Below are 47755 nucleotides of genomic sequence, written 5' to 3' on the forward strand. Positions count from 1 at the left end.
CTCCCCCTCCCCCCCCCCCCCCCCCCCCCCCCCCCTCCCCCCCCCCCTCCCCCTCCCCCCCCCCCCCCCCCCCCCCCCCCCCCCCCCCCCCCCCCCCCCCGGACGGTCACCGCGGCCGGTAGGCGGTGGCCAGGACGGAGACGGTCACGTGACCTGGCAGCGGGCCGCTCCCGGCGTCCGCGCGGCTCACGTGGCGGGCGCTCGGTGACATGCCCACCAGGTCCAGGGCGTCGGACCCGGTGAGCGGGGCGAGGTAGTCGACCCGCTCGGTCCTGGCGGCCATGAAGTGGGGGTCGAGGGCGTGGTGCAGGCGTTGTTCCTTGGCGGGGTCGACGGTGACCATGGCCCGTACGCGGTGCCGCAGTTCCGCCAGGTGGCGGTCGGTCGGACGGACGACGATCAGGTGGCCCGTCGGGCGCAGGACCCGGCGGAATTCGGCCGGGTTGCGCGGCGCGAAGACGTTCAGTACGAGGTCGGCCGCGCGGTCGGCGACCGGGAAGCGGCGGGAGACGTCCCAACTCGCCGCGGCGGCTCGTTCGTGGGCGCGGGCGGCCGAGCGCAGGGCGCGTACCGAGGCGTCGAGCCCCAGGCCGCGGGCGTCGGTGAGCCGGGAGAGCACGCCGGCCAGGTAGTAGCCCGTGCCGCAGCCGACGTCCAGGACGGTGCCCGGCCCGGCGTCGGCGGCCAGCCGGGCCACGGCGTGCCGGATGGGGAGGTAGGCGCCGGTGGCCAGGAAGCGGGCGCGGGCCTGTGCCATGGCGGCGTCGTCGGCGCTGACGGCGCGGGTGCCGGTCAGCAGGCCGACGTAGCCGTGGCGGGCGAGGTCGAAGGTGTGGCCCGCGGGGCAGCGCAACGCGCCCCGGTCCGGCCGGAGGGGGCCGCGGCAGATCGGGCAGCGCAGGACGTCGAGGATCTGTGCGAGGGCAGGCGGAAGCGGCACGGGCATGGAGAGCACTCCTGGCAACGGTGAAGGGAAGGGACCGCGCCCGCGCGCGCCCGGATTCCCGCTCCGCGGGCGGAACGAGCCAGAAGGCGGCGTTATGGGCACGCCGAGGAGGGCGACGCCGTCCGGCATCGCCCTCGAAGGCTCCCGGTCACGGGAAGCAGCGGTGCGGGGTGCTCATGAATGCCACGCCTTCAGTTTACGAGCAGAGGTGAACCCTCGTGTCCACCGAAGGCGTCAGCGGAGCCCAGGAAATTACGGCCCATTCGCCGGAGTCGGAGTCCGAGCTGGAACCCGAGCTGGAACCGGAGTTAAGAACCCGAGCTGAAACCGGAGTCAAGAACCCGAGCCCGAACCGGAAACCCACAGTTCGCTGGCGCTGTTGATGATGAACGACCGCACCGGGCACCCCGACGGCCGTGACAACCGCAGTTTCGGGAAGTGCTCGAACAGGACGCTCAACGCGATCTCGCCCTCCAGCCGCGCCAGTCCGGCGCCAATGCAGAAGTGCTGGCCGTTGCCGAAGGAGAGCTGGCGGGAATTGGGGCGCGCGACGTCGAAGCTGTCGGCGTCGGGGAACTGCTGGTCGTCACGGCCGGCCGCGGCGTAGGAGGCGAGCATGGCCTCGCCGCGCCGGATCACCACGTCGCCGACCGGGATGTCCTCGAGGGCGTAGCGCAGCGGGAAGTGGCCGACCGGGCAGTCGTAGCGCACGACTTCCTCGATGACGGAGCCCCAGGAGACCTCGCCGGACCGGGCCCGTGCCAGTTGTCCCGGGTTGGCGAGCAGCGCCCTGACCGCGTTGGTGATCAGGTTGACGGTGGTCTCGTGGCCGCCCACCAGCACGGTGAGCATGATGACCACGACCTCGTCCTCGCTCAGCCGGTCGCCTTCCTCGCTGGCGGCGATCAGCGCGCTGGTCAGGTCGTCGCCGGGGCTCTCGCGCTTGGCCTGTGCCGCCTCGGCGAGCAGGACCAGGAGCTGGTCCTGGGCCTCCTGCGTCTGGTTGCCCTTGGCCGCGGGGTGGCTGCTGAGCACGGCGTCGGAGAGCGTACGCAGCCGCTCGCCGTCCATCGGCGGCAGGCCCAGCAGTTCGGCGATCACCTTGACCGGCAGCGGGAGCGCGTAATCCTCGCGCAGGTCGAACTCGTCGCCGCGCGCAGCCGCTTCGTCCAGCAGGCGGTGCGCCAGCTCCTCGATCCGCGGGCGCAGCGCGGCCGTTCGGCGGGGCGTCATCGCCTGGCCCGCGAGCGCGCGCAGCCGCCGGTGCTCGGCGCCGTCCCGCGTGAGTATCCCGGGGAGGCTGACGAAGTTCAGCAGCGGCCAGTCCTCGGGCAGCCGCCCCTCGGTGTTGCGCGGCCACTGCCGCGGGTCCTTCGACACCCGCGGGTCGACCAGCAGTTGCCGCAGCGTCTCGTGGTGCGTGACGGCCCAGGCCGGTACCCCGCCGGGCAGTTCCACCAGCGCCACCGGGCCGAGCGCGCGCAGCTCGACGTTCTCCTCGTGCTGGTTCTGGCCGAAATGATCGAGCAGTAACGGTGTCAGCGTTTCGGAGGTTTTCATGCCCGGCACCATAACAAGCGCGCTCGCCGGGCGAACAGCTGCCCAAAAGGGCTACGACTCCGAACTCGGCCGCCCCGTAAAGGGGTTGAGCGGTGAATGCGCAAACGTCCACCTGCCGATTCCCGCCGGGGAGAATTTCGGACGGGGCTATTCCGAATATGGCCGCTGGAGTCGTCGGCGACGAATTTTTACTCACGGAATACCCGGACTACCGCGCCAGCCCGTCCCAGCCCCAGTGCGGTACGGGACCCGGGTCGCCGAGATCGGAACTCTCCTGGTGGGAGACCGACATGGCGATCCGCGTGCCCCACTCGATGTACTCGGCGAAGCGCTGCCGCAGCAACGCGTCGGCGGGCAGCTCCTTCACGGCGGTCGCGAGCATCAACTCCACCCAGCGCGCCCGCTGTTCCTCGGTGATCCGCAGGTCCAGGTGCTGGGAGAGCAGGGCCTGGTGGCCGCCGAGGCGGGCGGTGTACTCGGCGGGGCCGCCGAATACCTCCGTGAGCCAGACGACGACATGGTCGACATGGGCCCGGGTGAAGTGCACGAAGACCGGGGCGAGGAGCGGATCGACGAGGACCTGCTCGTAGAAGCTGTCGATGAGGCGGCGCAGCGCGTCACTGCCGCCGACCGCCTCGTAGAAGGTGCCGGTACGGTCGACGGGGGAATCCGGAGTGGTCATGGGCGCTCCAGGTCGTGCCGGTGGTCGCGGCCGGGGATGTCCCGGCCGCCTCATAGCCGCGGCCAGGGGGCAGCCCGGCCGGTGGTCCCGGCCAGAGTCGGCCTGGCCGGTGCTTTGCGGCCAAGGATCACCCGGCCGCCCGGCGGGCACCGGGATTTACGCGGCGGGCGGATCAAATGGACCAGTGGATTCCGGCCACGGGGAAGAAACGGGCGGGCACGTCACTTGTACGCGGCATGAAGGCGATCACTTACACCAGCAACGGCGGCCCCGACGTCCTCACGCTCACCGAGCGCCCGGTCCCGGAGCCGGGACCCGGCGAGGTACGGGTCCGCGTCCACGTCTCCGGCGTCAACCCGACGGACTGGAAGTCGCGGCGCAACACCGCCCCCGCCTCGGCGCAGGTGCCGCACCAGGACGGCTCCGGCGTCATCGACGCGGTCGGCTCCGGCGTCCCCGAGACGCGGATCGGCGAGCGCGTCTGGATCTGGGAGGCCGCGTACGGCCGCGCGGACGGCACCGCGCAGGAGTACGTGGCGCTGCCCGCGGGCCAGGCCGTCGCCCTGCCCGACCACGCCTCCTTCGACCTCGGCGCGAGCCTCGGCATCCCCGCCCTCACCGCGCACCGCGCCCTCACCGTCGCGGACGGCGGCCCCGAGCGGCTCGCCCCCGGCGCCCTCGACGGACGTACGGTGCTGGTCGCGGGCGGCGCGGGCGCCGTCGGCAACGCGGCGATCCAGCTCGCCCGCTGGGCCGGGGCCACCGTCGTCAGCACGGTCAGCGGACCCGCCAAGGGCGACCTCGCGCGGGCCGCGGGAGCCCATCACGTCGTGGACTACCGCGCCCAGGACGCCGCCGCCGAGATCCGCCGGATCGCCCCGGACGGCGTCGACATCGTGGTCGAGGTCGCCCCGGCCGCCAACGCCGCCCTCGACCGGGCCGTCGCCGCCCCCGACGCCGTCATCGCCTTCTACGCCGACGACGACGCCTCGGCCACCGTGCCGGTCCGCCCCTCCATGGCGCTCAACCTCCGCTGGCAGGGCGTCCTGGTCTACACGGTCCCGCCCGCCGCCAAGGCCCACGCCGTCGCGGCGGTCACGGCCGCCGTCGCCGACGACGCCCTCCACGCGGGCCCCGACGCCGGGCTGCCCTTCCACCGCTTCCCGCTCGCCGAGACGGCCCGAGCCCACCAGGCGGTGGAGGACAGCGTCATCGGCAAGGTGCTCATCGACGTGGCCGCGCCCACCGGCTGACGCCTCGTCACACGAGCAGCCGGTCCAACCAGCCCGGGCCCGCCGTCCGTTGCGCGGGTCCGGGCTCGGGGCCGAAGGACGGTTCCCGCCGACGGTCGAACCCGCACCGACGCCCAACCCCGTACCGACGCCCGTTCCCGTAGCGACGCCCGTCCCCGCACCGACGCCCAACCCCGTATCCACGCCCGTCCCCGTGCCGACGCCCGTCCCCGTAGCGCCTCGGACCCCGCGCCCTCCCGCCCCCGGCCTTTCGGTGGCCGCCGAAACGTCGCGGGGTGAGGATGGGGACATGACCACCCGCACCAGGACCCCGGGGGCGCCGAGGACCGGCGACCCCCGTACGCCCGCGCTTGCCGACCCCGCCGTCCCCCGGCTCGCGGCCCTCGCCGCGCTCCTGGCCGACGAGACCAGGGCCGCGGTCTGCCTGGCGCTGCTGGACAAGCGGGCCTGGACCAGCGGGGAGCTGGCCCGGCACTGCGGGGTCGCGCCGTCCACCATGAGCGAGCACCTGACCCGCCTGGTCGACGGCGGGCTGCTGGCCCGCGAACACCAGGGGCGGCACCGTTACGTACGCCTGGCCGGCCCCGAAGCGGCCCGATTCGTCGAGGACATGGCGGAACGGGTGGCCGTCGCCGTACCCCGGACCACGGGCGCCGGGCTGCGGGCGCACAGCGCGGGCCGGGCGATGGCGCGCGGCCGTACGTGCTACGACCACCTCGCCGGCCGGCTGGGCGTGGCCCTCACCGACGCGCTGACCGGCAACGGCCTGCTCCGGCAGGACACCGGCTTCGCCCTCACCGACGACGGCGTGGCCTGGTTCACCGGCCTCGGCGCGGATCTGTCCGGGCCGCCCTCGTCCCGCCGCCCGCTGGCCCGTCCCTGCCTCGACTGGACCGAGCGGCGCCCCCACCTGGGCGGCACCGCGGGCGCCGAACTCTGCCGCCTCGTCCTCACCCGCGCCTGGGCCACCCGTATCGGCACCGGCCGCGCGGTGAAGGTCACGGCGCTCGGCGAGCGCGAACTCCACCGGGTCCTGGGCATCGAGCCGCACGATCTGGCTCCGGCGGAGGCGTAGGACCGCCCGGCGGCGGTGGGCTCAGCAGCCCGCCAGGCGTTCGCGGACGGTGGCCGGGTCGAGGTCCAGCGCGCTGAGCAGCGTCGCGGCGGGGTCGGGGTGCGGGGCGGGCAGGAGCGCGAGCAGCAGATGGCGGGGCTCGATACGGCGTCCGCGCCGCTCGCGCTCGGCCTCGCGCTTGGCGGCGACGACGGTCGCGCGGGCGGCCGAATTGAGGGTGATACGCCGCCGGCCGCGGACCGGCGGCGGGGCGAGGGGGATGTCGAGGTGGATGCCGAGCGAGCCGAGGGCGGCCCGGTCGAGGGCTTCGAGGGCGGCGTGCCCCTCGGCGAGGGTGACGCCGAGGGCGCGGGCGGGCTGGGCGGATTCGTCGCGGAGCAGCGCGAGCAGCAGGTGATCGGTGCCGATCCGGCGGTCGCCGCGCCGGGCGGCCTCCTCGCCCGCCTGTTCCATGACGAGCTTGAACCGGGCGTGAGCGGTGTTCTCCGGCATCGGGGGCCTCACTTTCCGTACTTCGCGTGCACCGACTGACGCGACACCCCGAGGGCGTCGCCGATCTGCTCCCACGACCAGCCCTTCCGGCGGGCCAGCGCCACATGCGCGGCCTCGACCTGTTCGGCGAGCCGGTGCAGCGCGCCGACGGCCCGCAGGCCGACCGCGGGGTCGTCCGAGTTCACGGCCGCGGAGACACTGTTGGTATCCATAAGTGTCAGGCTAGGCTGACGCGCGATGTCGCGTCAATCCAAACTGACAAACCCGTCCGGTCGGATGCGCGGAATGCCAGAATGACCGCATGGCCCCAGCGACGCCCGGCACCTCCACGCCCGTCACGCTCCGCATCGAAGGCACCGGCCTTCCCGGTCGCGCCTGCGCCGCCGCCCCCGGCTTCCCCGGATACACGGACATCCACGTCGCCGTTCAACGGCGCGCGAAACCGGGGGAGTTGCTCGACCCGACCCCCGGCGACGCGGACCGCGCCGTATGGACGCTGGAGTGCGTCGCGCGGACGGTCGCGGACGGCGCCGAGCTGACCGGCCCGTACGTGCAGGGCGGGCCGGGCGGGCGCTTCGTCTATCTGTCCTGGGGCGGGGTCGGCGCGGACGGGGCCTTCGCGGTGTTCCGCCGCGCCAAGCTGCTGCTCGAAGCCGTCGAGCCGGACGTGCTCGCCGCCGCCGTACGGTCCGGGCGGCTCACCGGGCGCCTCGGTCTCACCGACCCCGAGGGGCACCCGCTGTGCGCCCGCGTCGTACCGCCGGTCATCGCCTGGTCGGCGGGCTGAGCGCCGGAGTCCCGGGCACCCCTGGGCGGCTTCCTGGCTTCCTACGGGACGGGCCTTCTCCTTACGTCACGGCCTTCGCCGCCGCCTCCGCGACCCGCTCCACCAGCGCGATCCCGTCCTGCTCCGACACATGGCCGCCGGAGAGCACCGCGACCAGCAGCGTATGGCCGTCGTGCTCGACCTTCCCGATGCTGTTGACGTCCCACAGGCCGGTGGCGCTCCGCGGCAGCCAGCCGTTCTTGAGCGCGTAGTCGCCGCCGTCGGAGTCGGCGGCCGACACGCCCCACCGCTGGTCGGCGGTGACCGCGTGCATCAGGTCCGAGATGTAGTCGCGTGAGGCGGCGCTGAGCGGGGAGTCGTCGCCGTCGCCGTAGACCGCGCGCAGCAGGGTGATCTGGTCGGCGGCGGTGGTCTGGGTCAGGCCCCACAATTCGCCGCTGCCGGGGGTGGTGTGGCTCAGGCTGAGCGAGGCGTTGGCGGACGCCAGCCCCGGGCCGCCGCCGATGGCCTCCCACAGCGCGAGCGCCGCGTCGTTGTCGCTCTGCTCGATCATGTCGGTGGCCAAGTCGCGCTGCTCGGAGGTCAGTTGGGTGCCCGCGCGCTGATGCCGGAGCAGCAGCGCCGCCAGGATGTCGACCTTGACGATGCTCGCGGTGTCGTACGCGGTCGTGTCGCCGCTGTCGTACGTGGCGACCGTGCTGCCGCTGTCGTCGCTGTCCCCGCCCAGTTCGGTCACGGCGACCGAGAAGTGCCCGGAGCCGGTGTCGGACAGGGCCTTGATCGCCGCGCGCAGTTCGGCCTGGGTGTCCCGCGCGGGCGTGGCCGTCGTCTTCTGCGGGGGAGCGGCCGAGGGGGAGGGCGGCGTGGTGGTCGGCGGAGTGGTGGTCGGCGGCGTGGCGGTCGAGGGCGCCTGCGCCGGGGTGAAGGGCTTCGCGGTGGTGGGGGCGGGGGAGGGGGACGCCTTGTCCGTCGCGCCGCTGGTCGCCTTTCCGTCCGCCCCGGCCCGCGCGGACGGCGACTGGATGACGGTGGCCAGCGTCAGCACCGCGATCACCGCGAGTGTCGTGGTGGACACCACGAGGGGCCGCCGGGTCCACCAGTGCGCGGCGGCCCCGCTCCCCGTCTCGTTCCCGGCATCGTCCCAGGCTGTGTCCGTGGCCACGTCTCCGGCCACGTCTCCGGCCCCGCTCCCGGCGTCACCCCCAGCTCCGCCGGACGTCTGTTCGTCATCCATGCGGAGGACCGTATGAATCGTTTCTTGGATTCCGCTGAGATCCCGGTTCCAATCTTGTGAACCTTTGCGCCCATCCCGCGCGGCACCACCGAAAACCACGACAGAACGGTTCTTGCGTCATCTCTGTCAATTATTTCGCCTGCTGCGCGATCTATTGCGCTCACGTAACCCTGTCGTTACGATCCCCCGCACCAGACTTCCGGCCCCTGCCGCAGAGCACTCGCCCGAGCACTCACCCGAGTGCCCGACGGCCGCGCGGGCGGCGGGAGTTGACAGCCGATCGGAGGAGTCCAGATGGGTGTCACACGCCGGGTCTTCCTGCAAGCCGCCATAGCGGCCACTGCGGCAGGAACCCTAGGTGTCGCGGAGACCGCCGCCGCGGGCAGCGCGACAGCGGCCAGCGGGCCGGGAGACGTGGTCGGGAAGGTCACGGTCGGCTATCAGGGCTGGTTCGCCTGCATCGGCGACGGCGCCCCGATCAACGGCTGGTGGCACTGGACGCAGAACTGGGGCCAGACCCCGTCACCGTCCAACACCGGCATCAGTAGCTGGCCGGACATGCGCGAGTACACCCACACCTACCAGACGGGATACGCCGCCCTCGGCAACGGCCAGCCCGCGACGCTCTTCTCGTCCTACGACCAGCAGACCGTCGACACGCACTTCCAGTGGATGCAGCAGTACGGCATCGACACCGCCGCGCTCCAGCGCTTCAACCCCACCGGCGGCGAAGGCCCGACGCGCGACGCGATGGCCACCAAGGTGCGCAGCGCCGCGGAGTCGCACAGCCGGAAGTTCTACATCATGTACGACGTCACCGGCTGGACGAACATGCAGTCCGAGATCAAGACGGACTGGACCAACAAGATGAAGGCCCACACGGCCTCCTCGGCGTACGCGACGCAGAACGGCAAGCCGGTCGTCTGCATCTGGGGCTTCGGCTTCAACGACAACAACCACCCGTTCAGCACCGACGCCTGCATCGACGTCATCAACTGGTTCAAGGGACAGGGCTGTTACGTCATCGGCGGGGTGCCGCGCGAGTGGCGCACCGGCGGCGCGGGCACCCGTACCGGCTACTCGGACGTCTACCACGCGTTCAACATGATCTCGCCGTGGATGGTCGGCGCGATCGGCAACGCGGGCGACTCCGACAACGCCTACAACACCTACACCGTCGGCGACGAGGCCGACTGCGCCGCGCACGGCATCGACTACCAGCCGTGCGTCCTGCCCGGTGACGTCTCCGGACGGCAGCGCGCGCACGGCGACTTCATGTGGCGGCAGTTCTACAACGTCTGCCGGGCCGGGGTGCAGGGCATCTACATCTCGATGTTCGACGAGTACAACGAGGGCAACCAGATCGCCAAGACCGCCGAGTCCCAGGCGTGGACGCCCACCAACTCCGGCTTCCTGGCGCTGGACGAGGACGGTACGGCCTGCTCGTCGGACTACTACCTGCGGCTGACCGGCGACGGCGGCAAGATGCTCAAGGGCCAGATCGCCCTCACCGCGGTCCGCCCCACCCAGCCGCTGGTCTCCGGCGGCGGCGACACCGTACCGCCGACCGCGCCCGGCACGCTGCACGTCACCGGGCACACCGACACCACCACCGCGCTGGCCTGGACCGCCTCGACCGACAACGTCGGCGTCACCGGCTACCGGATCATGCGGGTCACCGGCTCCACCAGCACCCAGGCGGGCAGCGCGGCGGGCAACGCCACGACCGCCACCGTCACCGGGCTCAGCCCGTCCACCGCCTACACCTTCACCGTCCAGGCCGTCGACGCGGCGGGCAACGTGTCGCCCGCGTCCAACCAGGTCAGCGTCACCACCGACGCGACGACCGTGCCGCCGGGCACCAACCTCGCCCTGGGGAAGGCCACTTCGGAGAGCAGCCACACCCAGGTCTACGGCTCGGGCAACGTGGTCGACGGCGACCCCAACTCGTACTGGGAGAGCAACAACAACGCCTTCCCGCAGTGGATCCAGGTCGACCTCGGCCTCACCACCACCGTCAAGCGGCTGGTGCTCAAGCTGCCGCCGCCCACCGCCTGGAGCACCCGCTCCCAGACCATCTCCGTACAGGCCGGCCCCAGCGTCCCGCTGACCACCCAGATCCCCGCGCAGAACTACACGTTCAACCCCGCGTCGGGGAACTCCGTGACGATCAACCTGCCGTCGGCGGTCACCGCGCGCTACGTGCGGCTGAACTTCACCGCCAACACCGGCTGGCCCGCCGGGCAGCTCTCCGAACTGGAGGTCTACAGCGCCTGACCGGAGTGCGACCCGCGCCGTTCGTGATGCTGTCGGCGCGGGTCACGGCGCCTGACGGTCGCACAGCGCGTCGTCGGTGAGCGCCTCCACCGCGCGATTGACCTTGTCCTGGTCGATCAGCGCGGTGGTGGTGGTCACCGACACCGTCACCGCGCGGCGGCCGTCGGCGCTCACGGCGGGCCGGGTGTACACGCCGAAACCGTCGCCCTCGTGCAGGTAGGAGACGCCGCCGCAGCTCAGCGGGACCACGCGCAGCCCGAGCCCGTAACCGCCCTGCCTGCCGGACGGCGGTACCGGCAGATCGTCGTACGGCACCGTCTCGCGCATTTCCCGCCACTGCTCGGCGGGCAGCAGGTCGCCGGTCGCGAGCGCCCGGAAGAAGGTGTTGAGGTCGCCCGGCGTGCTCACCACCCCGGAGTCCGCCGTGTGCTGGAAGCTCAGCTCGGTCGCGTCGAGCACCCCGCCGCCGGGAGCGTCCACGGTCACCCGCTCGTGCGGCCCGACCAGGAACGGATTGTCGCCGGGGATGTACGTGTGCCGCAGCCCCAGCTTCGCGATGACGCGGTGCTCGACCAACTCCCGCCAGGTGGCGCCCGATCCGCCCGCCGTCCGCTCCGCCCTGTCGTTCGCCTTCTCCGCGATCATCGCGGCCAGCAGGTAGTTGGTGTTGGAGTACGCCCACTGCCGGGCCGTACCCGCCGGTCCCGGTGTGAACAGCGGCGGGTGGCTCATCGCGAGGGCGACGAGCCGCGGGGCGGGCGTCACGTCGTAGCGGTTCTCGTCGAAGTGGTGGAAGAGCCGGTCCTGGACGGACGGGTCGGCCACGTAGTCGTAGAGCCCGCTGGTCTGCCGCAGCAGATCCCGCACCGTGATCCGCGAGCCGTCGTTGCCGTGGCCGCGCACCACGCCGGGCAGCCAGTGCTCGACGGTGTCGTCCAGCGACAGCTTGCCCTCGGCGGCCAGTTGGAGCACCACGACCGCCGTGAAGGTCTTGGTGGTGCTCGCCGCGCGGAACTCCGGCTCCCACGGGACGGGTTCCTTGGAGCCGCGTCCCGCCGTGCCGAACCGCGCCCGCAGCGGCCCGTCCGGGGTGTCGACCCGCGCCACGACATTGACCTGGCCGTCCCCCGCGGCCCGCACCGCGGCGAGGTCGCCGCGCAAGTCCCGCTGCCCGTAGTGGTGTCGGCCGCCCGAGCCGTGCGCGGGCACCGCCGCCAGCGCGGACGCGGCCAGTGCCACCGACCACGCCGCCACGATCGTGCGCTTCCCCGACAACGACTTCATGACGGCTCCCCGTTGGACGACCCGGGCCCGCCCCGTGCGGACTGCGTCCATCCAACCCGCGCCGCGCACCATGATCGATGGAGCTGTCACCCGAACGCCCGGTGGGGACAACCCCCGGTCCGGGCCGCCGACAGCGGGTCAGCGGCGCGGGCAGATCACCAAGTGGTAGGCGGGCAGGGCGGCGACGGGCCGGTGGCAGTCGAACCGGCCGCGGATCGTGTCCGCCGCCTCGGGCGCGACCTGGCCCAGCGGGAACCAGAAGGTGTCGAGCACGGCGTAGCGCGAGGCGGGGTCGCTCAGGCAGCGCAGATTCTCGCGGTAGCTGACCTGACTGGTGATCGACCGGTCGTAGCGCGTGCGTTGGAGGAAGTCGGGCGTCGGGTAGCGGCAGTGCGTCGGGTTGCCGAGCAGATAGCCGATGTCGCCGAACGCCAGGTACGTGACGGGGGTGTCCGCGCCGATACGGTGCCGGACGCCGGTCAGCCACCGGGTCAACTCGTGCCGGGTGTCGGCGCGTTCGAGCGAGGTGAAGGTCGAGTGCCGGGTGTCGTACGAGTACGGCGTCGTCGGCCACACCGGGATCGCCAGTGCGAGGAGCAGGGCGAGGGCCGGGACGGAGCGGAGGAGGAGGCCGGGGGAGGGGGCGCGTACCGGCACCTGTCCGCGTACCCGTGCCCGTACTCGTCCCCGTACCCGTGCTCGCCCGTGCAGTGAGGCCGTGAGCAGCGTCGCCACGACGACCGCCGAGACCAGCGTGTACGCGGCCGTCTCGTGCGCGTGCCGCCAGTTCCAGGACTGCCCGGCGATCAGGGGGACGGCGACGCCGAGCAGCAGGGCCCCGGCGAGCAGCGGCAGGTCGGGGCGGCGGGCGACGGCGAGACCGCACAGGGCGGCGGCCAGCACCGGGAGCGCGGCCAGGTGGTACTGGAACCACTGCCCCTGCACCACCAGCGCGGCCAGCACGCCCGCGACCCCGGCCGCCGTCAGCAGCGGCCACGCCCAGCGGGCGGCGCGGGACGCGCTGCCGCGCGCGAGCAGCACCACGGCGGCGGGCAGCAGCGCCACCACCGGGTTCATCAGCGCCTCGGTGCCGACCGTGGTGATCAGCGCGTGCACGTCGGCGGAGTGCAGGCCGTTCTGCAAAGGGGTGTTGGGGTTCAGCGCCGACAGTTCGTTGAACCAGCGCCACTCGCGCGGCTGCACGAGGATCGCCAGCGCGAAGCCCGCGGGGGCGGCGACGGCGGCGGCTGCCGTGGTCAGCCAGCCGCGCCTCCGGTCCAGGACGAGGAGCGCGCCCAGCGGCAGCAGCGCCGTGGGCGCGGTCGTGTACTTCACGAGCACCGCGAGCGCGACCAGCACGCCGCCGAGGCCGACGGCCACCCAGGCGCGGCGCGGCGCGAGCGCGGCGGCGAGACCGGCCACCGCGCACAGCACGGCCACCCACTCCGGCTGGAGGAAGTCCCAGGCGGGCGCGAAGAGCAGCGCGAGCCCCACGGCTCCCGCCACCGCGTTCGCCTCGCGGCGCGGCAGGTGGCGGGCGAGGCCCTGGCGCAGCCACCACACGACGGCCGCCGCGACGACGATCACCAGCAGCCGTATCGACGCCTCGCGCACGGCGACCGGCCCGGCGGTGAGGTGGTCGAGCCACGACAGCGGCCAGCGGTACGCGAGCGGCCGGTGCACGAAGGTGCCGGACGCCGGAATCCCGCCGCGCCCGCTCGCCCGCATGCCGCCGAGGACGTACCGCACATCGTGGTTGAGCCCGCTCCAGCACATGGCGGCGACGGCGGCGAGGCCGAGGAGGGCCGCGGCGAGGCGGACGGGGAGGGGGTACGGGGTGGTCGTGCGGTCGTGGTCGCCTTCGCGGTCGCCTGCGTCGGGGCCGCGGGGCGTCGGGACCGCTTCCGGGCGGGCGTCCAGGCCCGGCGCCCGGTCGGTTCCGGGGGCCGGCCGCGCGGAGGTTCCGGCGCCGTCGTCGATGTCGGGAACGGAGGTCACGGCCGCTGACACTAGCCGCGCGCCCGCGCGTTACGGCGAGGTTGGCCGCCTCGTACGCCGAATGTTCAACGGAATTTACGCGGGTGTTCGCGGCGGGCGCGTGAGGTGAGCCGTTGGGGCCTGCGGCCGGGCGAGGTGGGCGCGTACGGCCGCCGCTCGTTTGGTCGGTGCCGGTGCCGGTGCCGGTGCTGGTGCCGTCTCCGCTCGTACGGCCCGCGCCCGCGCCGCCTGTGGCCGTAGTGCCGCCCGCGCCCGTACGGCCCCTGTCCGTACGGGCTCACGTCTCACGCGGGCGGGCGCAGCCGTCAGTTCGCGGTGTCCGCCAGCGTCGCCTCGTCGACCAGCCCCATCCTGATCGCCTTGACGACGGCGCTGGTCCGGTTCGTGGCGTCGAGCTTCAGCAGGACGCTGCTCACCAGCCGTTTGGCGCCGTGCTCGGAGATCAACAGGCGCCTGCCGATCTGCTTGTTGCTCAGGCCGCGCACCAGCAGCACCAGCGTCTCGTTCTCACGTGACGTCAGCGCCCCGCGCCGCTTCACCGGGGCCGCTGCCGCCGCCTGTTGGATGAGGCTGCGGCCCAGCTCCACCGGAATCGCCATCTCCCCGGCCGCCAACTGGTCGAGGGCGCGGGCCATTCCGGCCGCCGACAGGTCCTGCCGGATCAGATAACCGTCGGCGGGCAGCCCCGCCAGGTCCCCCGTCTGATGCTGCTCGATCACCAACAGCAGCCGTGGCGACGGGTTCTCGCCCCCGGCGCTCCCGACACCCCCGGCGGCCCCGACCCTTCCGGTCGCCCCGGCCCTCCCGGCTTCCCCGACGACCGTCCACAGCCGCCGGTTGGTCGCGGTCAACACCGCCACGTCGGGGGCGTGTTCGCGCACCTTGCCGATGAAGTCGAACTCGTTCGCCGCGAAGTACGTCTCCACACCGGTCGCGAGACCCGACATGATCGCCTGCACCCCGAGGCGCAGGATCTGGTCCTCCATGAACAACACCACGCGGAGCCGCGCGGGAAACGGCATGCGACGCGAATGGTGGAGAATTTCCGAAGTCATAAATCCGCCCGTGTCTCTTCCGAGTAAGAACCACATCGGCGGCCTGCCCCCGAGCGGGCGCCTTTCCACAACGCGACGCCACCCCGACCGGCCGAAAATGGCCAACGAGGGCGACTGCGGGAGCACTTACGGGCCTGAGCGTTCCCCATCGCGTTCGATCACACCTGGTACTCCCCTGGTATCCACCTGGCATGGCAGGAGCCCACGCCCGGTAGCAGGTGATCACATTTTTGCCTCATTACGCTACCAACGGTTAACGTCACCGGTCAACCAACTCGGAACCCCTGCGTCCGCCGAACCGGAGCAGGGCGTACCGCACTTGAGCGGGCGAGACCTCGACGCGGGCCCGTGCGGCACCAGTTGACGGGCCGCTTGGGCAGCCGCGCGGGCAAGCGCTTGAGCGCCTGTTTGTGCGCCTGTTTGAGCGCCTGCCTGAGCGCCTGCCTGAGCGGCTGCCTGAGCGCCTGTTTGAGCGCCTGCCTGAGCGACTGGTGGAGTGGTCGCGCGAGCTCGCGTGTGCGCCTACTTGAGCAGCCGGGACATCCGCCGGTCCGCCAGCGGCTTGCCACCCGTCTGGCACGTCGGGCAGTACTGCATCGCCGAGTTGCTGAAGGACACCTCGCGGATCGTGTCCCCGCACACCGGACACGGCTCGCCCTTGCGCCCGTGCACCCGCAGCCCGCTCTTCTTCTCCGACTTCAGATCGCGCAGCGGCAGCCCGCGCGACCGCTCGACGGCGTCGGCCAGCGTCGTACCGACCGCGTCGTAGAGCGTGGCCACCTCGTCCTCGGTGAGCGTGGCGGCCAGCTTGTACGGCGACATGCGCGCCGCGTGCAGGATCTCGTCGGAGTACGCGTTCCCGATCCCGGCGATCACGCTCTGGTCGCGCAGCACGCCCTTGATCTGGCTGCGCTTGCCCGCCAGCAGTTCGGTGAAGGCCGCGAGGGTGAAGTCGGCGGCGAAGGGGTCGGGGCCGAGGCGCGCGACGCCCGGAACGTCCAGCGGGTCCCGTACGACGTAGACCGCGAGGCCCTTCTGGGTGCCGGCCTCGGTGACGTCGAAGCCGGTTCCCTCGCCGCCGGTCGTTCCGGCCCCGCTTCCGGTGCCGGTTTCGGTGTCGCTTCCGGCCCCGTCCCCGGCCCCGTTTCCCGCTACCGGGGTGAGCCGTACGCGCAGTGCCAGCGGTCCCTTGCCGGGGCGCGGCGGCGCGTCCGCCATCTTCTCCGTCCACCGCACCCACCCGGCCCGCGCCAGGTGGACCACGAGGTGCAGCTCCCCGGCCGTGAGGTCGAGGAATTTCCCGTGCCGCCCCACGGCGTCGAAGGTCCGCCCCTCCAGCGCTCCGATCGGCGGGTCGTACGTCTTGAGCGCGTGCACGGCGACCGGGTACACCCGCTCGACCGTACGGCCGACCAGCTGCTCGGCCAGGAACCTGCTCAGGGACTCGACCTCCGGCAATTCAGGCATACCCCCAGTCTGCCCTGCCGCCGCCCGACCCGCCCCGGACAGACCGCCGCCCCGGGGCGTACGGCCCCGGGGCGGCGCGGGACAGCCGCGATCAGGCGGGCTGGAGTACGGCGAAGGTCGCGCCCGAGGGGTCGGCGAACCAGGCGATCCGGCCGATGCCCGGCACGTCCACGGTCGGCACCAGCACCGTCCCGCCCGCGCCCTGGACGCGGGTGACGATGTCGTCCGCGTCCGCCACGTCGAAGTACGGCACCCAGCGCGGGCTCACACCCTCCTGCGCGGCCGTGATGCCGCCGAAGGCCGTGTTCCCCTGGTCGCCCTCCGAGGTCGAGACGAACGTGTACGGCGCGTCACCCACCTGCGTGTCCGCCCCCCGCCAGCCGAACAGCCCGCGGTAGAACTCCAGCGCCGCGGCCGGGTCCGCCGTCTGGAGCTCGACCCACCCCAGCGACCCGTACACCGACGTGGTCTCCAGACCCTTCAGGGCCTTCGGCTGGAAGAGCGCGAATTCCGCCCCGCCCGGATCGGTGACCGCCGCCATCCGCGCCGCGTCCCGCGCGTCGAACGGCTCGGCCCGCACCGCCCCACCGGCCTGCGCGACCGCCTTCGCGGTGGCCTCCACGTCCGGCGTCTCGAAGTACACCGTCCACGCCGGGGTCGCCCCCTCGTCCACCAGCGGCCCCAGCGCCGCCACGATCTTCCCGTCCTTCTGCAAGGTCCCGTAACTCCCGGCGTCAGGCCCCGCCGGGTGGAACGTCCAGTCGAACACCGCCCCGTAGAACCCGGCCGCGGCCACCGTGTCCTTCGCCGCGATGTCGATCCATGTGGCCGATCCGAGAATGGAATCCGTGGTGAGCATGCTGACGTGCCTGCCTTCCGTCATCAGTTCAAACCCATGGGCCAGAAGCCCCACCCCATCGTATACACGGTATACACCCCCTCGCCCGCCTTCCCCCCAACCCCACCCCGCCGCCACGGACCGTGTCCTGCGGCGTGGGGAGCCCCCTACGAAGCGTCTCCCGCGGATCGGAGGCGACCTTGGTCGGTATCAACCTCGTCGTCGCGGACATGCGAAGGTCATGACGGATGAGCCGGGCACCACCCCCGCCGAGGACAAGACGCTCTACCAGAGGGAGACCCTGGAGGACGAGGTGATGGACGAGGTACTGGCCTCATACAGCGAAGCCGTCGACGAGAAGAAGCCGCCGACGCCCAGCGAAACAGCGGACACGGACGCGGACTGAGCCTTCCGCCGGTCTCGCGGTGGAGATCGGCGGCGCGCTCCTGGCCGCCTCTCCTCGAATCGCGGGCGGGCGATGAGTTCCGGCACGCGGTGAGGTCTTCCTGGGGACGTACGAACTCGGCCGAGCACGACCGGTAGGGAGACCCCAGCGTGAGCGACATCGTGGTGCAGAACATCGTCCGGCCCGACCGCGTGCTGTCAGGCTCCTGGCTGGAGGTGATCGCCTCGAATCTCGACTACCACCGGGCGACCTTCCTGTGGAAGTGCGAGGGCCTCACGGACGCCCAACTGCGCCAACGCCCGCTGCGATCCTCGGCGTTGACGCTGCTGGGACTCATGCGCCACCTGCAAGGAGTCGAACGTGCCTGGTTCCAGCGGACCTTGGCCGACACCGTGCCTCGCTTCTTCCCCTACCGGACCTACACCACCCCCGACGGCGACGAGTGGTACGACGAGTCGGACGCCACGTCCGCCGAGGACGTCTACGAGGACTACCTGACGTCGTGCGAGGAGTCGCGGCAGCTCTTCACGAAGGTGACCGCCGACCTCACCCGCATCATGCCGAACCCGGAATTCGGCGCCACCGACGTGCGCTTCGTCCTCGAGCACGTGATCGAGGAGTACGCCCGCCACCTCGGCCACGCCGATCTCCTCCGCGAGGCCATCGACGGCGCCACCGGCGAATAACCGACGCCCCTCGCACACACCACCATCAGCAGAAGCCACCCGGCCGACCACGACCACGGGCAGCGCGGCCCGATGCCCACGCGGACGTCATCCTCGCAGCCAGCTGGCCTTCTCCGGCCTGACGGGAGCTGTCCCGGGGATCGATCCCACCGCCGACGCGAGGGAGCCCCGTCACGCTCCGGGAGGGAGGTGGCGGGGCTCCGGTGCATCTGGTGGGGGTTGCCGCACGGGGCGGCAGCCCGGGCTTAGATGTCGAAGTACAGCTCGAACTCGTGGGGGTGCGGGCGGAGCTGGATCGGGGCGATTTCGGCGGTGCGCTTGTAGTCGATCCAGGTGTCGATCAGGTCGGAGGTGAAGACGCCGCCGGCCTGGAGGTACTCGTTGTCGGCCTCGAGGGCGTCGAGGACGGCGGGGAGGGAGGTGGGGACCTGGGGGACGCCCGCGTGCTCCTCGGGGGCGAGCTCGTAGAGGTCCTTGTCGATCGGCTCGGCGGGCTCGATCTTGTTCTTGACGCCGTCGAGGCCCGCGAGGAGGAGGGCGGAGAAGGCGAGGTACGGGTTCGAGGACGGGTCCGGGGCGCGGAACTCGACGCGCTTGGCCTTCGGGTTGGAACCCGTGATCGGGATGCGCATCGCGGCGGACCGGTTGCGCTGCGAGTAGACCAGGTTGACCGGGGCCTCGAAGCCGGGGACCAGGCGGTGGTACGAGTTCACCGTCGGGTTGGTGAAGGCGAGCAGCGACGGCGCGTGCTTGAGGATGCCGCCGATGTAGTAGCGGGCGATGTCGGACAGGCCCGCGTAACCCTGCTCGTCGTAGAAGAGCGGCGTGCCGCCCTGCCACAGCGACTGGTGGACGTGCATGCCGGAGCCGTTGTCACCGAAGATCGGCTTGGGCATGAAGGTCGCGGTCTTGTTGTTGCGCCACGCGACGTTCTTCACGATGTACTTGAAGAGCATCAGGTCGTCGGCCGCGGCGAGCAGCGTGTTGAACTTGTAGTTGATCTCCGCCTGGCCCGCGGTGCCCACCTCGTGGTGCTGGCGCTCGACCTGGAGGCCGGAGGCCTCCAACTGGAGGGAGATCTCGGCGCGCAGGTCGGCGAAGTGGTCGACCGGCGGGGCCGGGAAGTAGCCGCCCTTGTAACGGACCTTGTAGCCGCGGTTGTCCTCGACCGCACCGGTGTTCCAGGCCGCGGCCTCGGAGTCGATGTGGTAGAAGGACTCGTTCGCCGACGTCTGGAAGCGGACGCTGTCGAAGACGTAGAACTCGGCCTCGGGGCCGAAGTACGCGGTGTCGGCGACGCCGGTGGAGGCGAGGTACGCCTCGGCCTTCTTCGCCACGTTCCGCGGGTCACGGCTGTACGCCTCGCCGGTGATCGGGTCGTGGATGAAGAAGTTGATGTTGAGCGTCTTGTCCCGGCGGAACGGGTCCACGCGGGCCGTCGAGAGGTCGGCGCGCAGCGCCATGTCCGACTCGTGGATGGCCTGGAAGCCGCGGATCGACGAGCCGTCGAAAGCAAGCTCATCGGTCGGGTCGAACGTCGAGACCGGGACCGTGAAGTGCTGCATGACGCCGGGCAGGTCACAGAACCGGACGTCGACGAACTTGACGTCCTCGTCCGTAATGAACCGGTTGACGTCGTCGGCGTTCTGGAACATCCCACTCCTCCTAGGCCCGGCCCCACGGGTCGGGTTGGCAACTCGAGGCGCGCCAGTGCGGTGGCGCACACTGCCCCGACCATAGGGATCAGGGATTTCTCCAGCATGACCCATTTGTTTCCGAGGCGTTAACCGCGACGCCGGGGCGGCACCCGGGCAGCGCCGTACGGGTGGGCGTCCGGGAGGCCCCGTCCGCGACCGCGCTGTAGGGCCGCGGACGGCGCCGGGTTACCGTGGTCGGGTGGACAACAGGGATGCAATCGGATCGTGGCTGTCGGGCCCGGGTGCCGCCGCCGAGCAGATGGGCGTGGAGTTCGGCTACCGCGGGCAGCGCCTCGGACTGCCGGAGAACGGGCCGGGTTCCATCGCGCCGGTGGGGCGCCGCGTCGTGGCGCTCTTCATCGACTGGTTCCTCTGCCTGCTGATCGCATACGGCCTGATCGCGCACCGTGACGCCGGCAAGTCCAATACCTGGACACTCGTCGTCTTCGGCGTGGTCAGCGTCGTCCTGCTGCTGACCGTCGGCACCACCTTGGGCAAGCGGCTGATGGGCCTGCGCGTTGTACGCCTCGACGGCGGCCGTCTGGGAGCCGTCGCCGTCGTCATCCGTACGGCGCTGCTGCTGCTCGTCGTCCCCGCCGTCATCTGGGACCGCGATACCCGCGGCCTGCACGACAAGGCTGCCAAGTCCGTACAGGTACGGATCTGACCCAGCCGGGACGCAGAAGAAGACACAGAAAAGGGGGTCCGGGGACAGCGTCCCCGGACCCCCTTCGTACAACGACCTCCGTGCCCCGACCGCCTAGCGGCCCTTCGGCATCCGCATCCCCTTGGGCATCGGGCCCTTCGGGATCGGCATGTTGCTCATCAGATCCCCGAGCGCCCGCAGCCGGTCGTTCACCTCGGTCGTCTTCGGGCCGGACAGCACGCGCGGCAGCTTCAGCAGCGTGGTGCGCACCTTCTTCAGCGACAGCTCGTCCGGGCCGTTGCCGACGATGAAGTCGTGCACCGGCACGTCGAAGACGACCCGGTTGACCTTCTTCTTCTCGGCGGCCAGCAGGCCCTTCACGCGGTTCGGGTTGCCTTCACCGATCAGGACGACACCGGCCTTGCCGACGGCGCGGTGCACCACGTCCTGGCTCTTGTTCATCGCGACGGCCGGGGTGACGGTCCAGCCGCGTCCGACATTCTGCAGAACGGCCGCGGCGGCGCCCGGCTTGCCTTCGAGCTGCCCGAACGCGGCCTTCTCGGCCCGGCGGCCGAAGATGACCGCCATCGCGAGGAAGGCCAGCAGGAAGCCAAGGATGCCTGCGTAGATGGGGTGACCGATCAAGAAGCCGAGGGCGAGGATGACACCGAAGGTGACGATTCCCACAGCCGCAACGACAAGCCCGACCTTGGGGTCGGCCTGCCTGGTCATCTTGTAGGTCTGGACGATCTGCTTCAGTCGTCCAGAATTCTCGGGGTTCTCGGGTGTTTCCTTCCTCGCCATGCCGCTCAGGATACGCGAGGGGGGTGCCCGCTCAGTCGTTGAGGGCGCTTCCCCGTGCGGCGCTCACAAGGGCGTCCATCTCGTGCTGCGCCTCCCGCCGGTCCCGGGCCCTGCGGCGGTCCTCGACGACGGCTGCCCAGGCGTTACGGCGGGCTGTCTGCTGCCCGCCGCGCAGCAGAAAGGACTCCACGGCGCGCAGCGCCACGGCCGGACGGATGTGCACGGACTCGGACGGCATGGCGTCCCCCTCATATGCGGCTGAGAGCTGAGAGCTGGGAGCAGGAAGGTGCGGGGCGGTACGTGATGACGCGCGTGGTGCGGGCAGCGCCGGTGACTCGAAGAGCCCCGTGCGTGACACCAGGGTCGCCACAACGTGTTACCAGTCGGTGACCACTCGGTCAATCTCGCATGAAAGCCTCACTCCGGCAGCACGGCGCCCCGCCAGGTCACTCGCCCGGCGGGGCGTCGTCGGCGGTGAGCGGACTCACACGACGAGGGTCGGAACCGAGGGTCGGAACGGGGCCATGACGGGGGTCACAGCCGGGGCCATGACGGGGGGCACGGCCGGGGTCATACGGAGTGCGCCGCCACCGGGCCCACGGCCAGCCGCTCGCCCTCCCGCAGCCGCTTGTCCACGGCCTGCTGGAAGAGCCGTCCGGCGCGGTACGAGGAACGGACCAGCGGCCCGGACATGACGCCCGCGTAGCCGATCTCCTCGGCCTCCTCCTTCAGCTCCACGAACTCCGCGGGCTTCACCCAGCGCTCCACGGGGTGGTGCCGCACGGACGGCCGCAGGTACTGCGTGATGGTGATCAGCTCGCAGCCCGCGTCGTGCAGGTCCTGGAGCGCCTGGCTGATCTCCTCGCGCTCCTCGCCCATGCCCAGGATCAGGTTGGACTTGGTGACCAGACCGGCCTCGCGGGCGCGGGTGATCACTTCGAGCGAGCGCTCGTAGCGGAAGCCGGGGCGGATCCGCTTGAAGATCCGCGGCACCGTCTCGACGTTGTGCGCGAGCACCTCGGGGCGGGAGCCGAAGACCTCGGCGAGCTGCGCGGGCTCGGCGTTGAAGTCGGGGATGAGCAGCTCGACCTTGGTGTGGCCGCCCTCGCGCGCCGCCGTCATGGCGTGGATCTGCCGGACGGTCTCCGCGTACAGCCAGGAGCCGCCGTCCTCCAGGTCGTCGCGGGCGACGCCGGTGATCGTGGCGTAGTTGAGGTCCATCGTGACGACGGACTCGCCGACGCGGCGCGGCTCGTCACGGTCGAGCGCCTGCGGCTTGCCGGTGTCGATCTGGCAGAAGTCGCAGCGCCGCGTGCACTGGTCGCCGCCGATGAGGAAGGTCGCCTCGCGGTCCTCCCAGCATTCGTAGATGTTGGGACAGCCGGCCTCCTGGCACACCGTGTGCAGCCCCTCGCTCTTCACGAGTTTCTGCATCTGGGTGTACTCGGGGCCCATCTTGGCGCGGGTCTTGATCCACTCGGGCTTGCGCTCGATGGGGGTCTGGCTGTTGCGGACCTCCAGGCGCAGCATCTTGCGTCCGTCGGGTGCGACTGCGGACACGACCGGCTCCCTAAAGCTTCGATTCTTCGGCGAACACCAGAGTACGCCCGTGATTCGTACGGCTTGATCCGTGCGGCTTCCTCTGGAAGCAACCAGCCGTGTCGTAGCCGCATTCCCGGCCGGATACCTGCTAGCGCCGAGGCCCGGCGGTACGGCCACCAGCCCCGGCCGTCAGCCCCCGGTCGTACGGCCGGCGATACGGCCCGTGAGCCCCCGTCGTACGGCCCACCGCCCCGGCTATACGGCCCGCGGCAGCGGCACGACCGCGCCCAGGACGTCCGCCAGGTGCCGTTCCAGCACCGGCAGCACCTCGGTGACGCCGATGTCGCGGCCCAGTTCGTTGGAGAGCGAGGTGACGCCCGCGTCGCGGATGCCGCAGGGCACGATCCGGTCGAACCACGTGTTGTCCGGGTCGCAGTTCATCGCGAAGCCGTGCATCGTCACGCCCTTGGCGACGCGGATGCCGATGGCGGCGAGCTTGCGGTCCTCGCGGCGCTGCCCGGCGTTGGAGGGCGCGTACTCGGGGCCGTTCAGCCGCGGGTCGAACTCGCTGTCCTCGCCCCCCTTCGACGAGGAGCCCGCTCCCACCCGCGGGTCGAGGTCGAGGGTCAGGCCGTTGACCGCCGGGCGGTCCGCCACCGGGTCACCGAGCACCCACACCCCGCTGCGGCCCTCCACGCGCGTGGTCTCCAGACCGAATTCGGCGCAGGTACGGATCAGCGCCTCTTCCAGGCGGCGTACGTGCGCGACCACGTCGACCGGGCGCGGCAGCTTCAGGATCGGGTAGCCGACGAGCTGGCCGGGGCCGTGCCAGGTGATCTTGCCGCCGCGGTCCACGTCGACCACGGGGGTGCCGTCCAGCGGGCGCTCGCTGTCGGTCGTACGGCGTCCCGCCGTGTAGACCGGCGGGTGTTCGAGGAGCAGGCAGGTGTCGGGGATCTCGTCCTCCACGCGTGCGGCGTGCACCCGGCGCTGTTCCTGCCACGCCTCGGTGTACTCGACGGCGTCGGCCCCGAACCCCAGGTGGACGAAGCGCAGCTCGTCCGTCCGCGCGGCGTTCTGCGGAAACCCCATGACCACTCCTCTGCGTGCCCGGCGGTGCTTGTTTCGCGCCTCTGCCACTGTACGGCGGCGGGTCCGTGGGGCCCGAGCGGGGCCGAAGCTTCCCGTCCTGTGGGGGCGGGGCTTGAGAGCGGCGCCATAGCACGGTGCCTCCGACCCGCCGGGGCGGTTTACCGACCCTTGAGGGTCCTTATCGCCCATTCGGGCGAATAACGAGGTCTTACGGTGAGCTTCCCGGTACCGACCGTTACATTCACGCCGTTCCGGTTACCTCCCCAGTCCCAGGAAGTGGACCGCACTGCCGATGACGGACCGTTCCACGCAGCGAACCCCGACCCGTCCCAACAGCAGACTCGCCTCGTTGATCGCGGAGGCAGGCTTCTCCAACGCGGGGCTCGCCCGCCGGGTCGACCAGCTCGGCATAGAGCACGGCCTCGACCTGCGGTACGACAAGACCTCGGTGACCCGCTGGCTGCGCGGCCAGCAGCCACGCGGCACCACACCCGCGCTGATCGCCGAGGTCTTCACCCAACGGCTCGGCCGCCGGCTCTCCGCCCAGGACCTCGGGCTCGACGCGTGCGCGCCGGTCTACGCGGGCCTCGAATTCGCCGGGTCGCCCGACGAGGCGGTGGACATCGTCAGCGGCCTGTGGCGCAAGGACACCGGCAACCAGACGGAGCTGCGGAAGATCGCCTTCACCGCGGCCGGGCTCGTCGTGCCCAGCCGCGACTGGCTGATCGGCCGCGCCGACGAGAGGGTCGCGCGGGGCGCCGACGCCGCGCCGGTACGGGTGCCCGCGCAGAGCCGCGGCCCCGGCCCCCTGGGGCTCCCGCCGTCCGCCGCGCCCGGACCCGCGCCGGGGCTCGCGGCCAAGGCCGGGCCGCCCCGCGCCAAGGTCGGGGCCGGTGACATCGCCGCCCTGCGCGCCGTCGGCGACCTCTTCCGGGGGCTCGACCACGCGTACGGCGGCGGCCACGCCCGCCAGGCCCTCGTCCGTTACCTGGAGCACGAGGCCGAGCCGATGCTGCGCGGCAGTTACGGCGAGGCACTCGGCCGCCGCCTGTTCTCCTCCGTCGCCGACCTCACCCGGCTCGCCGGATGGACGTCGTACGACATCGGCGCGCACGGGCTCGCGCAGCGCTATTTCGTCCAGGCGCTACGGCTCTCGCAGGCCGCGGGGGACCGGGTCTACGGCGGCTACGTGCTCGTCACCATGAGCCGCCAGGCCGTCTACCTCGGGCACGGCCGCGAGGCCGTCCAGCTCGCCCGGGTCGCCCAGCAGGGCGTCGGCTCCGGCGCGCCCGCCGTCGTCCAGGCCCTGCTGCACAGTGCCGAGGCGCGCGGGCACGGGCTGCTCGGTGAGATCCGCGCGTGTTCCGCGGCGCTCGCGCGGGCCGAACGCTCGCTCGGGGCGGCCCGCTCCGGTGACGAGGTGCCCTCCTGGGCGCGCTTCTTCGACGAGGCCCAGCTCGCCGACGAGTTCGGGCACTGCCACCGGGACCTCCAACTGCACCGGGCCGCCGCGCAGCACGCCGAGCGCTCCCTCCAGCTCCGCGCCCCCGCGTACGCCCGCAGCCGGCTCTTCTGCCGCACCGTGCTCGCTTCCGCTCGCCTCGGGCTCGGGGAGGTGGACGTCGCCTGTGCTCTCGGCATCGAGGTCATGCAGCAGGCCACCGAGATGCGGTCGGCTCGCGCCGTCGAGTACGTGCGGGACTTCGGGCGGCGCCTTGAGCCGTATCGCGATGCCGCGGCCGTTCGCGCCTTTCGCGACCGCGCCGTCGCCTTGGGGCTGGTCGCCCCATGACGACCTCCGGTCACGGTCCCTTACCCACCTCCCGCAAGTGGGTCCCCCCCAGGGGCGCGGTCCCCTGACGTTCCCCCCGCCCCGCCGGGGCGGTTCGGTGGTGTTCGGTCCACCGGGCCGGTGGGGGCGGGCCGCGCAGTTCCTCGCGCCCCTGGCGGGGCGTGCCGTGATTCGTCGGGGCGGTGAGCCGGTCTTTTAGGGGCGCGGGGAACTGCGCGCTCAGCCACGATGCTCCTGCGGGTCACCACCGGCCCCGGCGGGGCAGCTCGGCGGTGTTCGGTCCACCGGGCCGGTGGTGGGTTGCTCGCGCAGTTCCTCGCGCCCCTGACGGGGCGCACCGTCTTTCGTCCGGGCGGTGAGCCGATCCTTTTAGGGGCGCGGGGAACTGCGCGCTCAGCCACGACGCTCCTGCGGGTCACCACCGGCCCCGGCGGGGCAGCTCGGTTGTGTTCGGTCCACCGGGCCGGTGGTGGCGGGCCGCGCAGTTCCTCGCGCCCCTGGCGGGGCGGGCCGTCTTTCGTCGGGGCGGTGAGCCGGTCTTTTAGGGGCGCGGGGAAGTGCGCGCTCGGCCACCGACGGTGGCGCGGGCGAAGAACCGGCCCCGGTGGGGCAGGGGCTAGGCGGCCTGGGGGGTGGGGGTGTCGGCGGGGTGGGGGACGGCGTCGCGGAGGATGCTGTGGGCGGCGCGGCGCGCGGAGAGAAGGGCGCCCTGGGGCGTGCTGGTGGTGCGGTGGGCACCGCAGATGTAGAGACCGTCGAGGAGCCGGGCGGGACGCCGCAAATCGTGGGGCGCGGGCATGGCCGGCACGGCCTCGGGATCGTTGTGGACGGCGAGCAGCTCCCACGCGTCGGTGGAGGTCTCGTACAGCTCGGCGAGGTGAGCGCGGACGGTCTTGTCGCCCGCCCCGTCGGGCGGCGGCCCGAGGACGACGGACGTGACGAGGGCGCGCCCGGCCGGCGCCCGGCTCGGGTCGATCTCACTGACCGGGAGAGTGTGTGAGACGGGCCCCATGCGGTCGGCGTCGAGGACGAGCACCGGCTCGCGTACGGGTGGGACGGGCGCCGCGTGGTGCAGGACGGTGACCTCGTGGAAGGACGGCACCCGCAGCCCCGGCAGGAGTTCGGCCGCGGCCCGCGCCCCGGTGGCCACCAGCACGGCCCGGCAGGGCAGTTCGGTGCCGTCCTCGGTCTGCACGCAGTTGACGGCGACCCGCACCGCGCGCGTGCCGAGCCGTACCGCGCCCGGCGGGAGCCCCGCGGCGAGCCGCCGCGGTACGGACGCCGCGCCCGTCACGGGCAGGCACGTACGGCCGCGGGCGAAGCCGCGCAGTACCAAGTCGGCGCAGCGGCTGGAGGTTTGCAGCTCCGGGTCGCACAACAGGGCGGCCAGCAGCGGCCGTACGAAGCCCTCGACGGTCCGCGGCGCGAAACCGCGTGCGCTCAGCGCCCGCGCGGCGGTCGTCTCGGGGCGGCTGGCGAGCCGTGAGGCGGGCGTCGCGGCAAGGCGGTTGAGGGTGGTGCCGAGCCGGGCCCGGTCCAGCGTGGAGCCGATCGGAGCACGGGCCGAGCCGCGAACGGTACGGGAGCCGCGCGCGTCACCGACCCGGTAACCGCGCCCGTCGGCTCTGACCAGGGCGCCGGGCGCGAGCGGCGCCAGCGGCAGCCCCCGCAGCCCCGGCGTGCGGCGCAGTTCCGGATAGGACGTGTTGAGCAGGTGAGCGCCGCGGTCGAGCCGGAAGCCGTCCACCACGTCGGTGGCCATGCGGCCGCCGACGTGGTCGGCGGCCTCCAGGACGGTGACCGACAGGCCGCCGCCGATGAGTTGATGCGCGGCGGACAGCCCGGATATGCCTGCGCCGATCACGACGACGTCCACGATTCCCGCGACGTCACGGCGTGCTGGTGAGAGCACTGTGCCCCTCCCCGAGGTCGGGTTCGAATCCCCGCTCACGTCGGCGTCACGCCCGAGGCGTCGCAGAACGCTGGTAAAGGTCATGCCCTCATCAAAGCCATCTGATGCCGGGGCAACCCGCCGATTCCAGCCCTTATCCAGCGCTTTTCGGCACCCCCGGCCGAATGTCTCCGGCCCGGTCACCTCTCCGGCCCGGTCACCTCTCCTGCCCGGTCGCCAATCCGGCCGCCGCTCGCGCGACGCCCCGCCGCTCGCGCCGCGCCCCGCCCCGCCCCGCCGTCGTAGTCGCCGTGGCAGCGGCTATTCGGCGAGAGCCGCCGTCACGGCCTGCGCGAATTCGGGAAAGGCGAAGCGGAAGCCGGAGTCCAAGAGGCGCTTGGGGCGGACGCGTTGGCTGCCCGTGACGTCCTGGGCCAGTTCGCCGAGGACCAGGCGCAGGACGGACTCCGGGACCGCGGCCACGGTGGGGCGGTGCAGGACGCGCCCCATCTCGGCGGTGATCTCACGGTTGGTCAGCGGCTCGGGCGCGGTGAGGTTGACCGGCCCGGACAGATCGGCCGTGTCCAGCGCGTGGCGAATGGCGGCCACCTCGTCGTGCAGGGCGATGAAGCTCCAGAACTGCCGCCCGTCGCCCAGGCGTCCGCCGAGCCCGGCCTTGAACAGCGGGAACAGCCGCGCCCAAGCGCCGCCGCCCTTGGCGACGACCAGGCCCGTACGGGGGTGGACGGTACGGATGCCGGCCGCGCGGGCGGGATCGGCCGCGGCCTCCCACTCCTGGCACAGCTCGGCCAGGAAGCCGCTGCCCACCGGGCTGTCCTCGTCGACGGCCGTGTCGCCGGTGTCGCCGTAGATGCCGATCGCGCTCGCGCTGACCAGGACCCGAGGCGGGGTGTCGAGCGCGGCGGCGGCCTTGGCGACGGCGCCGGTGCCGAGCACCCGGCTGTCCACCAGCTCCTTCTTGCGGCTGTCGGTCCAGCGGCGGTCGCCGATCCCGGCGCCCGCAAGGTGCACGACGGCCTCGCAGCCCTCGAGACCCGCGGTGTCCACCGTGCCGCGCGCCGGATCCCAGCGCACCTCGGCGGGACCGACGGGCGCGCGCCGCACCAGCCGTACGACATCGTGGCCGTCCGCGGCGAGCGAGCGGGACAGGGCGGAGCCGATCAGACCGGAGGAACCCGTGACTGCGATACGCATAGTCGCATTGTGCCCGCCGACGGCCCGGGACGTCCGATGCCGGCGCGCGGCGCGCCATGGCACAGTGACCGGCATGACCTCAGCGACCGTCCGGCCCGCGACCCGCGCCGACGACTCCGCCCTCGCGGCGCTCGACGCCCGTACCTGGTCCCCGCTGCACTCCGTACAGCCAGCCCCGGCGCCCGGCGCCGCCTTCTACGGCTCGCCCGACGGACACCGGTACGTCCTGGTCGCCGAGGCCGAGGGCCGGCTGGCCGGATATCTCAAGCTGGTCCCGCCGACCGCCCTGGCCTGCAACGCGCATGTGCGGCAGATACAGGGTCTGGCCGTCGACACCTGGGCGCGCGGGCGCGGCATCGCGCGCACGCTGATGGACGCCGCCGTCGCCGAGGCGCGGCGGCAGGGCGCCGTCCGGATCACCCTGCGGGTGCTGGGGAACAACGCCCCGGCCCGGCGGCTCTACGAGTCGGTCGGCTTCGCCGTGGAGGGCGTGCTGCCGGGGGAGTTCCTGCTGGACGGCGCCTACGTGGACGACGTCCTGATGGGCCGGGCGGTCGACCTCACGGCGGTCTGAGCCGACAGAACCGCGCCGCCAGAGCCCCGTCGACAGAACCGAGCCGACAGAGCCCCGCCGACAAAGCCGAGCCGAGCGACAGAACCGACAGAACCGCGCCGCCAGAACCGGCTCAGCCGAAGCGCGACCACAGCTGCGGATACCGCTCCGCCATCGCCCGCTCGTCGTCCATGTCCAGCGACTCGCCCTCCGGCTGGTCCGGCTGCGCAAGTTCGAGGTCCGGCAGCCGGACCCCGGTGAGCTGCTCGTACGCCTCGTCCGCCGCGTAGCCCAGATCCTCCGCGTCGCCGTCCGTCTCCGGGTCGAACTCGGTGACGAGGAAGGCCAGGTCGTCGGGGGCGGCCAGACCGCCCTCGAAGACATGGCGGCCCTGGCCGATCAGCCAGCAGCGGAAGTAGTCGAAGGACTCGTCGTCCGCGCCGCCCAGCATGATGTCGGCGGCGCCCCACAGGTCCCAGCGGAAGGCCCGGACGAACCGGGTCTCGAAGTGCCGGGCGAAGTCCACCACGGAGTCCGGGTCGAGCTGGGCCAGCCGCTCGATCAGCAGGTCGGCATGCTCCTCCGGATCGCCGTCCGCCGCCTCTCGCGTACGGTCGACGATCTCCCAGAACTCCGTCTCGTCCATCACTGGTCCAGCTTCCCGGTTGCCGCGCGCACCCGCACGCGGAGTGCCCCGGATGCGCCCGTGTCGTTACGGACTCCATCCGTGCGGGGTGGGTCGCCCACTGTACGAGGTCCGGGGGGTCAGCGCCGACCGAGGGTGAGCTGGTACTCGACCGTGCGGCGCAGCGGCCGGAAGCCGAGCGCGGTGTTGAGGGCCAGCATGTGCCGGTTGTCGTCGGCGTTGTCCGTCTGCACGGCGGTGAGCTGCGGGAATTCCTCCCGTACCCGGCGCAGCATCTCGGCCTTCACCCACAGCCCGAGGCCGTGGCCGCGGTGCGCGGGGAGGACGGCCGTGTCGTACTGCTGGGCGGTGCCCGCGCCCTCCGCCGGGATCACCAGCTCGGTGTAACCGGCGACGGAGCCGTCGAGCGCGTCCACCGCGGCGACCGTCAGCAGTTGCTCGCCGCGCCGGGCGATCACCTCGGCGGCCTCGCGGACCGCGGCCACGTCCCAGCGCACCTCGCCGAAGTCCATGGCGCCGGTCGGCATGTCGTCCATGGCGCGCCGGGCGTCCGCGAAGCTCTCGGCGAGCGCGTCGGGGACGACCCCGTCCCAGGACGTCAGCCGGTAGCCGGGGTGCGGGACGTCGGGGAGCTTGTGGATACGGTCGGGTACGTCGTCGAGCGCGAGCCGCTGCCAGGTCAGCCGCAGGACCGGATGGAAGTCGCGGGTGGCCAGAAATCCCTCGTGCGGGGTACCCGCCATGACCTCGGTGACCACGCTGCGGCAGCCCGCCTCGGCCGCGGCCTCGGTCACCGTGGACAGCAGCCGCGAGCCGGTGCCCAGCCGCCGGTAGGCGGGGTGGACGGTCATCCTGACCTCGGCGAGGTGGCTGCGCCCCGGTTCGCTGAACAGCCGCAGGGTCGCGGTGGCCACCGGCTCCTCGTTCGCGTTGCGCACCAGCCACAGCAGCAGCCTGCTGCGGTTCCCCGTCGTCGTCAGCTTCGCCTGGAGGGCGGTGGCGGACAGCACGGGCTCACCTGGCCGGTCGTGTGCGAGAGCGGCCGACTGCACCCGGTGCCAGGCGCGGAAATCCTCGGCGGTCGGAGCCGTCAGAGGGCTGGGATTTGGTGGCATCCGAGGGAACGTAGCCGGTAGCTGTATGCGCCCGCAATCTCTTTCCGGCCAGGACGGGAGCGGGCGGTAGCCGATTCACGCACCTCTCGCGTTCCACCGGGCCGCACCCGTACCGCCGCACATCCCGTACGGTACGGGCCGCGCGCGGTTTCGCGGGCTCTGCGGAGGGCCGCCGCGGCCGGTGGCACGGGGTGACTCGCGGGTGGCCGGAAACGTCTGCTGAAACCTATGAATATTCTCTGAGGCGGATACGGCCGCGCGGGGTGCGAAGGTCCGCGCGCGGCCGTACCAGGGCTGTTCGGGGCGCGGACGGGGCGCGTACCGCGCCCGTCCGCCATCGGCCTTACAGGCCGTACCGCTCGGCGGCCTCCTTGACCGTCTCGGGCTTGATGTCGCCGCGCCGGGCGAGCGCGGCGAGCGACGCGACCACCAGCGACCGCGGGTCCACCCCGAAGTGGCGGCGGGCCGCGTCGCGGGTGTCGGACAGGCCGAAGCCGTCGGTGCCCACCGACGTCCAGTCCTGCTCCACCCACTGCGCGATCTGGTCGGGCACGGCCCGCATCCAGTCGCTGACCGCGACCACGGGACCCGGCGCGCCTTCCAGCGCCCGCGTCACGTACGGCACCCGCTCCTCGCCGCGCAGCCGGGCCGCGTCGCACTCCAGCGCCTCGCGCCGCAGCTCGGTCCAGGACGGCGCGGACCACACGTCGGCGGCCACACCCCACTCCTGCGCCAGCATCCGCTGCGCGTCCAGCGCCCAGTGGATCGCGGTGCCGGAGGCCAGCAGTTGCAGCCTGGCCGCGTCCGCCGCCGGGTCCTGCGCCTGCTGGAAGCGGTAGAGGCCCTTGAGGATGCCGTCCTCGACGCCCTCGGGCATCGCGGGCTGCACCTTCGGCTCGTTGTAGACCGTCAGGTAGTAGAAGACGTCCTCGGCGTCCGGCCCGTACATCCGCCGCAGACCCTCGCGGACGATCACCGCGACCTCGTACGCGAACGCCGGGTCGTACGAGAGCGCCGCCGGGTTGGTGGAGGCGATCAAGTGCGAGTGGCCGTCGGCGTGTTGCAGGCCCTCGCCGGTCATCGTGGTCTTGCCCGCGGTGGCGCCGATCACGAAGCCGCGGCCGAGCTGGTCGGCCAGCGCCCAGAACTGGTCGGCGGTCCGCTGCCAGCCGAACATCGAGTAGAAGATGTAGAACGGGATCATCGGCTCGCCGTGTGTCGCGTACGCGGTCGCGGCGGCCGTGAAGTCGGCGAGCGAACCGGCCTCGGTGATCCCCTCGTTGAGGATCTGACCGTCCTTCGCCTCCTTGTAGTACAGGAGTTGGTCGCGGTCGACCGGGTCGTACGTCTGCCCCTTGGGCGAGTACAGACCCGCGGAGGGGAACAGCGACTCCATGCCGAAGGTGCGGGCCTCGTCGGGGACGATCGGCACCCAGCGGCGGCCGGTCTCCTTCTCCCGCATCAGGTCCTTGACCAGCCGCACGAACGCCATCGTGGTGGCGATCTCCTGCGTGCCCGAACCCTTCTCCAGTGCCTTGTACGCCTTGTCCGGCGGCAGCGGCAGCGGTTTGGCGACCACCTTGCGGGCCGGGGCGAGACCCCCGAGCGCCGCCCGCCGCTCGCGCAGGTACCGCACCTCGGGCGAGTTCTCCCCGGGGTGCCAGTACGGGACCACGTCCGCGTCCAGCGCGCTGTCCGGGATCGGCAGCTCCAACAGGTCGCGCATCGTACGGAACTGAGCGCCCGTCAGCTTCTTCATCTGGTGGTTGGCGTTGCGCGACTCGAAGCCCGCGCCCAGCGTCCAGCCCTTGACGGTCTGCGCCAGGATCACCGTCGGCGCGCCCTTGTGCTCGACGGCCGCGCGGTAGGCCGCGTAGACCTTGCGCGGCTCGTGCCCCGCGCGCGAGCTCTGGAACAGCTCGGTCAGCTTGGCGTCGGTCAGCCGGGCGCCGATGGTGCGCAGCGAGGGGTCCGCGCCGAAGAAGTGCTCGCGCAGATAGGCCGCGTCGCGCGTGGCGTACGTCTGGAACTGCGCGTCCGGGACCTCGCGCAGCCGCTTGAGCAGCGCGCCGTCCACGTCCTGGGCGAGCACGTCGTCCCAGGCCGCGCCCCACAGCGACTTGACCACGTTCCAGCCCGCCGCGCGGAACTGGGACTCCAGCTCCTGCACGATCTTGAAGTTGGGGCGGACCGGGCCGTCGAGCCGCTGGAGATTGCAGTTGATGACGAAGGTGAGGTTGTCCAGGCCCTCGCGGCCGGCCAGCGCCAGGGCGGCGGTCGACTCGGGCTCGTCCATCTCGCCGTCACCGAGGAACGCCCACACGTGGGAGTCCGAGGTGTCCTTGATGCCGCGGTGCTCCAGATAGCGGTTGAACCGCGCCTGGTAGATCGCCGACAGCGGGCCGAGGCCCATCGAGACGGTGGGGAACTCCCACAGCCAGGGCAGCCGTCGCGGGTGCGGGTACGAGGGCAGGCCGTCGCCGTTCGCCTCCTGGCGGAAGCGGTCGAGCTGGCCCTCGGTCAGCCGCCCGTCGAGGAACGCGCGGGCGTAGATGCCGGGGGAGGCGTGGCCCTGGAGGTAGAGCTGGTCCCCGCTGCCCGCGCCCTCCTTGCCCCTGAAGAAGTGCTGGAAGCCGGTCTCGTAGAGCCAGGCCGCCGAGGCGAAGGTCGCGATGTGGCCGCCGAGGCCCAGGCGGCTGCCGCGGGTGACCATGGCCGCCGCGTTCCACCGGTTCCACGCGGTGATCCGCGCCTCCAGTGCCTCGTCGCCCGGGTAGGCGGGCTCGGCAGAGGTCGGGATCGTGTTGATGTACTCGGTTTCGAGCAGCGACGGAAGCCCGACGCCCGCCCCGGCGCTTTCCAGGGTGCGACGCATCAGATACGCGGCCCGGTGCGGACCGGCCGCCTTGGCGACCGCCTCCAGCGACGCGAGCCACTCCGAGGTCTCTTCCGGGTCGCGGTCCGGGATCTGGTCGAGCTGGCCCCGCGGGGGGCGTACGTCGTCGGGCATGGGTGCCGCCTTCGAACGGAGGTTGGGGGTGGGGAATGCGCTTGTCGGCACGACAGGGCTGTTCCCCACCGACGACGATACGCCGACGATCGATGATCGATCAATGGCTTCCGGGCCAGTAATTCCAAGACGGCACGGGGTGCCAGACCTTAAGGCACGGGGTGCCTCGGCCTTGTGGCCTTGCATGTCACGGAAACCGCCGGCCGCCGGGGCCGCGGGGGATGTCGTCAGACCTGGGGAGCGCAGCTCAGGACGTGGGACTTGATGAGACCGCAGATGTCCGGGTCGCGGCGTACGAAGGCGTCGACTATGTCCTGGTGCTCGGCCGCGTACGGGCGGGGCTCCGGGCTCAGCCAGCGGATGGACAGCGTCGTCCAGACCTCGATGCCCAGCGACTCCCAGGCGTGCAGCAATACGGCGTTGTCGGCCGCGCGCACCAGCTCGTGGTGGAAGGCGACGGTGTGTCTGACCTGGGCCTCGCTGTTCAGGGCGGCGTCGGCGTCGCGCAGGGCGGCCACCTCGCGTTCGAGGGCGGCGGGGTCGGCGGCGAGCCGGGCCGCGGCCAGTTCCGCGGCGACCTGTTCGAGCCCGGCGCGCACCGGATAGCTCTCCTTGAGGTCGGCGGCGGTCAGGCTCCGTACGCGTACGCCCTTGTTCGGCGCGGACTCGATCAGCCGCAGCGTCTCCAGCTCCCGCAGCGCCTCCCGCACCGGCGTCTGGCTGACCTGGAGCTCCACCGCGATCCGGCGCTCCACGATCCGCTCGCCCGGCTTCCAGCGCCCGCTCACGATGCCTTCGAGGATGTGCTCCCGAATCTGCTCACGCAGGCTGTGGACGACCAGGTGCTGGACGACGGCAGGGGCCATGGGGCGCTCCTTCACGGTTTGCGTGACATAGACGATACGACCAGGAAGCGGCGCTGCCTCCCCGCAGGCCGCTGCGGGGGCCCGCCGGTACGCGAAGGAGCCCCCGTCCCGGAAGAGGGACGGGGGCTCCTTCGTACACGCCGTACAGGCCCGTGTGCGGCCTTACAGGCCCAGCTCGACCTCGAACTCGCCCGCTTCGAGGATCTCCTTGACCGCCGTCAGGTAACGGGCGGCGTCCGCGCCGTCCACCAGCCGGTGGTCGTAGGAGAGCGCCAGGTACGTCATGTCCCGGACGCCGATGACCGTGCCGTCGGGGGTCTCGACGACCACCGGGCGCTTGACGGTCGCGCCGACACCGAGGATGGCGGCCTGGTTCGGCGGCACGATGACCGTGTCGAACAGCGCGCCGCGCGAACCGGTGTTGCTGATCGTGAAGGTCGCGCCCGCCAGGTCGTCCGGGGTGATCTTGCTGGCCCGCACGTTGCCCGCGAGCTCCGCGGTCTTCTTGGCGATACCGGCGATGTTGAGGTCGCCCGCACCCTTGATGACCGGGGTCATCAGACCGCGCTCGGAGTCCACCGCGATCCCGATGTTCTCGGAGTCGAAGTAGGTGATCGTGCCCTCGTCCTCGTTGATCCGGGCGTTGATGACCGGGTGGGCCTTCAGCGCCTGGGCCGCCGCCTTGACGAAGAACGGCATCGGGGACAGCTTCACGCCCTCACGGGCCGCGAAGGCGTCCTTCGCCGCGTTGCGCAGCCGCATCACGCGGGTCAGGTCCACCTCGACGACGCTGGTGAGCTGCGCCTGCGAGTGCAGGGCCTTCATCATGTTGTCGCCGATGACCTTGCGCATCCGGGTCATCTTGACCGTCTGGCCGCGCAGCGGCGACACCGAGGGCGCCGCCTTCTGGGCCGCGGCGGGCGCCGGCTTCGACGCGGCGGCCTTGGCGGCCTCCGCGGCGGAGATGACGTCCTGCTTGCGGATGCGGCCGCCGACGCCGGTGCCGCGCACCGAGCCGAGGTCCACGCCGCTCTCCGAGGCGAGCTTGCGGACCAGCGGGGTGACGTAGGCGCCGTCGTCACCGCTGGTGGCGACGGGAGCCGGGGCGGCCGGGGCCACCGGAGCGGGCGCCGGAGCCGGAGCGGCGGGCGCGGGTGCGGCGGGCGCGGGAGCCGGTGCGGCGGCGACAGGCGCGGGGGCCGGTGCCGGAGCGGCCGGTGCGGGAGCCGGTGCGGCGGGGGCGGGAGCCGCGGGGGCCGGAGCCGGAGCCGGGGCGGGTGCCTCGGCGGGAGCCGGGGCCGCGGGCGCGGGCGCCGCGGCCGGGGCGGCACCAGCGGCGCCGACCACGGCCAGCTTCGCGCCGACCTCCGCGGTCTCGTCCTCCTGGACCAGGATCTCCAGCAGGGTGCCCGCCACCGGCGACGGGATCTCGGTGTCGACCTTGTCGGTCGAGACCTCCAGCAGCGGTTCGTCGGCCTCGACGCTCTCGCCGACGGCCTTCAGCCAACGGGTCACGGTGCCCTCGGTGACGGACTCACCGAGCGCGGGCAGGACGACGTCGGTGCCGCTCGCGCCGCCGCCACCGCTGGCCGCCTCGGCGGTCGGGGCGGGCGCGGGCGCCGCCTGCTCGGTGGACGGAGCCGCCTGAGCGGGCTCGGGAGCCGCAGGTGCCTGGGCGGGCTCGGGAGCCGCGGGTGCCTGGGCGGGCTCGGGCTCGGCCGCCGCAGCCGGGGCAGCCGCGGGCGCGCCGCCGCCGCTGCCGTCGTCGATGACGGCCAGCTCGGCGCCGACCTCGACCGTCTCGTCCTCGGCGACCTTGATGGACGCGAGCACGCCGGACGCGGGGGAGGGGATCTCGGTGTCGACCTTGTCGGTCGAGACCTCGAGCAGCGGCTCGTCGGCCTCGACGCGCTCGCCCTCGGCCTTCAGCCAGCGGGTGACAGTGCCCTCGGTCACGCTCTCGCCGAGCGCCGGCAGGGTTACGGAAACCGCCATGGTTGCGGTTACTCCTAACGATCTGTGCGGATGGGGTGGCGTGGAGGAGGGTCAGTCGTGCGAGTGCAGCGGCTTGCCCGCGAGGGCCAGGTGGGCCTCGCCGAGCGCCTCGCTCTGGGTCGGGTGCGCGTGGATGAGCTGCGCGACCTCGGCGGGCAGCGCCTCCCAGTTGTAGATGAGCTGGGCCTCGCCCACCTGCTCACCCATCCGGTCACCGACCATGTGGACGCCGACGACGGCGCCGTCGCGCACCTGGACGAGCTTGACCTCGCCGGACGTCTTGAGGATCTTGCTCTTGCCGTTGCCCGCCAGGTTGTACTTCAGCGTGACGACCTTGTCCGCGCCGTACAGCTCCTTGGCCTTCGCCTCGGTGATGCCGACGGAGGCGACCTCCGGGTGGCAGTACGTGACGCGCGGGACACCGTCGTAGTCGATCGGCACGGTCTTGAGACCGGCCAGCCGCTCCGCCACGAGGATGCCCTCGGCGAAGCCGACGTGCGCGAGCTGGAGCGTCGGGACCAGGTCGCCGACGGCCGAGATCGTCGGCACGTTGGTGCGCATGTACTCGTCGACCAGGACATAGCCGCGGTCCATCGCGACGCCCTGCTCCTCGTACCCCAGGCCCTGCGAGACCGGGCCGCGGCCGATGGCGACCAGCAGCACCTCGGCCTCGAAGGTCTTGCCGTCCGCCAGGGTGACCTTCACACCGCCGTCGGTGTACTCGGCGCTCTGGAAGAAGGTGCCCAGGTTGAACTTGATGCCGCGCTTGCGGAAGGCGCGCTCCAGCAGCTTGGAGCTGTTCTCCTCCTCGACCGGCACCAGGTGCGGCAGACCCTCGACGATGGTCACGTCGGTGCCGAAGGACTTCCACGCCGAGGCGAACTCGACGCCGATCACGCCGCCGCCCAGGATGATCGCCGACTGCGGCACCCGGTCCAGGACCAGCGCGTGGTCGGAGGAGATGATCCGGTCGCCGTCGATGGTCAGGCCCGGCAGCGACTTCGGTACGGAACCGGTCGCGAGCAGGACGTGCCGGCCCTGGATCCGCTGGCCGTTCACATCCACCGAGGTGGGGGAGGACAGCTTCCCCTCGCCCTCGATGTACGTCACCTTGCGCGAGGCCACCAGGCCCTGGAGGCCCTTGTACAGGCCCGCGATCACGTCGTCCTTGTACTTGTGGACGGCCGCGATGTCGATGCCCTCGAAGGTGGCCTTCACGCCGAACTGCTCGCTCTCGCGAGCCTGGTCCGCGATCTCACCGGCGTGCAGCAGCGCCTTGGTGGGAATGCAGCCGTTGTGCAGACAGGTGCCCCCGAGCTTGTTCTTCTCGATCAGGGCGACGTCCAGTCCCAGTTGCGCGGCACGCAGCGCGGCTGCGTAGCCGCCACTGCCGCCGCCGAGGATCACTAGGTCGAAAACAGTGCTGGCGTCGTTCGCCACGTCACGTCCTCCATGCATGGGTTCGCCGGAGCCGGTCCACCATGACCGGGCGGCGGCTTTGGTTCGGCCGCTTTGTCTAAAAGGGGGCCCTGTCGTGCCGAACCACATCTTCGCACTTGTTCGCGGCGGACGGGTCATCGGCCTGTGGGGTGAGACCCGTCGAATACGGCCCCGGACGCGCCGTCCGGGGCCGTAAGTGACCTATCTCACCTGTTCGGAGCAGGGTGCGGCGCGGCGGTCAGAGGAGATCGCCGTCCGCGGCCTGGTGGGCCAGGCTGAGCAGGGTGCGGACCGCGGTGCCGGTGCCGCCCTTGGGGGTGTAGCCGAAGGGCGCGCCCTCGTGGAAGGCGGGGCCCGCGATGTCGAGGTGGGCCCAGGTGATGCCCTCGCCGACGAACTCCTTCAGGAACAGCCCCGCGATCAGGCCGCCGCCCGGCCGCACACCCATGTTGGCGATGTCGGCGGTGGGGGAGTCGAAGGTCTTGCGCAGCTCCTTGGGGAGCGGCATCGGCCAGGAGTCCTCGCCCGCGGCCAGCGCGGCGGTGTGGATCCGGGTACGGAAGCCGTCGTCGTTCGACATGATGCCGAACCGGCCCTCGCCCAGCGCCAGCACCATCGCGCCGGTCAGCGTCGCCACGTCGACGATCGCGTCCGGCGCCTCCTCGGAGGCGCGGGCCAGCGCGTCGGCCAGCACCAGACGGCCCTCGGCGTCGGTGTTCAGCACCTCCACCGTCGTGCCGCTGTACATCTTCAGCACGTCGCCGGGGCGCGTGGCGCCGCCGCCCGGCATGTTCTCGGCCAGCGCGAGCCAGCCGGTCACATTGACCTCGAGGCCGAGCTTCGCGGTCGCCACGACCGCGGCGAACACCGCGGCGGCGCCGCTCATGTCGCACTTCATCGTCTCGTTGTGCCCCGGCGGCTTCAGCGAGATGCCGCCCGAGTCGTACGTGATGCCCTTGCCGACGAAGGCGAGGGTACGGGTCGCCTTGGCGTGGGTGTACGCCACCCGGACCAGCCGTGGCGGCGTCGCCGAGCCCTGGCCGACGCCGAGGATGCCGCCGTAGCCGCCCTTGGCCAGCGCCTTCTCGTCCAGCACCTCGACCTTGAGGCCGTGCTCCTTGCCCGCCGCCTGTACGGCGGCGGCGAACGCCTTCGGGTTCAGGTCGTTGGGCGGGGTGTTGATCAGGTCGCGCGCCCGGTTCACCTCGGCGCCCACCGCGACGGCGCGGGCCGCCGCGGCCTTGTGCGCCTTGTCGCGCGGCTTGGCACCGGTCACGGCGACCTCGCCGAGCGTGCCCTTGCCGTTCTCGGCCTGGTACGTGGTGAACGCGTACGCGCCCAGCAGCGCGCCGGTGGCGACCGCTTCCAGGTCCGCCGGGTCGGCGGCGGGCAGCGCGAACGCCGCCTTCTTCGCGCCGCCGAGCGCGCGGGCGGCGACGCCCGCGGCCCTGCGCAGCGCCTCGGCGTCGAAGCCGGTGCCGTCCTCGGGGGTGTCGCCGAGGCCGACCGCGACCACCACCGCGGACTTCAGGCCCGCGGGTGCCGGGAGCTTGGTCACCTCGCCGTCCGCACCCGAGGCGCCCAGCGTCTCCAGTACGGCGGCCAGCTTTCCGTCGAACGCCTTGTCCACCGCCTCCGCCCCCGGTGCGACCTTGGGGCCCTTGGCCCCTTTGGTCACGCCCACGACGACGGCGTCCGCACGCAACGCTGCGGCGGAGGAGGTACTGAGTGTCAGAGCAGTCACGGTGGAGGGGGTCCTATTCGGTCGAGGTCCTGTGCTGCGGCCGGTTGGTTGGCCCGGCCCGGCCCCGGGCATCGTATTCCGCCACATCAGCGGGGCGGCACGCGCCCGTTGCCCAATCCCCGACCCTACGCCTGCGGCGCGCTCCCCCACCCACCCCTCTCCCGCCACTCCTCCCCGCCCCCCACCTGCCGCCGCGTGCGCGCGCTCACCCACGACGCTTCGGCAGGTCATGACCCGCCCCGGGGGGGCAGTTCGGTTGTTCCCGGGCCACCGGCCGGTGGTGGGTTGCCCGCGCAGTTCCTCGCGCCCCTGACGGGGCGCACCGTCTTTCGTCCGGGCGGTGAGCCGGTTTTTTCAGGGGCGCGGGGAACGCTGCCGCGGGTCACCGCACGCCCCGGGGGGCAGTTCGGTTGTCGCCGGGCCACCGGCCGGTGGTGGGTTGCTCGCGCAGTTCCTCGCGCCCCTTCGGGGCACGTCCTGGGTCAGGGGCGCTGGGAACGCTGTCGCGGGTCACCGCACGGCCCGGAGGGGGTCAGCGGAGGGCCAGGAGGAGGAGGGAGGTGGTGGTGGCGGTTTCGCAGAGGGCGCCGAAAACGTCGCCGGTGGTGCCGCCGAGGCGGCGGACGGCGTGGCGGAGGAGGAGTTCGGCGCAGAGGAGGGCGAGTGCGGCGGAGAGGCCGGCGCGGAGGGGGGTGAGGCCGCCGAAGGGGAGGCCGGCGGCGCAGGCGAGGGCGCAGCAGAGGACGCCGGCCGACCAGGCCCCCCGCGGGGACACGGCGGAGGCGACGGCGGCGCCGAGGCCGCCGGGCCGGGCGGCGCGTACACCCGTACGGCAGGCGAGCGTCATGGCGGCGCGGCCGAGGACGGCGGACAGCACGGCGGCGGTGCAGCCGTAACGCCAGCCGTGCGCGTAGCAGGAGGCGAGGGCGGCGGTCTGGGCGAGCAGGACCAGCACGAGGGTGAGGACGCCGAAGGGCCCGATGTCGGACTGCTTCATGACGCGCAGCGCCCCCTCGGCGGGCAGCCCGCTGCCGAGACCGTCGGCGGTGTCGGCGAGCCCGTCCAGGTGCAGGCCGCGAGTGGCGACGGCGGGCACGGCGACCGCCCCGACGGCGGCGAGCAGCGGGCTCGCGCCGAGTGCGGTCAGGACGCCGCCGCCGAGCGCGGCGCCGAGACCGACGACGGCGCCGACCAGCGGCGCGGCCAGCATCCCGCCGCGCGCCGCCGCCCGGTCCCAGCGCGTCACCGTCACCGGCAGCACGCTGAGCGTGCCGAAGGCGAAGCGCAGGGCGTCGCCGACGGTCGCCCTGCCGCCGGGCTCGGGCAAGGGCTCGGGCAAAGGCTCGGGCAAGGGCCCGGACACGGGTTCGGGTTCGGGTTCGGTCACCGCGTGAGGCTATCGCGCCAGGTCAGCGTGGCCGCGGGCTCAGCGCACCAGGTCGGCGTGGTCGTCGTCGCCGTCCCCCGAGGGGCCGTCCCCGGAGGAATCGGTACGGCGCCGCCGCCGCGCCCACCAGGTCTCGACGGCGAAGAGCAGCAGGACGGCGATGATCGCGGTCAGGTGCTCGTAACCGGCGAGATTGGCGAGGGCGAGCACCTCGATGACCATGGACATGGCCACGGCCGCCGCCGTCCACCAGGCGTGGTACCGGCAGGCGACGTACACCCCGAGCGCGACGACCGCGGCGGAGGGCCCGGTGTCGCGGCCGATGAGTTCGACGACGGGCAGCCCGAGGAAGCCGTCGGGGCCGACCCAGTACGAGTAGCGGGCGAAGGTCGTGCCGGCCAGCGTCGTGTACAGCGCGATGGCCAGCGTCCGGCGCGCGCCCAGCGTCGTCTCGGCGATCCCGAAGACCACCACGACCTGGATGACAAGACCCCAGATCGGCAGCGTCGGATCGGGGATGAACAGCGACAGGGGCGTGCGCAGCAGCGCCTTCCACCACGGCAGGGTGCAGTAGATGCCGCCGAGCCGGTCCACCCAGTCGCTCGGCCCCTGCGCGTGCTGGACGAGCTGGAGGCAGAGGATGCCCACGCAGGACCACAGCGTCAGCGGAATCGCCCGCAGCCCGCGCGCCCAGAGCCGGTCGCGTACGTCGTACGCCATCTGCCCCCACTCGGCGCGCGCGAACTCCCGCACCTTGTCGGACGCGCTCACCGCGCCTCCGCGGGGCCGGGCCCCCCGGCGGCCCGCGCGGGGCCCCTCACTTGGCGGTGAACCGTTCTCTGCGGCGCAGCGGCGACGGCATTCTGGGCGCTTCGAGGAAACCCTCGGCGCGGGCGCCCGCGATACCGATCCGGGGCAGTTCGCTGGACTTGCCGAAGAGCAGATAGCGGGGCTCCCAGATCGGGCGGAATTTGGCGTTCGCCCGGTACAACGACTCGATCTGCCACCAGCGCGAGAAGAACGTCAGCAGCGACCGCCACACCCGCAGGACGGGCCCCGCGCCGAGCCGTGAGCCGCGCTCGAAGACCGACCGGAACATCGCGAAGTTCAGCGAGATCTGCTCCACGCCGACCTCGTCCGCCCGCTGGACGAGTTCGATCACCATGTACTCGATCAGCCCGTTGTCCGCGCCCCGGTCACGCCGCATCAGGTCAAGCGACAGCCCGCGCGGACCCCACGGCACCAGGCTCAGCAGCGCCCTGGGCACGCCGTCGCCGTCGTGGCACTCGACCATCACGCACTGCCCGTCGCCCGCGTCGCCCAGCCGCCCCAGCGCCATCGAGAAGCCGCGCTCGGTGCCGCCGTCCCGCCACCGGTCGGCCCGCTCCAGCAGCGCCGCCATCTCCGCGGCCGGGATGTCGGCGTGCCTGCGGATGCGTACGGTGCAGCCGGAGCGCGCGACCCGGTTGTACGCCTGCCGGACCGTCCGCATCGCGCGGCCCTCAAGGGTGAACTCGGCGGTGTCCACGATGGCTTCGTCGCCCAGCTCCAGCGCGTCCAGGCCGTGCCGGGCGTAGACCGTACCGGCCTCCTCGCTCGCGCCCATCACGGCGGGCACCCACGCGTGCCCCGCCGCCTCCGCCAGCCACGCCTCGATGGCGCCGGGCCATGCCTCGGGGTCGCCGATCGGGTCGCCGGACGCCAGCGAGACACCGCCCACCACCCGGTAGGCGATGGCCGACTTGCCGCTGGGCGACCAGATGACGCTCTTGTCGCGGCGCAGCGCGAAGTAGCCGAGCGAGTCGCGGTCGCCGTGCCGGTCGAGCAGGCCGCGCAGCCGCTCCTCGTCCGCCGGGCACAGCAGCGCCCGGCCGCGCGGCGAGCGGAAGGCGACGAAGAGCACGAGCAGGAAGAGCAGTGCGCTCATGGCGTTGATGACGACGTCCACCCAGCCGGGCGTGGAGATGGTCAGCGAGCCGCTGTCGTCCGGCACCAGGGACACCAGCCGCAGGACCGCGTAGCCGAGGCAGTCGCCGAAACCCGCGCCCTGGTCGTCGTTGGTGACCGTGACCAGCGCGGTGCCGAGCAGCGCGGCCAGCGGCAGACCGGCGGCGGCCACCAGGGCCGCGTCCCGCGGGTTGGCGGGGTCGCCCTTCGCCCGGAACTCGCCGCGGCCGACGAGCAGCGCCGCCAGGAAGGCGGCGGTGAGTGCCAGCGAGATCCAGTTCTGCGCGTGCCGGTGGATGTCGGGCCACACCATGCTGACCGACAGCGCGGCCAGGAACAGCCCGCACAGCACGAGGTTGAGGATCCACGCGGCGCGCTTGCGGCGGCGCATGGTGACGGCCAGGAAGAGGGCGAAGGCGCCGGAGGTGAAGCCCGCGCTCAGCAGGTACGGGGTGAAGTAGTCCTCGACGTTGTGGCGGCGGATGTCCTGGCCGAAGGAGACCCAGACGGCGCCGAGGAGATTCACGCACGCGACGGTGCGCAGGTAGCGGACGGCGAAGGTGGCCGCGCGTCCCGGACACGCGTGAGGGCGCGGCTGTGTGCTGGTGGTGCTGCCCGTTCCCATAGGAGGGGATTTTATGACGTAATGCCCGATTTGGGGTCGCGCCGGGCCGCTCGCACCTCGGCGGGGACGGTTCCGCCGAGGGGCTTTTCGGTTACGAGGCGGGGTCGGCTTCCGGCCGCGGCGCCGGCTCCGTCTCGGCCTTTGCCTGCGGTTCTGCCTCTTCGGGGTCCTTGGCTTCCTCGGTGTCCTCGGTGTCCTCGGTGTCCTCGGCGTCCTTCTCCGGCTCCGAGTCCGGCTTCTCCGCCGGGTACGGGAGTTCGGCCGACAGCGCCGCCGCGGCCTGGAGGAGGGGGAGGGCCAGCAGGGAGCCGGCCGCGCCGCCGAGGTGCACGCCCTGGTCGAGCAGCGGTTCGAGGGAGATCCGGTCCAGCGCCTTCGCCTGGCCCGGCTCGCCGCTGGCGTGACCCGCCAGCCACCAGTCCGGCGCCCGGAAGGCGATCCGCTGGGCGACCAGCGCGCACGCGGCGCTGACGACTCCGTCGAGGACCACCGGGAGCTTGCGGACCGCCGCCTGGAGCAGGAAGCCGGTCATCGCGGCGAAGTCGGCGCCGCCGACCGCGGCCAGCAGCGCGAGCTGGTCGCCGAGGACCGGGCGGGCCCGGCGCAGCGCGTCACGGATCGCGGCGCACTTGCGCATCCACGCGAGGTCGTCGATGCCGGAGCCGCGGCCGGTGACGACGGAGGCGTCCGTGCCGCACAGCGCCGCGATCAGTACGGCGGCGGGCGTCGTGCCGCCGACGCTCAGGTCGCCGAGGAGTACGAGGTCCGTGCCGGAGTCCGCCTGCTCGTCCGCGACGGTCATGCCGACCCGGAACGCCTGCTCGGCCTCTTCCCGCGTCAGCGCGTCCTCGATGTCGATCCGGCCGGAGCCGCGGCGCACGCGGTGCGCCGTCACGTAGTCCGGCAGCTCGGACGGGTCGCAGTCCAGCGCCATGTCGATGACGTCGACGTGCGCGCCGTACTGGCGCGCCAGCACGCTGGCCGGTGCGGTGCCGTCCAGCACCGCCTTCACCAACTCGGTGGCCGTACCGGCCTTCCGCGCCGACACCTCCAGCGAGGCCACGCCGTGGTCGGCCGCGAAGATCAGCGCGCGCGGCGCCGCGATCGGCCCGGTCGGCACCTCGCCGCGCACCGCCGCCAGCCAGTCCGCCAGCTCGGCCGGTTTCCCCAGCCCTCCCGCCGGACGCACCAGCTTCTGCCAGCGCTCCTGCGAGTCGCGTCGAACCCCAGCGTCGGGCCGCTCCACGAGGGAGCCGAAGTCGTCCAAGTCGATGCCGCTCACCCGTGGAACCCTACCGGTCGCCTCGCCGGCGTGGCCTCACGGGTTCACCGCGCCGCTAGAAGGTCGGTTCGCCGTCCGCGCGAAGGACGGCCCGCCCCGTCAGGGGCGCGGGGAACTGCGCGGGCGGCCCCCACCGGCCGGTGGTCGGGATACATCCGATCTGCCCCGCCGGGGCGGGTGGTGTCGTGCGGGAGCGTGGTGGCTGGTGGCGCAGTTCCGCGCGCCCCTAAAGACACGTGGCTGGCGCCCGGACAAGGGGCGGCCCGCCCCGTGGGGGGCGCGGGGAACTGCGCGGGCGACCCACCATCGGCGGGTGGTCCGGGGACGGCCGCATTGCCCCGCCGGGGCGGGCGGTGTCGTGCGGGAGCGTTCCCCGCGCCGCTAGAAGGTCGGTTCGCCGTCCGGGCGAAGGACGGCCCGCCCCGTCAGGGGCGCGGGGAACTGCGCGGGCAACCCCATCGGCGGGTGGTCCGGAGACAGTCGAATTGCCCCGCCGGGGCGGGTGGTGACGTGCGGGAGCGTGGTGGCTGGTGGCGCAGTTCCCCGCGCCCCTAAAGACACGTGGCTGGCGCCCGGACAAGAGACGGTGCGCCCCGTGGGGGGCGCGGGGAACTGCGCGGCCGGCCCCCACCGGCCGGTGGTCCGGGGACGACCGATCTGCCCCGCCGGGGCGGGTGGTGTCGTGCGGGAGCGTTCCCCGCGCCGCTTGAAGGTCGGTTCGCCGTCCGGGCGAAGGGGTCAGCGGAGGGGGAGGGGGAGGCCGGATACGAGGAGGAGGACGGATTCGGATTCGGCGGCGACGGCGGCGTTGAGACGGCCGAGCTCGTCGCGGAAGAGGCGGCCGGAGGGGTGGGAGGGGACGACGCCGGAGCCGACTTCGTTGGAGACGGCGACGACGGTGCGCGGGGTGCGGCGAAAGGCGGCGACGAGCTCGGCGGTACGGCCGCGGACCTCGTCGAGGGAAGCCCCCGGCGCCCAGGCGTCGGCCTTGTCGAGGACGGACGTGAGCCAGAGGCCGAGGCAGTCGATGAGCAGGGGCGGGCCGGGGGCGGTCAGCAGGGGGACGAGGTCGCAGGTCTCCTCGGTGCGCCACGAGGCGGGCCGGCGCTCGCGGTGGGCGGCCACCCGGCGGGCCCACTCGTCGTCGCCGTCGCGAGACCCCCCGGTGGCGACGTAGAGGACCCCGGGGAAACCGGCCAGCCGCCGCTCGGCCTCGGCGGACTTGCCCGAGCGGGCCCCGCCCAGCACGAGCGTCCGGCGCGGGATGTCCGGCACCTCCTGGTAGTCCCCGACGGTCAGCGTCGTACCGTCGGGGACCGCGCGGGCCCCGAGGGCCGCCAGCCGTCGGCCCAGCTCCGGCCGCGGCGGCGCCCCGTGGTCGAGGTGGACGGCGACCACGTCGGTCGTCGGCCCGACGGCGCCCGCGGCGCGCAGCCGGGCGAGGGCGTCCGGCCGTCCGACGGCGTCGAGCAGGACGAGGTCGTACGGCACCTGCCCGTCCGGCGTCCCGGCGGGCGCGCCGCCCGGCGGGAGGTAGAGCACGCGCAGCCCGTCGGGGGACTCGACGGCGTACCCGGTGCCGGGCGCGTCCATGGCGACGGCCTGCACATGGTGCCCGGTGATCAGCGCGAGCCGCTGCCCGTCGGGGACGCGGGTCGGGGCGGGCAGCCCCGGCGGGATCTCCACGGCCGGGCCGTCGTGCGGGTGCGAGAGCAGCACCAGGCGCAGCCCGCCGAGCGTGTGCCCGGCCCGCGCCGCGGCCAGCGCCACCCCGGGCGTCAGGTCGAGCAGCACCACACCGTCCACCAGAACGGCGGTCGCGCCGCGCGCGCCCGCGCCGACGGCGAGCGCGCACGCCGCGCAGGGGCAGTCGGGCAGCGGCAGCCCCTCGGGGCCGCCGGTGCCGAGCAGAGTCAGTTCCACGGGACGATCGTCTCGCGTCCTGCCGCGCCGGGCGCGCGGGGTCCGCCATGCGGAGACTCCCGATACGGCGAGGACTCCCGATACGCTGCGGTGCAGGCGGCACGCGCCCGGTGATCCCCGCAGCTCGCGGCGGCGGGAACGGGAGTGCGGGCGGCACGGTGGACCGACGGGACCGAGGAGAGACACACATGGCGTGGACGTGGCGGTTCGAGAAGGCCGACGGCACCGAGGTGCAGCCCGCGGTGCAGCCCGAGGAGTTCACCACACAGGGCGACGCGGAGTCCTGGGTGGGCGAGGTCTGGAAGGAACTGCTGGAAGGCGGCACCGACCAGGTCCACCTCTTCGACGGCGACACCAAGATCTACGGCCCGATGAGCCTGCACGGCGACGAGGACTGACCTCGGGGCCTGTCCGGAACGACGGCGGTGCCGCACCCGCGCACGGGGTGCGGCACCGCCGTCGTCATGCCGTACCGCGCTCACAGCGAGCCCAGCGTGACCTCC

Annotated in this window: 40 protein-coding genes; 10 read left to right on the forward strand and 30 right to left on the reverse strand. The window is 72.7% G+C overall.

Annotation, left to right across the window (positions count from 1 at the left end; genetic code table 11):
* Nucleotides 1-106 precede the first annotated feature (106 nt).
* From ACZ4EF_RS06130 to ACZ4EF_RS06140, 3 genes are all read right to left on the reverse strand, one after another.
* Complete coding sequence (locus tag ACZ4EF_RS06130) at nt 107-946, reverse strand: putative RNA methyltransferase (protein ID WP_467503008.1); 840 nt, start codon at nt 944-946, stop codon at nt 107-109.
* A gap of 333 nt (nt 947-1279) precedes the next feature.
* The gene (locus ACZ4EF_RS06135; protein WP_402712169.1) at nt 1280-2506 is read right to left on the reverse strand and encodes a cytochrome P450 family protein; all 1227 of its coding nucleotides are present in this window, start codon (nt 2504-2506) and stop codon (nt 1280-1282) included.
* A 208-nt stretch (nt 2507-2714) separates the two neighbouring features.
* Nucleotides 2715-3188 (reverse strand): group II truncated hemoglobin, encoded by a 474-nt coding sequence (locus tag ACZ4EF_RS06140; protein WP_355334388.1) that lies wholly within the window; start codon nt 3186-3188, stop codon nt 2715-2717.
* Nucleotides 3189-3424: 236 nt separating this feature from the next.
* On the opposite strand from ACZ4EF_RS06140, the gene ACZ4EF_RS06145 reads away from it, so the two are divergent.
* Together ACZ4EF_RS06145 and ACZ4EF_RS06150 are read left to right on the forward strand one after the other, a co-directional pair.
* Complete coding sequence (locus ACZ4EF_RS06145) at nt 3425-4441, forward strand: NADPH:quinone reductase (RefSeq protein ID WP_467503010.1); 1017 nt, start codon at nt 3425-3427, stop codon at nt 4439-4441.
* Between the two features lie 289 nt (nt 4442-4730).
* Entirely contained in the window at nt 4731-5516 is a 786-nt protein-coding gene (locus tag ACZ4EF_RS06150) for an ArsR/SmtB family transcription factor (protein WP_467503012.1), read from the forward strand.
* 21 nt (nt 5517-5537) lie between these two features.
* On the opposite strand, the gene ACZ4EF_RS06155 is transcribed toward ACZ4EF_RS06150, so the two are convergent.
* Together ACZ4EF_RS06155 and ACZ4EF_RS06160 are read right to left on the reverse strand one after the other, a co-directional pair.
* A complete protein-coding gene (locus ACZ4EF_RS06155; RefSeq protein WP_355334382.1) occupies nt 5538-6008 on the reverse strand; it encodes a Clp protease N-terminal domain-containing protein in 471 nt (156 codons plus the stop codon).
* Between the two features lie 8 nt (nt 6009-6016).
* On the reverse strand, nt 6017-6220 hold the full coding sequence (locus ACZ4EF_RS06160; RefSeq protein ID WP_355334380.1) for a helix-turn-helix domain-containing protein: 204 nt from the start codon (nt 6218-6220) through the stop codon (nt 6017-6019).
* 89 nt (nt 6221-6309) lie between these two features.
* Here ACZ4EF_RS06160 and ACZ4EF_RS06165 point away from each other — a divergent pair, with 89 nt between their 5' ends.
* Nucleotides 6310-6795 (forward strand): DUF5990 family protein, encoded by a 486-nt coding sequence (locus ACZ4EF_RS06165; RefSeq protein ID WP_467503015.1) that lies wholly within the window; start codon nt 6310-6312, stop codon nt 6793-6795.
* 61 nt (nt 6796-6856) lie between these two features.
* Here ACZ4EF_RS06165 and ACZ4EF_RS06170 read toward each other — a convergent pair whose 3' ends face one another.
* The gene (locus tag ACZ4EF_RS06170; protein WP_467503017.1) at nt 6857-8029 is read right to left on the reverse strand and encodes a serine hydrolase; all 1173 of its coding nucleotides are present in this window, start codon (nt 8027-8029) and stop codon (nt 6857-6859) included.
* 294 nt (nt 8030-8323) lie between these two features.
* Between ACZ4EF_RS06170 and ACZ4EF_RS06175 the strand changes: the two genes are divergently transcribed.
* Nucleotides 8324-10306 carry a galactose-binding domain-containing protein gene (locus ACZ4EF_RS06175; protein ID WP_467503019.1) on the forward strand — a complete coding sequence of 661 codons (1983 nt, stop codon included), beginning with the start codon at nt 8324-8326 and terminating at the stop codon, nt 10304-10306.
* Nucleotides 10307-10348: 42 nt separating this feature from the next.
* Here ACZ4EF_RS06175 and ACZ4EF_RS06180 read toward each other — a convergent pair whose 3' ends face one another.
* The 5 genes from ACZ4EF_RS06180 to ACZ4EF_RS06200 all read right to left on the reverse strand — a co-directional run bounded on the left by ACZ4EF_RS06180 (nt 10349) and on the right by ACZ4EF_RS06200 (nt 16993).
* Nucleotides 10349-11590, reverse strand: a complete 1242-nt coding sequence (locus ACZ4EF_RS06180) for a serine hydrolase domain-containing protein (RefSeq protein WP_467503021.1) — start codon at nt 11588-11590, stop codon at nt 10349-10351.
* Between the two features lie 138 nt (nt 11591-11728).
* Complete coding sequence (locus ACZ4EF_RS06185) at nt 11729-13588, reverse strand: hypothetical protein (RefSeq protein WP_467503023.1); 1860 nt, start codon at nt 13586-13588, stop codon at nt 11729-11731.
* Between the two features lie 305 nt (nt 13589-13893).
* On the reverse strand, nt 13894-14574 hold the full coding sequence (locus tag ACZ4EF_RS06190; protein WP_401714802.1) for a response regulator transcription factor: 681 nt from the start codon (nt 14572-14574) through the stop codon (nt 13894-13896).
* Between the two features lie 591 nt (nt 14575-15165).
* Entirely contained in the window at nt 15166-16110 is a 945-nt protein-coding gene (locus tag ACZ4EF_RS06195) for an Fpg/Nei family DNA glycosylase (RefSeq protein WP_401303900.1), read from the reverse strand.
* 91 nt (nt 16111-16201) lie between these two features.
* Nucleotides 16202-16993, reverse strand: a complete 792-nt coding sequence (locus ACZ4EF_RS06200; RefSeq protein WP_355334365.1) for a VOC family protein — start codon at nt 16991-16993, stop codon at nt 16202-16204.
* A 196-nt stretch (nt 16994-17189) separates the two neighbouring features.
* On the opposite strand from ACZ4EF_RS06200, the gene ACZ4EF_RS06205 reads away from it, so the two are divergent.
* A complete protein-coding gene (locus ACZ4EF_RS06205; protein ID WP_391043825.1) occupies nt 17190-17354 on the forward strand; it encodes a hypothetical protein in 165 nt (54 codons plus the stop codon).
* A 149-nt stretch (nt 17355-17503) separates the two neighbouring features.
* Complete coding sequence (locus ACZ4EF_RS06210) at nt 17504-18040, forward strand: DinB family protein (RefSeq protein WP_467503026.1); 537 nt, start codon at nt 17504-17506, stop codon at nt 18038-18040.
* 245 nt (nt 18041-18285) lie between these two features.
* Here ACZ4EF_RS06210 and glnA read toward each other — a convergent pair whose 3' ends face one another.
* The gene (gene glnA, locus ACZ4EF_RS06215) at nt 18286-19695 is read right to left on the reverse strand and encodes a type I glutamate--ammonia ligase (protein ID WP_188283233.1); all 1410 of its coding nucleotides are present in this window, start codon (nt 19693-19695) and stop codon (nt 18286-18288) included.
* Between the two features lie 241 nt (nt 19696-19936).
* On the opposite strand from glnA, the gene ACZ4EF_RS06220 reads away from it, so the two are divergent.
* The gene (locus ACZ4EF_RS06220; RefSeq protein ID WP_188283232.1) at nt 19937-20404 is read left to right on the forward strand and encodes an RDD family protein; all 468 of its coding nucleotides are present in this window, start codon (nt 19937-19939) and stop codon (nt 20402-20404) included.
* Nucleotides 20405-20497: 93 nt separating this feature from the next.
* Here ACZ4EF_RS06220 and ACZ4EF_RS06225 read toward each other — a convergent pair whose 3' ends face one another.
* The 4 genes from ACZ4EF_RS06225 to lipB all read right to left on the reverse strand — a co-directional run bounded on the left by ACZ4EF_RS06225 (nt 20498) and on the right by lipB (nt 23821).
* The gene (locus ACZ4EF_RS06225) at nt 20498-21187 is read right to left on the reverse strand and encodes a DUF4191 domain-containing protein (RefSeq protein WP_355334356.1); all 690 of its coding nucleotides are present in this window, start codon (nt 21185-21187) and stop codon (nt 20498-20500) included.
* A gap of 31 nt (nt 21188-21218) precedes the next feature.
* Nucleotides 21219-21425, reverse strand: a complete 207-nt coding sequence (locus tag ACZ4EF_RS06230; RefSeq protein ID WP_355334353.1) for an SCO2195 family GlnR-regulated protein — start codon at nt 21423-21425, stop codon at nt 21219-21221.
* 332 nt (nt 21426-21757) lie between these two features.
* Nucleotides 21758-22747: a lipoyl synthase gene (gene lipA / locus ACZ4EF_RS06235; protein ID WP_467503029.1), complete on the reverse strand. Its 990-nt coding sequence runs from the start codon at nt 22745-22747 to the stop codon at nt 21758-21760.
* Between the two features lie 237 nt (nt 22748-22984).
* Nucleotides 22985-23821, reverse strand: a complete 837-nt coding sequence (lipB, locus tag ACZ4EF_RS06240; RefSeq protein ID WP_467503031.1) for a lipoyl(octanoyl) transferase LipB — start codon at nt 23819-23821, stop codon at nt 22985-22987.
* A 292-nt stretch (nt 23822-24113) separates the two neighbouring features.
* Between lipB and ACZ4EF_RS06245 the strand changes: the two genes are divergently transcribed.
* Nucleotides 24114-25613, forward strand: coding sequence for a regulator (locus tag ACZ4EF_RS06245; protein WP_467503033.1), 1500 nt, complete (start codon nt 24114-24116; stop codon nt 25611-25613).
* 616 nt (nt 25614-26229) lie between these two features.
* Here ACZ4EF_RS06245 and ACZ4EF_RS06250 read toward each other — a convergent pair.
* Both ACZ4EF_RS06250 and ACZ4EF_RS06255 read right to left on the reverse strand, forming a co-directional pair.
* The gene (locus tag ACZ4EF_RS06250) at nt 26230-27525 is read right to left on the reverse strand and encodes an NAD(P)/FAD-dependent oxidoreductase (RefSeq protein ID WP_467503035.1); all 1296 of its coding nucleotides are present in this window, start codon (nt 27523-27525) and stop codon (nt 26230-26232) included.
* Nucleotides 27526-27825: 300 nt separating this feature from the next.
* A complete protein-coding gene (locus ACZ4EF_RS06255) occupies nt 27826-28719 on the reverse strand; it encodes a TIGR01777 family oxidoreductase (RefSeq protein WP_401303886.1) in 894 nt (297 codons plus the stop codon).
* A 73-nt stretch (nt 28720-28792) separates the two neighbouring features.
* Here ACZ4EF_RS06255 and ACZ4EF_RS06260 point away from each other — a divergent pair, with 73 nt between their 5' ends.
* On the forward strand, nt 28793-29293 hold the full coding sequence (locus tag ACZ4EF_RS06260) for a GNAT family N-acetyltransferase (protein ID WP_467503037.1): 501 nt from the start codon (nt 28793-28795) through the stop codon (nt 29291-29293).
* Between the two features lie 112 nt (nt 29294-29405).
* Here the strand turns inward: ACZ4EF_RS06260 and ACZ4EF_RS06265 are convergent, their stop codons facing one another.
* The 12 genes from ACZ4EF_RS06265 to ACZ4EF_RS06320 all read right to left on the reverse strand — a co-directional run bounded on the left by ACZ4EF_RS06265 (nt 29406) and on the right by ACZ4EF_RS06320 (nt 47252).
* Entirely contained in the window at nt 29406-29918 is a 513-nt protein-coding gene (locus ACZ4EF_RS06265; protein WP_391043840.1) for a DUF4240 domain-containing protein, read from the reverse strand.
* 119 nt (nt 29919-30037) lie between these two features.
* Entirely contained in the window at nt 30038-31033 is a 996-nt protein-coding gene (locus tag ACZ4EF_RS06270) for a GNAT family N-acetyltransferase (RefSeq protein ID WP_467344289.1), read from the reverse strand.
* A gap of 343 nt (nt 31034-31376) precedes the next feature.
* A complete protein-coding gene (aceE, locus tag ACZ4EF_RS06275) occupies nt 31377-34043 on the reverse strand; it encodes a pyruvate dehydrogenase (acetyl-transferring), homodimeric type (RefSeq protein ID WP_391043845.1) in 2667 nt (888 codons plus the stop codon).
* A gap of 227 nt (nt 34044-34270) precedes the next feature.
* On the reverse strand, nt 34271-34909 hold the full coding sequence (locus tag ACZ4EF_RS06280) for a GntR family transcriptional regulator (protein ID WP_467503040.1): 639 nt from the start codon (nt 34907-34909) through the stop codon (nt 34271-34273).
* A gap of 162 nt (nt 34910-35071) precedes the next feature.
* Complete coding sequence (gene sucB / locus ACZ4EF_RS06285; protein WP_467344285.1) at nt 35072-36904, reverse strand: 2-oxoglutarate dehydrogenase, E2 component, dihydrolipoamide succinyltransferase; 1833 nt, start codon at nt 36902-36904, stop codon at nt 35072-35074.
* A 51-nt stretch (nt 36905-36955) separates the two neighbouring features.
* Entirely contained in the window at nt 36956-38344 is a 1389-nt protein-coding gene (lpdA, locus tag ACZ4EF_RS06290) for a dihydrolipoyl dehydrogenase (RefSeq protein ID WP_467503042.1), read from the reverse strand.
* 238 nt (nt 38345-38582) lie between these two features.
* Nucleotides 38583-40088 carry a leucyl aminopeptidase gene (locus tag ACZ4EF_RS06295; RefSeq protein ID WP_355334322.1) on the reverse strand — a complete coding sequence of 502 codons (1506 nt, stop codon included), beginning with the start codon at nt 40086-40088 and terminating at the stop codon, nt 38583-38585.
* Between the two features lie 532 nt (nt 40089-40620).
* On the reverse strand, nt 40621-41415 hold the full coding sequence (locus ACZ4EF_RS06300) for an adenosylcobinamide-GDP ribazoletransferase (RefSeq protein WP_467503086.1): 795 nt from the start codon (nt 41413-41415) through the stop codon (nt 40621-40623).
* A gap of 99 nt (nt 41416-41514) precedes the next feature.
* Nucleotides 41515-42246 (reverse strand): hypothetical protein, encoded by a 732-nt coding sequence (locus tag ACZ4EF_RS06305; protein WP_467503045.1) that lies wholly within the window; start codon nt 42244-42246, stop codon nt 41515-41517.
* A gap of 46 nt (nt 42247-42292) precedes the next feature.
* On the reverse strand, nt 42293-44047 hold the full coding sequence (locus ACZ4EF_RS06310; protein WP_355334317.1) for a phosphatidylglycerol lysyltransferase domain-containing protein: 1755 nt from the start codon (nt 44045-44047) through the stop codon (nt 42293-42295).
* A gap of 91 nt (nt 44048-44138) precedes the next feature.
* Entirely contained in the window at nt 44139-45329 is a 1191-nt protein-coding gene (gene cobT, locus ACZ4EF_RS06315) for a nicotinate-nucleotide--dimethylbenzimidazole phosphoribosyltransferase (RefSeq protein ID WP_467503047.1), read from the reverse strand.
* A gap of 738 nt (nt 45330-46067) precedes the next feature.
* Nucleotides 46068-47252 (reverse strand): bifunctional adenosylcobinamide kinase/adenosylcobinamide-phosphate guanylyltransferase, encoded by a 1185-nt coding sequence (locus ACZ4EF_RS06320; protein WP_391159828.1) that lies wholly within the window; start codon nt 47250-47252, stop codon nt 46068-46070.
* A gap of 188 nt (nt 47253-47440) precedes the next feature.
* On the opposite strand from ACZ4EF_RS06320, the gene ACZ4EF_RS06325 reads away from it, so the two are divergent.
* The gene (locus tag ACZ4EF_RS06325; protein WP_355334309.1) at nt 47441-47650 is read left to right on the forward strand and encodes a hypothetical protein; all 210 of its coding nucleotides are present in this window, start codon (nt 47441-47443) and stop codon (nt 47648-47650) included.
* Nucleotides 47651-47755: the final 105 nt, after the last annotated feature.

Source organism: Streptomyces sp. NPDC025721 (genome assembly GCF_055558595.1).

Excerpts from the sequence above, each read along its gene's own strand:
- ACZ4EF_RS06130 (WP_467503008.1), bottom strand. The coding sequence starts at position 946 with ATGCCCGTGCCGCTTCCGCCTGCCCTCGCACAGATCCTCGACGTCCTG.
- ACZ4EF_RS06135 (WP_402712169.1), bottom strand. The coding sequence starts at position 2,506 with ATGAAAACCTCCGAAACGCTGACACCGTTACTGCTCGATCATTTCGGC.
- ACZ4EF_RS06140 (WP_355334388.1), bottom strand. The coding sequence starts at position 3,188 with ATGACCACTCCGGATTCCCCCGTCGACCGTACCGGCACCTTCTACGAG.
- ACZ4EF_RS06145 (WP_467503010.1), top strand. The coding sequence starts at position 3,425 with ATGAAGGCGATCACTTACACCAGCAACGGCGGCCCCGACGTCCTCACG.
- ACZ4EF_RS06150 (WP_467503012.1), top strand. The coding sequence starts at position 4,731 with ATGACCACCCGCACCAGGACCCCGGGGGCGCCGAGGACCGGCGACCCC.
- ACZ4EF_RS06155 (WP_355334382.1), bottom strand. The coding sequence starts at position 6,008 with ATGCCGGAGAACACCGCTCACGCCCGGTTCAAGCTCGTCATGGAACAG.
- ACZ4EF_RS06160 (WP_355334380.1), bottom strand. The coding sequence starts at position 6,220 with ATGGATACCAACAGTGTCTCCGCGGCCGTGAACTCGGACGACCCCGCG.
- ACZ4EF_RS06165 (WP_467503015.1), top strand. The coding sequence starts at position 6,310 with ATGGCCCCAGCGACGCCCGGCACCTCCACGCCCGTCACGCTCCGCATC.
- ACZ4EF_RS06170 (WP_467503017.1), bottom strand. The coding sequence starts at position 8,029 with ATGGATGACGAACAGACGTCCGGCGGAGCTGGGGGTGACGCCGGGAGC.
- ACZ4EF_RS06175 (WP_467503019.1), top strand. The coding sequence starts at position 8,324 with ATGGGTGTCACACGCCGGGTCTTCCTGCAAGCCGCCATAGCGGCCACT.
- ACZ4EF_RS06180 (WP_467503021.1), bottom strand. The coding sequence starts at position 11,590 with ATGAAGTCGTTGTCGGGGAAGCGCACGATCGTGGCGGCGTGGTCGGTG.
- ACZ4EF_RS06190 (WP_401714802.1), bottom strand. The coding sequence starts at position 14,574 with ATGGAGGACCAGATCCTGCGCCTCGGGGTGCAGGCGATCATGTCGGGT.
- ACZ4EF_RS06195 (WP_401303900.1), bottom strand. The coding sequence starts at position 16,110 with ATGCCTGAATTGCCGGAGGTCGAGTCCCTGAGCAGGTTCCTGGCCGAG.
- ACZ4EF_RS06200 (WP_355334365.1), bottom strand. The coding sequence starts at position 16,993 with ATGACGGAAGGCAGGCACGTCAGCATGCTCACCACGGATTCCATTCTC.
- ACZ4EF_RS06205 (WP_391043825.1), top strand. The coding sequence starts at position 17,190 with ATGACGGATGAGCCGGGCACCACCCCCGCCGAGGACAAGACGCTCTAC.
- glnA (WP_188283233.1), bottom strand. The coding sequence starts at position 19,695 with ATGTTCCAGAACGCCGACGACGTCAACCGGTTCATTACGGACGAGGAC.
- ACZ4EF_RS06225 (WP_355334356.1), bottom strand. The coding sequence starts at position 21,187 with ATGGCGAGGAAGGAAACACCCGAGAACCCCGAGAATTCTGGACGACTG.
- ACZ4EF_RS06230 (WP_355334353.1), bottom strand. The coding sequence starts at position 21,425 with ATGCCGTCCGAGTCCGTGCACATCCGTCCGGCCGTGGCGCTGCGCGCC.
- lipB (WP_467503031.1), bottom strand. The coding sequence starts at position 23,821 with ATGGGGTTTCCGCAGAACGCCGCGCGGACGGACGAGCTGCGCTTCGTC.
- ACZ4EF_RS06245 (WP_467503033.1), top strand. The coding sequence starts at position 24,114 with ATGACGGACCGTTCCACGCAGCGAACCCCGACCCGTCCCAACAGCAGA.
- ACZ4EF_RS06255 (WP_401303886.1), bottom strand. The coding sequence starts at position 28,719 with ATGCGTATCGCAGTCACGGGTTCCTCCGGTCTGATCGGCTCCGCCCTG.
- ACZ4EF_RS06260 (WP_467503037.1), top strand. The coding sequence starts at position 28,793 with ATGACCTCAGCGACCGTCCGGCCCGCGACCCGCGCCGACGACTCCGCC.
- ACZ4EF_RS06265 (WP_391043840.1), bottom strand. The coding sequence starts at position 29,918 with ATGGACGAGACGGAGTTCTGGGAGATCGTCGACCGTACGCGAGAGGCG.
- ACZ4EF_RS06270 (WP_467344289.1), bottom strand. The coding sequence starts at position 31,033 with ATGCCACCAAATCCCAGCCCTCTGACGGCTCCGACCGCCGAGGATTTC.
- aceE (WP_391043845.1), bottom strand. The coding sequence starts at position 34,043 with ATGCCCGACGACGTACGCCCCCCGCGGGGCCAGCTCGACCAGATCCCG.
- ACZ4EF_RS06280 (WP_467503040.1), bottom strand. The coding sequence starts at position 34,909 with ATGGCCCCTGCCGTCGTCCAGCACCTGGTCGTCCACAGCCTGCGTGAG.
- sucB (WP_467344285.1), bottom strand. The coding sequence starts at position 36,904 with ATGGCGGTTTCCGTAACCCTGCCGGCGCTCGGCGAGAGCGTGACCGAG.
- ACZ4EF_RS06310 (WP_355334317.1), bottom strand. The coding sequence starts at position 44,047 with ATGGGAACGGGCAGCACCACCAGCACACAGCCGCGCCCTCACGCGTGT.
- ACZ4EF_RS06325 (WP_355334309.1), top strand. The coding sequence starts at position 47,441 with ATGGCGTGGACGTGGCGGTTCGAGAAGGCCGACGGCACCGAGGTGCAG.